Below are 57,671 nucleotides of genomic sequence, written 5' to 3' on the forward strand. Positions count from 1 at the left end.
AGGCGCGCGGAGATGAAATCTTTCTAAAATTCGTTAAGTTTTTATCTCATGCTTTGAGGTTCCGCCTCATGAATCCAGCACAATGGTGAAGGGACCGTCATTGATCAGATCCACTTTCATATCCGCGCCGAAGCAGCCGTGTTCCACCACTGGAATCTCCTCCCGGCATTTTTCTATAAAATATTCATACAGCATGTTTGCTTGCTCCGGCTTCGCTGCCAGAGTAAAGCCGGGACGGTTGCCATGGCTGCAGTCCGCATACAGCGTAAACTGTGACACCACCAACAGCTCCCCGCCTATATCGCGGATGGACAGATTGGTCTTGCCGTTCTCATCCTCATTGATCCTCAATGCGGCCAGCTTTTTTACCAGCTTATCCGCAGTTTCTTTCGTATCCTCATGGCCCACGCCCAAAAGCACCAGATACCCCCGGCCAATGCCGGCCACCTTTTCCCCGTCAATTGTGACGCCTGCCTGCAGCACTCTCTGTATCACCAAACGCATCCTGTTCACCCTCTCTTTTGCGTATTATCAGATTTCCATGCCTTCACAAAGGGCGATGAGCGCCAGGGACTGACCGTAGGCCATGGGCGCGATCATGATGTTCTTGTAATGCTCCGCATTATCCCCCATGCCGGTGCCTGCGGAAACGTTCAGAACGGTTCCGTCTTCCGCCACGTTGTCGCAGATTGCCGCCAGGGCTTTCTTAGCACAGGGAAGATAGGAATCGTCCACAATTCCCAGCTTGATGGCCTTGATTATGCCGGCTGTAAAGCCAGAACTGCCGGATACCTCCTCATAGCTGCTCTCATCATCCAGAACCGTATGCCACAGCCCGGAAGGAGCCTGCAGCTTTGCCAGGGTGGCGATCTGCGTCCGCAGCGTATCTTCAATATAAGATCTTACGCCGCTGCTTATGCGGTCTCCCACGGTTTCCAGGAAATCGGATGCAGCCACGGTGAACCAGCAATTTCCTCTGCACCAGAAGATGCCGCCGAAATTGCTGTTCAGGTTGAAGCTCCAGCCATGATAGAACAGACCGTTCTTCTTCTCATACAGATATTTGATATGAATCAGCATCTGCTTTACCGCCTCATCTATGTAATCCTGGCGGTCATATCTGACACCCATCTTGGACAGGAACAGCACGGCCATAAACATCGTGTCAGCCCAGATCTCCCCATCGTTTAAATGCACGCCGTACCGGTTTCCGATGGCCGTGGTAACATGCTGGAAACCGCCGTCTTTCGTCTTTGGCAGCTCATGCATCAGCCACTCAGCGCGCTCCATGCACATATTCTCATAGGCCGGCTCATCCACACGGCTGACGAGATCCACCAGCGTCAGGAAAGGCGTTGTGGTGTTTATATTGGAGGAAGGCAGACCGATTTTCCGGTTATCCTCATACCATTTTTTCAAAAACTCATCATACCTCTGATCGCCGTAGAATTTCTGAAGCTTCAGCAGCCCATACAGCCCTACGCCCTGAGGCCAGTCCCATTCCTGTATGCCGAAATCCCTGGCAATCAGCCCTTTTTTATGGGATTCCTTAGAGGTCTTTTTGTCCATCTCCTCATCGGCCTTCCCCAGATTCATCAGCTTGTTGACCACAAGCTCGGCTTTCTCAATTAATCTTTCCCGTTCCATATTAATCTCCTTTTGCGGTTCGCTTTCGCCCGCTTATTCTGTCATTGCAGGCGCTTAAATTATTCTATCAAACGCCTAAGTAATTGTCAATTTTGCCGAACCGGCCGAGGGTGCGGTCCTCATAGGGATGCCTTAACGCCCCTACGGAAATGGGCAGGCTGCGTGCAGCCTGCCCATTTTGTTTTCGGCAGTTTCTCATTCAGTTCTGGAAACGAGTTCACAGTAGACGTATATGTTCTTGATCTTCTTGGCTTCGTTTCCGTAGGCGGTACGTATGACCGGTTGTGTCTCAGAAGGCGTTTCATACAGGCGGAATACCAGTCCGTCCTGCCCCACCTCCATCAGCGCCGGCTCTTTATGTTCAAAATTCTTCTTGTCAATTCCCAGATAGTCATAGATTATGTCTTCGATAGCGTTGTTTGTCAGGCAGCAGATCATATCTTCCTCCGAATGGAGATTCATGATCGCGCTGGCTTCGTCAAAGGTCAGATCCACGAATTTGTATGTTCCATGGCCCAGAAGCTTTGACAGTGAGGTATCATCCAGCAGCATAAACGGATATTTCAGCATACACACCCTTCCTTTCCTGACGTCTGCCCGCATGCCAAACCGCGGGCACCGCATTGACTTTCTTCCACTATACCCGATTCTGCAGTGACTTGCAACAATTGTTAATATAAAATCAGGAATGTCAATTTATAGTCAAACAATTCAGGGTTTATCCACAGACTTTTCCACTTTGTCCACATCTTATGCCCAATATCCACCTGCTTTCCCCACGTTCTCCACAATTTATCCACAGCTTTGTGGATCCGTGAACGGATACATAACAGATCAGACGGCGGGATACCGCCTCCGGCCTCATGCCTCTTCCGCATTTTCAAACCGGCACTGGGTGCAGTTTTCCGTCACAATAAAGCCGTCCCACTCCTTCATGGCAGGCTCCAGGCGTTTCACACGCCAGTTTTTCACGGTGAGCCCGTGAATCCCCCTGGCATAGAGTGCCGGTATGCTGTGAGCATATACATTGCGCTCCGACGGCTGTTCATCAAACAGGCCTCCGGCCTGGGTGCCCTGACGGCACATGGTCATCTCCATATCGCAGATGGTGATATCCTGGACCGGACATCCGTCATCGGCCGCCAGAAAGATACAGGATTCCGATGCGATCCGGATGTGGTCAAAGGAAACTCCGCAGATCCTGCCCGTAAATTCCTGACTGCCTTTCCGGCGCGTATTGGACAGAAAGACCGGTTCACCCTTTCCCCACCAGTCCGGCGCGAAATCACGCCCGCCGGCATTGGCATAACGCCTCACCGCGCCGGTCAGATGATGAATCTGTATATTTTCAACGGTTCCTCCATCCCTGACCCAGATGCCGACAGCCCTGGAGCAGTCCTCGATCACACAGTCGGACAGGATGATATTGCGGATATCCCCATGGGTCTCCGTGCCGATCTTGAGCGCAGAGTCGTGGGAATGCAGCACACACCCCTTTATCACCACATTCTGACAGGGACCGTATTTTTCGGTCATGGGCTTGGTGGTCTTTACCACAATGGCATCGTCCCCTGTCTTGATTATGCAGTCGCTTATCACCACATCCTGACAGGAATCCGGATCTATGCCGTCATTATTGGCGCCTCTCACATTGTTGAGAATCCGTATTCCCCGTATCATTACCCTGCGGCAGCCGGCCATATGCAGGGTCCACAGTGCTGAATCGCGGAAGGTGACTCCTTCTATCGTAAGATCCGTGACATCTTCCAGCAGGGTCATCCTGGTACGAAAGCCGCTGAAATTGAGCGGACACTCACCTGCTCCGTTGTCCGCGCCGTCATCCTTTAAGATCAGACGGCCCTGGCCGTCGATCACACCCCGGCCGGTGATGGAAATATCCTCAGCATGTCTTGCTCCGATAAAGCAGCCACTGTTAAGCTCCAATTCGTCCGTATCAGCGCCCTCCTGCAGAAAATCCTCTTTTTTCAGGCTGCATTTCAGCACCGCCCCCTGATCCAGATGAAGATTTACATGGCTTTTCAGCTCAATGTGTCCGCAGAGATATTCTCCGGCAGGTACGCTCACCGTGCCGCCGCCCTCCTCGCAGGCCGCGTTGACCGCCCGCTGGATAAACGGCGCGTTATTTTCCTTTCCGGTTGACGCTCCGTAATCAATGATATTATGTACTGACATCCCGTTTTCCTCTTTTCTTTCCACTTAAGTGCCGCCTCCACAGTATATTGCAGAGGCGGCAGAACTTCACACCGATATGTGTCAGATGTTATGGGTAACATACACCCTGTTGCCGTCCAGCATATGGTCCCACATGATCTCTGCTTTCTTTCTAAGCTGTTCGACAAAATGAGGGCCGTAGAGGAAGATATCCTCATGTGCTTCATCCGTCATTAGCAGGATCTGTTCCTCGTAGCCGTCCAGCAGGTCCGCCAGCAGGGTAACATTGTCGATCTCGGCTCTTGTTATATTCTGAAATTCTTCAATGCGCCTGTCATCCCTGGTTGGCCAGCGCAAAGACAGTTGTGGAGGTGTCTCGAAGTCCGTGCGGTCAGCCAGTTCCTGGAACTGCACGGCATTTGTTATATTATCGTAAAAGCACTCCTGCACCTTAAGGCGGCGTATCAGCAGGGACAGCTTCTCTGCGTCCATCCGGCTCTCCTTATCCTCCAAAATCTGCTGCAGCAGATCTATGGCCTTATCCATGCTCTTTCTGGCCTGAAAAACGGTCTGGGTGATCAGAAATGCGGAGGTGAATCCCCGCACGCCTTCAATGCCCTGCAGGTTCATGAGATCCGCCGCGTCCTCTTGCGTCAAAGCCTGGAACTGGTATTTTCTGTAGTACTCCTTTTCCTCTTCGGGCAGCTCCAGGGGGAAGAGCAGAAACGGCCGGTTGATCCACCTCTGATGCTGACACCCATACATGATCAGATCCAGCCCCGTATGGGAAAGATGCTTGTAACTCTCATCGATGTGATACCATGCGTCCAGAAGTTTCGGCCCACAGGCGGATCCTGCGATCTCACAGGCGGTATCCCTAAGCAGATCCAGGCAGTCCGCCATGCTGTTAAGCGGCCGGTGAAGAGCCTTCCTGCCGCAGAGAAATGCCTCCTCAAAATCCGATCTGGGCATATCCACCACCACGATGGGCGTGTCTGCCTGCCTGGCCTGCTGCAGGAATCCTGCATAACGCACCATCCGCGGTATCTTTTTTACAGGCTGTTTTGGCGCTCCCAGATCCGCTATGATCGTGATGGGGCGCATGCCGCGGCAGTCCAAGCTGTTCACGATCTGGTTTTCTTTCAGCCTAGGCCATACAGAACCGATCTGCTCCTCCGGCGCCTTGAAATCTATATTGGCGTTGAAATGGATGACCGCGTCCGTGCCGCCCTCTCTGGCGCCTTCCGAAAGCGCGTCTATAAATCCAGCGATGCGGTCGGCCATCATGCGGTGCCTGCAGTGTGACGGACCGTTGGGTCCCACATAGGTGCCCCCGCTCCAGCAGACGCCTCCTCCGCTGTCGTTGCTCATAAAGTTAAAGAAATCTATGCCGGTGCGCTGTACCAGCTCCCGCATGGAGCTGCGGTACATCGAAAGCACCTCCGGATGGTCGATACAGGGGCTGTAATAGGGCTTGGTGGATCTCCTTGGATGGTCGCAGCGCGCCCCCCTCCACTGGGGATGATCCCGGTATACCTCCTCCGGCAGCCAGAAGGGCTCATTGGAAAAAAGCGCCGGGCGCAGTCCGAGTCTCTTTAAGATATCGCAGCGGGCCTGCACCAGCTCCATGCATTCTGCGATATGCTCCTGAGGCAGATATTGCTTAAGCTGCGGCGGGCACACCAGCTTGAACAGCTGGGCATGCCCCATGCTCCAGTTAGAATACGGGTCCTTTAAGTCGCGCTCCCACATCCAGCGGCTTCTGGGCAGGTCTCCCACCATCATGTGGGTTCCGCCCAGTTCCTTCACCTGTCCGGCACACTCTTCAAAATCTTTCAGGCTGTCTGTCGCGACGTGATAGATCACTTTATGTTCCATCGGTTACAGGTTCTCCTCTCCTTCAAAAAGCACTCTCTGACCCATGTTTTCCTTTTCCGCCGGCAGGATCACCGGGGCGGCCTCACCGGCCCTTTCCATGCATGCGATGAGCTTGGATGCCAGCACTTTGCAGACCGGCTCATGGGCCTTGGAATGGATCAGGTTATGCAGTTCATAAGGATCATGTTCCAGATCATAGAGGAAGGTCTCGGTATAGGTATCGCTTCCGGAATCCCAGATCGGATGTTTATCCAGCGCCTCTACCGAATATTTCCAGCGCTTTGTCCGGATCGCCCTGCCCACCTGCGTCTCGCTGATCTGCACGAACACCTCCTGGGGCCATTCCGTCTGCTGCCCGTGAAGCAGCGGCAGGATGGAGCGCCCCTGCATGTCATCGGGAACACCGATACCGCAGGCATCCAGAAGTGTCGGAGCCACATCCACGAGGCTTACCATCTCCCGCAGCTTGCCGCCGCCCGTGAAAGGCCCGCCGTAAAAGGCCATCGGTATGCGGATGGAGCTCTCATGGCAGGAGCGTTTATACTCTTCATTTCTGGTCTTGAAATGGCAGCCATGGTCCGTGGTGAACAGAAGGATCGTGTCCTCCTCTATGCCCAGGCTCTTTAAGGCGTCGCGGACTCTGCCAAGGGCTTCATCCAGACGCTTCACCATACCATAGTAGCCGGCCAGATGTTCCCATGCGGTCCCTTTCAGCGCACCCAGATCCGGCGGCATATAACCGGAAACCATATTTTTGTATACATCCGGAGCCGGGAAATCGTCAAAGCAGTTCTGGAAATGAGGCTCCAGGAAGGACAGGAATAAAAAGAACGGTTTCTCATCGTCCTTGTTCTCATCTATAAACCGGATGGCCGCATCGGTCAGCGCATCCACCCGGTAGCCGGGGAGGTGCACCGGATTGTCGTCATTGTCGTATACCAGCGTATTGTATGCTTGAGAAGTGTGTTCCAATGAGTTGGCTCCCAGCCACCACTGGTACTCTCCTCTCTCTTCTTTTGGCACGGCATGCCGGCCGTTGGCAAGATGCCATTTGCCTATGTATCCGGTGAAATAGCCGGCTTCATTAAAATAATGGGCCATCGTCTTGTGGTCGGGGGAGAGCACCACGCCATTGCGGTAATTGCCGATGGCGGTAGCGTATTTTCCGGTCTGCAGCACGCCTCTGGCCGGGCCGCAGACCGGCTGCGGAGTGAACGCCAGATCCACATGGGTGCCGTCCGACGCCATCCGGTCAAAATTAGGAGTCAGCCCGCATGGGTTATGGTGTGCTCCTGTCGTGTCATAACGCTGCTGATCCGTAAAAAATACCACAACATTTTTCTTTTTCATTTCTGCATTATCCTTTCCCTTTATATATTGGCATGCGCCGGCCCAAACGGTGCCGGCTTGTATACAGTTCATACTACTAATATACATCAATTTGCTGCACTTGTCACTTATCTTGAGTATTTTGGGACTGTCCGCGTAACAATTCAGAGTTACCGCAAACCTCCCACATATGGCGGGTCAGAGTATGAACAGTTTCCCTGGGGCAGCAATAAGGAGCTGCTTACCGCAGCTCCTCTCTCCTGTTCATTTTAATAAATACCGGTATGTACATCGCAAAGCTTCCTATAATCACCGCACAGCATAACGCTGCGATGACAGTCTGCCATATCGCAGGCATTCCCGGGAAAAACAGCATCAGGATCATTCCCGCATACAGCGTCGCGGTACAGATCTTGCCGAACCACATGGCGCCGTCCAGTTTGCGCCCCACACGTTTCATGGAGATCAGATTGGCCGCCAGCAGAAACAGTTCCTTCATAAGCATAACGATAAATACGATGCGGAAAATTTCGACTTTAAACATAACACAGAATGCGATGGCGCACAGGGTCAGCTTATCGGCCACCGGATCCAGCGCCTTGCCAAGCTCCGTCACCATATTGAATTTTCTCGCTATCTTTCCGTCAAAGAGATCCGTGATGCCAGACAGCAATATGACTGCCCCGGCAATCAAATAATCTTTCATCCCGTCAGCCGTACAATAAAAATATACAAAAAGCGGAATCAGCAGGATGCGGAAGTATCCCATGATGTTCGGTATACTGAAGATTTCCTTCTTTGTCAATTTCATGTTCTCACCTCACTGTACCAATACTGCATTGCATTGCGCTATGCAGTACTAGTATTACATCCCAGCCGCACAAATGTCAATATTCATACGCATGTACCCACTATTTTTATGTAAAAATAATTATTTCTTTAGATTCCCGCAATATTACGGCAATATTTGCATTATATACTGAAAACATATAAGTATCCGTAATCCGGCTGCTGCAAAGAAAGCAGCTCTGCATCCGTCAATAAGGGGGAGGAAAATTCGTGAAAGCCTGTACACTATACTATGACAGCGACAGCATCAGATGTTCACAGTTCGCAAGAAAACTGGCGGCATACAACAAAGCCTTCAGCCTGGTTCCGGCCGGCAGCCCGGAGCCGATCACGTTTAACGCCAATGAAGCCGCCGGATTTATATTTATCAGCACCAAGGGGCGGCCTGATCCGCAGATCGAACGTATTATGAGAAATATCGTGATGGGAAAGAACGGATATATTTTTATCCTGATCCTGGGAGGGACCAGAACACTCACCACGATCAAGCATGTGCACGATCTTCTGGCATCCCGCGGCATGAAGCTGGCCAATGCCTATACCGAGAGTTCCCTGAAAAAAATATCCCCGGACGAAGATACTGTTTTCCAAAAGATATCGGTTGACGTACAGGATGAGGTCAAGGTGCTGGACCGGGTACAAAAGGAAGTGGAAAGCCTGCCCACAGCCGAGATCAGAAAGCTGATGCATCAGTATATCCGCGATTATCTCAAAGAACAGCGGCACAGCCGGCATCATAAAGACGTACAATAACCTGCGGCGGTACCAGAACGGTACCGCCGCATTATTATGTCCATTTTTGGATACTGCCAACTAGTACATAGTATACGAGGTATTAAGCCTCTCACATTTATTTAAAGTAAGCTACGCCCGATTCAAAGATCCTGATATCCTGCTCGCCATAGATGTTGACCGCCACACTGTCGCCGCGGCGTTCGCTGTGTGCCATCTTACCGAGAATTCTGCCGTCAGGGCTGGTGATGCCTTCGATCGCACAGTAGGATCCGTTCACATTCCACTCTTCATCCATCGTGGGCTGCCCGTACTCATTCACATACTGGGTGGCAACCTGTCCGTTCTCAAACAGTCTCTTAAGCCAATCCTCACTCGCTACGAAACGGCCCTCTCCGTGGGAAGCGGGGTTGCAGTATACGCCGCCCAGCTCTGCCTGTGCCAGCCAAGGGGATTTGTTGCTGACCACCTTGGTATACACCATCTTGGATACATGGCGGCCGATGGTATTATAGGTCAGCGTGGGGGAATCTGAGGTCTGCTGGCGGATTTCTCCATACGGCACCAGTCCCAGCTTGATCAAAGCCTGGAAACCGTTGCAGATACCCAGCATCAGTCCGTCCCTCTCGTTTAACAGTTTCATCACGGCTTCTTTCATCCTGTCGTTACGGAATGCCGTGGCGAAGAACTTGGCGGATCCTTCCGGCTCGTCGCCCGCGGAAAATCCGCCGGGGAACATGATGATCTGCGACTGGGCAATCGCTTTTTCAAACAGGTCCACGGAATCGCGGATGTTGTCCGGTGTCATATTTTTGAGCACCCTGGTAATCACGTTGGCGCCGGCCCTCTCAAATGCCCTGGCGCTGTCGTATTCACAGTTTGTTCCGGGGAACACCGGAATGAATACGGTGGGTTTTGCGCATTTATTCTTGCAGATATGGACGGAATCCGCACGGTACAGTCCGGTTTCCACCTCTTCTCTGCTGTCATAGGATCTGGTGGGGAATACCTTTTCAAGAGGCTTCGTCCAGCTTTCCAGAAGTTCCTCCAGAGGAAGCTCCACCGCGCGGTATTCGATCCGGCCGGTATCTTCCACCACGCCGATCACGGTATAGCTGCCGGACAGCTCTCCCAGCCTGCCGTCCGCAACTTCCGCGACAATATTGCCCCAGCCTGGCGCAAACAGGTCTTCAGGTGCCACGTTATGTTCGATTCTCACGCCCAGCTTATTGCCGAAAGCCATCTTGCTGACCGCTTCCGCAATGCCGCAGCGCTCCACCTCATAGGCGGATACGATTCTTCCCGCCTCGATATCATCATGGATTCTGCGGTACTGATCCATGGCCTGCTCATATACTGGCAGATCATATTCGTCTTTCTCTATCTCAAACAGCACCAGCTTGTTACCGGCGGCCTTTAATTCCGGAGTGATGACGGTCCTGTCGCTGGCCACATCCACAGCAAAGGATACCAGGGTGGGCGGTACATCCAAATCGTTGAAGGTACCGGACATACTGTCCTTGCCTCCTATGGACGGCAGGCCGAATCCCATCTGTGCGCCATACGCTCCCAGAAGCGCTGAGAACGGTGTTCCCCAGCGGGAAGGATCCTCGGTCATGCGCTTGAAATACTCCTGGAACGTGAAACGGATCTTTGAACAGTCGCCGCCTGCCGCAGCGATCTTTGCCACCGATGACGTAACAGCGTAAACTGCGCCGTGGTAAGGGCTCCAGGAGGAGAGATAGGGATCAAAGCCATAGCTCATCATCGTGACCGTATCGGTCTTTCCCTTTAATACCGGCAGCTTGGCCACCATGGTCTGGGTCTCCGTCAGCTGGTATTTACCTCCGTAAGGCATGTATACGCTGCCCGCACCGATGGAACCGTCAAACATCTCCACCAGGCCCTTCTGTGAGCAGACATTCAGATCGCTGATCATATTCAGCCATTTTTCCCTTACATCTTCCACACCGGTTTTGACAAACGGGCTGCCCGCCCTGCCCGGGATCTCAACAGTCACATCGGTCTCCTGATGGGCTCCGTTGGTATCCAGAAAAGCACGGCTGATATCCACGATTGTATTGCCCCTCCAGTGCATCACCAGTCTGGGCTCCTCGGTCACGGTGGCAACGGCTACCGCTTCCAGGTTTTCTTCCTCCGCGTATCCCAGGAAGGTATCGACATCCTTCGGATCCAGAACCACGGCCATCCTCTCCTGTGATTCGGAGATAGCAATTTCCGTGCCGTCCAGGCCGGCGTACTTTTTGGGAACCTTGTCCAGCTCTATGATCAGGCCGGGCGCCAGCTCTCCGATCGCAACGGACACTCCGCCTGCGCCGAAGTCATTGCATTTCTTGATGATATGGCTCACCTCTTCCCTGCGGAAGAGTCTCTGTATCTTGCGTTCTGTGGGCGGGTTGCCCTTCTGCACCTCCGCTCCGCAGGTTTCGATGGATTCCTCGGTATGCACCTTGGAGGAGCCGGTGGCTCCGCCGCAGCCATCCCTGCCGGTACGGCCGCCAAGGAGCACGATGATATCGCCGGGATCGGAATTAAGTCTCTGAACCGCACGCCTGGGCGCCGCGCCCATGACCGCGCCGATCTCCATTCTCTTAGCCGCATAGTTTGGATGATAGATCTCTTTCACATAGCCGGTGGCCAGGCCGATCTGATTACCGTAGGAGCTGTATCCGCTGGCGGCGCCGCGCACCAGCTTCTTCTGGGGCAGCTTGCCTTTCAGCGTAGAGGATACCGGCACGGTAGGATCGGCAGCGCCGGTTACACGCATGGCCTGATATACATAGGTACGCCCTGAAAGCGGGTCACGGATCGCGCCGCCAAGACAGGTTGCCGCGCCGCCAAAGGGCTCTATTTCCGTAGGGTGGTTATGCGTTTCATTTTTGAAATTGACAAGCCACTCCTCGGTCACGCCGTCGATGGTCACCGGAACTACGATGGAGCAGGCGTTGATTTCATCGGATTCTTCCAGATCTTCCAGCTTGCCCTCCGCGCGCAGCTTCTTCATTCCCATAATGGCCAGATCCATCAGGCAGACGAACTTATCGTCACGGCCGGCGTAGATCTCTCCGCGGTCATCCATGTACTGCTGATAGGTGGACTCGATGGGCGTGCGGTAATCACCTTCGCCGAAGGTTACATTCTTCAGTTCGGTCAGGAAGGTGGTATGGCGGCAGTGGTCCGACCAGTAGGTGTCCAGCACGCGGATTTCAGTCATGGACGGATCCCGGCGCTCCTCTGTAACATAGTAGTTCTGGATATGCTGAAAGTCCTTGAAGGTCATAGCCAGATTTAAGGACGCATAGAGCTCCTTAAGCGCAAGCTCAGGCATGGTGCGAAACCCTTCAAATGTGGTTACGTCGGCGGGATCCTCAAAGACCGTCACCAATGTCTCCGGCAGTTCTGCAGCAGCTTCACGGCTGTCTACCGGGTTGATGCAGTGGTTTTTAACAGCAGCGATCTGCTCGTCCGTCAGTTCTCCGCTAAGCACATAGGTGGTGGCGGTCCTGATGACGGGCTGTTCATCTTCCTTCAATAATTTGACACACTGTTCGGCGGAGTCGGCGCGCTGGTCGAACTGGCCAGGCAGGTACTCTACGGAGAAAATGACATCGGTGGAGGCGTGGGGGAATTCGCCTTCGTAGATTTGATCCACCGGGGGCTCTGAGAAGATCGTGCCTTTGGATTTTTCGTAGGCTTCTTCAGACAGATTCTCGATATCATAACGGATCAGGACCCTGACACCGGTTACTGTTTTGATTCCCAGGTAGCTTTTAATTTCTTCTTTTAGTTCTTTGGCCTTAATTGCGTAAGGTACCTGCTTTTCTACATATACTCTTTTTACGCTCATTGCTTCCTCCCGATGGTTTGGTTTTATTTACGCTTTATGAAAACAGTATACCACACCCTCATTTCCCCATGCAAGTACATTAGTTCAGCGTTTATTCCGGTATTTCTGGGCGTTTTTTGTAAAATAATCCATCTTTATGCCTCTTATAATATACAAAAATGAAAAACAACGCGTTTTTCTAAGCCACACCTTGTTTACATGGATGTTGACCGTGCCGGCCATTTGTGATATGCTCCGAATATGGCCGCAGCGGTCAATCCTATGGAAAGGATCTTAAAAGGCGCAATTATTATGATTAAGATAAGAAATGAACAGGCGGCGGATTATAAGGCCGTAGAAGATATTACAAGGAAGGCATTTTATAACATATATGTTCCGGGGTGTGTGGAACATTATCTGGTTCATATCATGCGTCAGCATGAGGACTTCATACCGGAACTGGATTTTGTAGCCGAGCTCGATGGCCGGGTGATCGGAAATATCATGTATACGAAAGCCAGACTGTCCGATGAGGCCGGGGCAGAAAAAGAGATCCTTACATTCGGTCCTGTCTCTATAGCCCCCGAATATCAGAGGATGGGATACGGAAAAATTCTCATGGAATATTCATTTGATCAGGCGGCGGCGCTCGGTTATGATGTGATTGTCATATTCGGAAATCCGGCTAACTATGTGAGCCGGGGGTTTAAAAGCTGCAAAAAGTATAATGTCTGTCTTCCGAACGGGAGATATCCTGCAGCGATGTTGGTAAAAGAACTGGTATCCAATGCGCTGAACGGCAAAAAGTGGTTTTACTCTGACAGCCCTGTAATGGGAATTACAGAGGAAGAGGCTAACCGGTATGACGATACTTTAGAAAAAATCGAAAAAAGAGTTCAGCCGAGCCAGGAGGAGTTTTACATTTTAAGCCATGCTTTTATTGAATAGGCCGCTGTATCCACTCATCAGATACAGCGGCCTTCCAGCTGTCTATCTATTCATGTTCATGTCCGCATCCGTCTTCATGATGGTGGTGATGATGCCCCTCTTCTTCGCCCGCTCCCAGTCCGGAATCCGCAACCGATATGACATCCAGGGAGATTTTCATGATATCCCGGACTTCTTCCTCTGTCATATGCAGCCGCTCGGCCAGCTCCGCCGCAGTGGGCTCCCTCTCCAGCTCTTTTGCCAGCTCGGCGGAAATATCCATCAAGCGGTTGGCGCGCACCGCGATTTTCTCACCGATGGCGTCCTGCCCGCTCTGCTCTTCAATGGCTTCCAGCATCGCTTCCCTCGCCAGCGGCAGGGAGAACAGCCAGAAATCCCCTTTGGTGAACCGGTCCGCCGCCTCAAGCAGCGCCATGTTGCCCTCCTGGATCAGATCCCCTATATGCACGCCGCGCCCGGCGTATTCAGTGGCCAGATCGCAGATCCTTTTTAATCCGCTCTCAATTACGCGCTGTTTCGCCGCCTCATTTCCCGCGGCCATCGCTTCCGTAAGCGCGCTGGATTCTGACTCGCTTAACGGCTCTATAAGGGCGAGATCCTCCAGATACTGCTCCAGATACCGCTCCGCCTCCGGCTCCAGACGCGCTGCCATCCCTTCACTCTCTTCCTGTCTGGCAGGCATCACTGCTCCTTCCACCAGGATCTTATTAGCGGCCAGATACTGATATAGGAGCTCCATCTGCTCTTCAGCCAGATCCAGATCCGCAAAGTAGCGGCTGATCTCTTCTTTCGTCAGCCTGTTGTCCTGTGCCTCGCCGATCTTTACCAGATCACTCAGCAGTTCTATAAACTGTCCCTGTTCCATATTTATACTTAACTCCTTCCGCTTTCCTTTTCAGTTATCCCAAAACTGTTACACCTTTCCAGAATTCCTCCAGGGCCTTTGGCAGCGAAGCCCTTGTCACACGGCTGTAATCCTGCCATTCTCTGGGAAACAGTGCCAGATAATCGCGCCTTAGGAAGCGCTCGTCCAACAGCGCAATCACTCCCGTATCCTCCGACGTGCGGATCACGCGGCCGGCCGCCTGCAGAACTTTATTCATGCCGGGATACAAATAGGCGAAATCAAACCCTTTCTGTTCCTTCTCATCAAAATATGATTTTAATATCTCCCGCTCCGTACAGATCTGCGGCAGTCCCGTGCCAACGACCAGAGCGCCGATCAGCCGTTCCCGTTTCAGATCGATGCCCTCTGAGAATATCCCTCCGATCACACAGAGCCCTATTAAAGACCGATCCGTTTCTGCCTGAAAATGATCCAGAAACTCTTCCCGCATCTGTTCCGTCATGCCGGAGGTCTGTATCAGCACATCAAATTCCGCATCCGCGGGCCGCATGTCATAGATTCTGTTCATGTAGGAATACGAAGGCAGAAATACCAGGTAATTTCCTTTCCTGGCCGACGCCACCGCGCGGATATACTCCCATACCTTCTCGTATTCCGACTGGTTGCGTCTGGTATACCTGCTGCTGACATCGCTGCCCACGCACAGCAGACGCCTCCTGCTGTCAAAGGGCGATTCCACATACACCGCGTAATCCTCCGGATTACCGCTTAAAAGAGAGCGGTAATAATTGATCGGCAGAAGCGTGGCGGAGAAAAAAACCGTGCTGTTGCCCTTATCCAGGCACTGTCTCAAGTTTACTGCAGGATTTACGCAGAGCAGTTTCAGCATAAACCTGCCGTCCTCCGTATGTTCCGTGTATATGCGGTAATTCTCATCCAGGCGCTCATAAATACCCAGAAAATGCCGCAGCTGAAAGAAAAACTCCAGCACTTCATCGCTCACGCCGCCCTTGGCATCCTCCATATAATCCTCCATGCGGCTGAATGCGGTATTGACCAGAGAAGCCATATGGCTGGCGGATTCCAGCACCTGATAGGTATCACACTCCCTCTTCATCTCAAGAAGCGCTTTATTGCACTGTTCCAGACTGCGGGCCAGCCGTGTATCTTTGTCTTTCACCAGCCTCTTCACAGCCAGAAAATCCTCTTTAAACAGCTGTGCGCTGTACATCTCCCGGGCTCTTTCCACCAGGTTATGGGCCTCATCCACCAAAAACAGGTAATCTCCTGAGACAGTATCGCCAAAAAAACGCTTCAAATATACATTGGGATCAAACACATAATTGTAATCGCAGATGATTCCGTCCAGCCAGTTCGTCACGTCCAGCGAAAATTCAAACGGGCACACCTGATGCTCTTCTGAAAAACGCAGTATGTCATCCCTCGTGACGGTGCTGACCTGATGGATGATGTCAAAAACCGCTTCGTTCACCCGGTCAAAGTGCCCTTTTGCATAGGGACAGGCTTCCGGATTGCATTCCATGACATCCATCGGACAGATCTTCTCTTTGGCCGTGATGGTAACGGTGGAAAATGCAAGGCCCTGCTGCCTTAAGATTTCAAAAGCTTCCTCCGCCACTGTCCTCGTGATCGTCTTGGCCGTCAGATAAAATATCTTATCGGCTAAGCCTTCTCCCACCGCCTTCACCGCAGGAAACACGGTGGACATGGTTTTTCCTATGCCGGTAGGGGCCTGTATGAACAGAGTCTTTCCTCTGCTGATGGTGCGGTATACGGACACCGCCAGATCCCTCTGTCCCTCCCTATAGGGAAAAGGGAATTCCAGACGGCTGATGGTCGCTTTCCTCCTCTGCCTCTTATGCCAGACAAATACGGCCCATTTCGCGTATTCCCGGATAAGCTGCATGAACCAGTCCTCAATCTCCTCAAAGCTGTAGGTTTCCCGAAAGCGGCGTATCTCCTCCGTTTCCAGATTGCAGTAGGTCATCTGTATACCAATGCCCGCAAGGCCGTTCTGCTTCGCGTAGATATAGCCGTAGCACATGGCCTGCCCTTTATGGACCAAAACCGGTTCTGCGAGGTGAGCGGGATCGAAATAAACGCCCTTGATCTCATCTATATAAGAAAGCCCGCCTTCTTCAAAAATCCCGTCGGCGCGGCCCTCCAGGCGGATCACCACTTCTTCCTCCCAGCGGATCTCCTCTTTGAGCGGGACCTCAGCCCGATATCCCCCTCCCATCATCCTCTGAATCTTTCGGTGGATACGGCTGCCGGCCTGCATCGCCTCTTTCTCACTGCCGCCGTGCCGGTTGTCGATATCCCCCGACCGGAGGATAAATTCTACCAGGTTCCTGACGGATGTCTTTATGATATTTTCCTGCAGACGTTCCATGTATCCTCCCATACGGTAAACGGTAAGCGCACCCTATTGAACAAAAAAAGGAATTGTAAGTCGCCCTACAATCCCCTTTCGGTTACCGGAATAGATAAACACCTGCACATGGCCCGGCCATCCGCCTAAACCGATGGCCCTTACGCCGCATTATGCCGCTGATTCCGCTTTATGAGTCTCAAGAAAATGCTCAAAGTTCGCATGGAAACCGTCATACTCCACTGTCAGCACCTTTGTAAGATCCAGACTTAACACTCCTAAAATAGACTTTGCGTCAATAACGACTCTATTATAGTATATGTCAATGTCGAACTCACACTCGCTGGCAGCATTAACGAACTCTTTCACCTCTTCAATACTCTGTAACCTGATCTGTTTCTTTGTCATTGTCAGCATAAATCAATACCTTCTTTCCGTAATAAAATGGCTGTTTCAACTCCTGATCTGCTGTCGAACAATGTCGGTTTATTTATGTTGGAATGTACTCTATCACCATTTTTATTTTTTGTCAATATCGATTTATGAAATATTTGCCATGCCTGTATTGTGAGAAATGCACAGAACCGAAATAACGGTTTTACTTTTTTATGAATTCATCACAATTGGACATCGGACGATGACGGGAATTTTTCTTTATTTTATGGGTATGGTAAATATATCCATATTTATTTTTATCATTAATACTGTTTTTTACTGCAGTTCTTCCAGAGGCACCGATTCAAAATCGCCGTTATCCGCCAGTTCCGCCCAGGCGGGACAGATCGGAAGCTTGCCCAGAACCTTAAGTTTAAGCTCCTGCGCGATGGCATCCACTTTGCTCTGTCCGAAAGGATACAGCTTTTTCCCACAGTCCGGACAGGGCATGTAGCTGTAATTCTCCACAATACCGAATACCGGTATCTCCATCTTTTCCGCCATATGCACGGACTTCTTCACTATCATCCGGACAAGGTCCTGCGGGGAGGTCACAATCACCACTCCATCCACAGGAACAGTCTGATAGACGGTCAGAGGCACATCCCCCGTACCTGGCGGCATGTCAATCACCAGATAGTCTAAGTCCCCCCATGTGGTCTGATCCCAGAACTGACGGATGAAGTTCGACAGGATCGGCCCTCTCCACAGCACCGGCGTATCCTCATTCTCCAGAAAGAAGTTTACAGACATCACCTTTATGCCGGTGGAGCTCACCGCAGGCGCTATCATCATGTTTTCGTCAACCCGTATGCCTCCTGTCACCCCAAACATTTTCGGGATGGAAGGTCCTGTGATATCCGCGTCCAAAATGCCGACGCGGTACCCCTTTCTGCTTAAAGACACGGCTGTGAGCCCTGTCACAAAGCTCTTTCCGACTCCGCCTTTGCCGCTGGATACGGCTATGATATTTTTAATGTTTTCTTTTTTTATCGGTTTATCCATTTGCTGCTCCTTTATGCTGCGCACAGAATCTGACAGCTCCTGTCTCACTGCGCGTTATTGTTTTGATTCTCCTGATTCTCCTGCCCCTCATCGGGTACGTTCTGTCCCTCATTGCCGGGGGCTTCGGCGCCGGCTCCGCCATCCGGTGTTTCTCCGCCGGAATCGCCGCCCGGCTCACTGGCCGGCGCAGTCAAATCCGCCATGGAATGCACCTGTATCACAGGAGCTTTCGCCTTATACCTGCTGGTATGGAGGAACTCTCTGCCAATCTCCTGGCCGTCTTTATAGGTGACCAAATCCGTCAGCGCTGTAATCGGTTCCTTCCCTTCGCTCACTACCACCTGCTGCCCCTGGGGCACTTCCGGATTTTCCTCATACACCGGTTCCGGCATGGCGCCGGTTTCCGAAATTACCGATTCCATCTTTACGGTGACGCCTTCCTCCAGCACCGGAATGCCGTAGATTGAAACTTTCAGGTTCCGGTCTTTAAAATCAATCAGCACCGCCACCGTATGGCCGGAATTGTTCTCAAACTTAAGATCCGACGAACCGTAGCTGACCATGGCGTCCTCGCCGACATTGGCATAGGCCACCACATAGCTGTGGTTTCTGCGCGCCGTGGTATTCAGCCCCGAAAGGATAGCCGCGTTATAGATAGTGGTCGCCACCTGGCAGACGCCCCCGCCCGGTTCTTCCACCAGTTCCCCGTTCACAAAGGTTCCGGCCGGCTTATATCCTTTTTCCTCCGACCTCTCTCCGGTCAGTTCGTTCATGGAAAACTCTTCACCTGGCTTTAACAGCGTGCCGTTCATCGCTTCCGACGCCAGCTGGATATTGTTATTTCTATCTTTATTTGCGGTGGTCTTTGTCTCGAATTCCGCAATGATTCTGTATTCCTGCTGCAGCCTTTCCTTCGTCCACTCCGGCTGCACATCGATCACCTTCGCTTCCAGCACAGCGTCATAATCCCCAGCTTCCAGCACACCGATCAGCTGGGCGGTCAAATCCTCCCGGTCAATCTGCCTGCCGCTCGTTCCTTCGGAAAAAGTATACTCCTTTGTTTCCTTATTATAGCCGATCAGGTCCGCGTTTACTGCTTCCGTTCCAAGGCCCGATACCGCCTGCTCAATCAGTGCCGACGCTTCTTCAGCGCTGTATGAGGTATCCAGTATGATATATACCGGATTTTTCTTCAGATCCTTAACCGCAGCTTCCCGCTCCTCATCCGTCCCCTGCCGCCCCACCTGGTACGCCTCATTAAGTTTCGCGTCCAGATCGTGGATCAGGATATTCTCCAGATCATAGGTATTGCCGTCAAAAGTAAACTTCATCTGCCAGTTGATCTCCTGCTTCAGTTTATCCTCCATCTTCTGCCGGGCCTGATCCATGGTCAGCCCTCCCAGAGAGATGCCGTTTAAATATACGCCGTTATAAAAGGTGTCCGAAGCATCCGTGCGGCTGTCCGCCAGCCTGCTTCTCCCAGCCAGAAAAAGGCACAGAATAAGTGCAACAGCGGCAAGCGGCAGTATTCTCTTCTTTAATATCTGCTTTCTCCGGCGGCGCTTGATGGCAGCTCTGCGCTGTTCCCGCTGTCTGGGAGTCAGTTCCCGCACCGGCCGGCTCCTGCCTGTTTTAGCCGAATTCTGTGTCCGCCCGTTCGCAGACGCTGTTTTTTTCCCTAAGGTGCCGGACCTGCGCCTCTTTCCGGCAGTTCCGTTTCCCGTGCTGCTCTTTCCGGCGCTTCCTCTTTTCCGCTTTTCCGCCATTTCAACAGCTCCTCTACGCTCATTCTAAACCTCTCTTATTATAGCGAATTATGGCATAAATAGCAAACACCAGTTTATAATTTTATAAATTCATTAATTTCTTTTCATCTTTTATTCATTGTACCGCGCGCTCAACCTGTTATAATAGATTAAGTAAAGTGAGGTGCAGTATATGAGTATCCGATTAATTGCCGTCGATCTGGACGGCGTTTTAAATAAGTCCAAAAAAATAACGCAGCGCACTTTCAATGCCGTTTCCGAAGCGGTCAGAAAGGGGATTATTGTTGTACCGGTATCCGGCCGTTCCCTTTACGGACTGCCGGGTGAGGTGAAGGATTATCCCGGCATCCGCTATATCATCTCTTCCAACGGGGCGAAGGTTTACGATATCAGGGATGGACGCATATTGTTTCAGGACCTGATTCCCTATAAGGAGGCTGCGGTGCTGATCCAGGAGCTCAATGCGCTGCCGGTCAAGATCTGTATACAGGAATCCGGCAACAGCTACAACCAGTCCCACCTTCTGTCCTTCCAGCGCAGATTTCTGTACAGTAAGGATTATTCCCGTAAAAAGGCCATCCCATGTATTGACCGCTATGTGAAACACCGCCAGCTGGATCTGGAAAAAATACAGGTATTCTACACTAACAAAAAAACAGAAAGCGCCGTATTGGATCTCATATCCTCTCATCCGGGGTTAAATGCCGTTCCGTCCGCGGACCGCTATGTGGAGATCAGCCGCGCTACCGCAACGAAGGGTGTGGCCCTGTCCTGTCTCTGCTCCTGGCTGGGCATAATGCCGGAAGAGGTGATGGCTGTGGGGGATAATGAAACAGACCGCTCCATGCTTCAGTTCGCCGGACATGCCGTGGCCATGAGCAACGCGCTGCCCGATATCAAGGAGCTTGCTATAGAAGTGGCGCCCTGCTGTTTAGAGGAGGGCGTAGCGGCAGCCATCGAAAAAGTGCTGCCGGAATATGATGCCGGCGAGGCATGATAAGAAACATTATTATAATGTACAAGAAGCCGGAAATAAATATTATAATTGTCCGGATCAGGAATGATAAATCATAGATTCCTGATCCGGACAATTATGATATGCAAGACCAAGTAACACTGCTGTAAAATCCTTATGTAATCGGGCTTTTAGCGGTGTTTTTGCACTGATATACAGGTATGTTATCCGTTTGTGCTTCATGCCAGCCGGGAGGAACTATTTCTCCCGTCCAGTAATCGACCCACTCTCCTGCCGGCAAATAAACCTTTCTCATTTCTTCTTCCTCGGTCATCGGTGCAACCAGCAAATCCGCGCCGAACAAATACTCATTATCAATCTCATATGTTTCCGGATCATCCGTATAATCCATAACAAGAGCTCTGACCGGCGGTATTCCCGTTTCCTTATACCGCTCAAAAGCTTTCATCAATCTTGGGATCTGTTTTTCGCGTTCTTGAAGCAACGCCCTTACTTCACTTTCGCAGTTAAACTGTTTCCAGGGTACTTCATCACAGTACCAGCCATTAATCAGGCATTGCACCGAAAATACTACCGTTTGCAATCTTCTTAAGAGCTCCATTTTTGATTTTGCATGCCGCAGTTCAGGAGACCACAGTATCCCCGAAAATCCGGAATTGACAATACCGCGGATAAAATCTTTATGCTCATAAAGATCACTGTAAAGCACAAACGGGTAGCTTGCACACAAAGCACCTGCTGAACGGACCTGTGAAAGCGTAGGTTTTCCATCTAATGCCTTTAAAATTGTTTTCATATAGAGCACACCGAACAGATTATGATATTGCTCGCCGTCAAGTCCGGAAGGGAACTGGGAACAATTCGGGAACATTCTCCACCCATAATCCACAATATTGGTATTATCACATTCGTCTAATTTAAATCCGTCAATCCCTATATCTGTAAAAGTCTTTTTATGATATTCCGAAATAATGTCAGCTCCCTCTTCAGAAGCGAGGTCTGCAACCAATCCTCCCAGCACCCTGTAATTTCCACTGTAAGGCTTCATGGCTTCATAAACCGGGGAATCTTCACTAATATATGCGTGTTCCCAAAGATTCAGATGAAATTCCATTTCTTTTAACTTTTTAACCATTCCATCCGGATCGGGAAACATTTCTTTGTTCCACTCATAAGAACATGGATAATTGTGTGTATGCCACCCCGGCTCCAGGCCGAGAATGCTGCACGGTATCTTCGCATTCCTGAAATAAGCTGCTGTTTCCAGCACGCGATCCTGAGGATAATGCCAATTGCAGCGGTACAGTACGCCAAGCCCCCACTCCGGCACCTCACATCCCGAACCGGACAACCGGTTGTACTGCGCAACAGTGTCCGTAATATCAGTACCTTCGATAATATAAATATCTATACCTTTTGCATTCAGTATTTGAACGGTCATTACATTTTCTTTTTCCAGCGCTGTTTCCACACCGCATTGCACTTCCATATTTCTTGCGGTGTCAAAGTAAATGCCATATCCTTTTGTCGTCGCAAAAAAAGGAACCGGTGCATGTGAATCTCCTGTATTTTTCGTAGGATCTGCATTTACACGGAGAAACAGTTCTTTATTTTTCTGATTAAATCCATTTAGTTGAAGGCCAAATCCATAGATCTGCTCCTCACCCAGCGGAAATTCTAACACGCATCCTCTGGCATTTGTACGAAATGTTATCCTATGGATTGGATATGCCACTTCTGTCTCTTCGCAGCAAAATCCGGAACAATATTTGCTCGGTACAAATAGTTCAGGATTTCCAAAAGTAATTTTTTTCATCTTCTCTCCTTTATGGGCGTATTCTGAATTTCCTTGCATTTTAATCTGCGCATCCTCAAATTCCTAATGCTGACCTCGCCGTCATTTACAAAAAACATCATTTTATCACTGTCAAAATCATACATTCTCGCAGACAGCGCATATTTGTCATCCAGATAGGCCAGCACGCAGGTACCATCCAGAATTACTTTGACAGAGTGCCATTTTAAAGTATCAATCTCCACAAACCGTTCAATTTCTGCCTTTTCATGCGGATAAGCAGGCTCTCTGTCAAACAAAAATCTGTTTCTTCCCGGCTCCAACCGTATATAATAGCCTCCGGCGCCTTCTCCCGTAACCTTTACCATAATTCCCGCACTGTCTGTGTCCTTCGAAAGTAAAATCTCAAATTCAACCATACATTCCTTAGAAATGTCAGAAATCAGAATATTTCCGAGCCCTGACTGCGCTTTCAAAACAAAGCCGTTCTCCAGTTCCTCATACATCCCATAAATCGGCTGCAGGTACATGCGCTGTTCTTCTCTATAAGCTTCCGCAATCTTTTCAGGCATTGAAACACTCAGACTTCCATCCGCATCCTGCCTCAATTTATGTACAATGAGATTACCTCCCCACTGCCAGACTCCGTCATCCTTGTCACCGGTCTTTGTTGGATTCCAACCGAATATGTATCTGCTTTTTCCGTCTGACGCGGTTTTTCCCGCATAAAAAGCCCTTCCGTCGAAACAGTTATTTCCGGGATTTTTCCAAGGTCCTCTGGACGATTTGGATATTCTATAGTAGGTCCGCAATCCTTGCGTTTCACAAAAAGTAGAATAAATAAAATACCAGTATTCACCCCACTGAAACAGATCCGGGCACTCCGGACACCAGCACATATGCGGATCCCAATAGCTCCCCTCATAGCTCCAGTGAACCAGATCGTCAGATGTAAGCAGTCCAGTCGCTCCTCTTCTCCTTGAAGGTCCTTCTTTTTTTCTCGTACATAAAAGCATCCACCATTTTTGCTCTTCCTCCTGATAAAAAACAAAGGGATCTCTCCAATCGTCCTGCTCAATATCCTCTCTGTCCTCTGCTGCAAAAAACGTATCCTGCGGCTGTTTTTCCCATGTTATCCCATCCACGCTCGTCGCATGCATAACGGATTCCTTGTGCCTTCCTTCTTCCGTGAAATGATAATTGTGCCCCGTATAATAAATGTGATACTTATCATCATATTCAACCACACATCCTGTGTAGCAAAACAGATCCTGATCCTCACGGTTCCCCCGGGGCAGTATTTCACCCTCTTCCGTGAAATTTACCATATCTGTAGTGGTAATCCTTCTCCACGGCGTTCCCTCTCCTTCTCCATTGCAGCCGCGATAATCGTGCAGATAATACAGTTCATAGCATTTTCTTTTCGAATTATAATAAGGAATAAAATCTCCGCACACGCCATCCTTTGGCAAATAAAAAATTCCCATTTATGTATTCCGCCTTTCCTTTGTTATCGTAATTTCAGCCTTTGGCCGTTCCAAGCGTCAGCCCCTGTGTAAAATATTTCTGCAAAAACGGATAAATCATTAGAACAGGTATCATTCCTAAAAACAGCTGTGCAGCACGGCCTGTACGGGCATTCATCAATTGCATGATTTTTACATAATCAAGACCATCTGTCTTCGACATTAATTCTTCAAAGCTCACTAATAATGTCTGCAGGTAGGTATAGAGCGGATATTTCTTCATATCATTCATATAAATCATTCCGCTGAACCAATCATTCCAGTGCCCCACAACATGGAACAGGGTAATGGTTGCCAGCGACGGCTTAAGCAGAGGAAGCATTATTTTTACCAATGTCTGAAATTTTCCGGCACCGTCAATCATTGCCGCCTCTTCCAGCTCCCTGGGCAAACCGCGTATAAAATTCATCAGAATAATCATATTGGCAACCGGAAGGGCCCCCGGCAAAATCAATGCCCACAGGGAATCCTTTAACCCCAGCCTGGCTACCACCAGATATGTCGGAACCAATCCTCCGCCAACCAGGCAGGTAATAAAGAAATACAGCATATAAATATCCCTTCCCATAAACTGTTCTTTTGACTTTGAAAGCGGATATGCCGTCAGAATACACATAACCAAATTAATCAGGGATCCTAAAGCTACACGCTGAACAGATATCCACATTGCCCGAAAAAATTTTCCGCCTTTCAGTGCAAATTCATAAGAAAATGTTGTAAAATCAACCGGCCAGAAAGCAACCTTGCCGGAAGCCACTGCGCTGCTGCTGCTAAATGAGAGTGCAAGTATATGTATAAAGGGAAGTGTACAGCTTAATGCGGCCAAAATTAAAATAGAATAAATCATAATGTTTAGGATTGACATTTTTTTTCGTTTTGTTTTCATGGAATCCTCCCTACAAAATCCTGTATCCGGCCAGCTTATCCGCCAGAACATAGGACAAAACTACCAGGACAGAAGAAACGGCCGACTTGAACAAGCCAACTGCCGCACCCACATCAAACTGTGCCTGCTGAATACCCAACCGGTACACATAGGTATCAATGATATCTCCTGATGAATATACAATTGGGCTGATGGTATTATAAATCTGGTCAAAACCAGCATTCAGCACATTTCCCAGCGATAAAACAAGCATCAGAATAATCGTAGGCACAAGCAGCGGAACAGTGATCATTTTCACCCTTTGCCATCTGGTCGCGCCATCTATGCTTGCCGCCTCATACAGAGTCGGATCAATCGCAGTGAGCGCCGCAAGGTATATAATCGTACCATAACCAAAACCTTTCCATATATCAGAAATAATCATCGTCCAAGGATAAATTTTAGCATTCCCCAAAAAGTTAACTGTTCCGCCCCCAAGCAGGCTGATGCATCGATTCACCGCTCCATCCGTTGCAAGGATATCCATCAGAATTCCCGCCATAATAACCCAGGATATAAAATTTGGAATATAAATTAAGGTCTGCATCGTTCGTTTAAAAAATACATTTTTAACTTCATTCAGCAAAAGCGCAAAAATAACCGGAACTGCAATATTCCCTAAAATCTTAAATACCGTAATAAAAAAAGTGTTCCAGATTGTTCTCACAAAATCAGGCTGTGAAAATACAAACATAAAATTTTTAAGGCCAACCCACGGAGAGGCGAACCCTAAGGCGGGATTATAATCCTGAAATGCGATTACGACACCATATAACGGGATATAACTAAATATAAACACCAGAATCACTCCCGGCAGAAGCATTAAATGATATGCCCATTCATTTTTTAAATGTCTCTTTATATTCTTTCTGCTAACCATCCGCTTACCACCCTTTCAAGCTTATGAATAAGAAAAGGAGACGGCACCCCGCCTCCTTTCCCTTTGACTTACTAATTATATAACTCTTCCATTTCTTTTATTGCCTGCTCGCCGCCGGCTGCCTTCCACTTCTCAACAACTGTGTCGAAGTAGTCTATCGGCTCATCGCCTACCACAATTTTAGTAAATCCTTCCAGCAGAATGGTATCCAGTGTAGCGCCGGACTTGATCAGGATTTCCGGTGTAAACGCCCACAACACATTTTCGAGATATTCACCCTTTTCAACATATTCATTGACCCATGTAGTTGTACTCCCCTCAAAGCCATACATGCAATAACCGTGTGTAAATTCAGGATGCGCATCAGGATCCTCAATAAACGCCTTTACATTATTGTAGCTTACCAGGAAATTCGGTGTCAGCTTTGACGCGTCTCCTGTCATTATCGCATTATATATGCTTGCAGTTTCATTCATCTGTATCGTGGGATTACAAATTCTAGCATTTGCCTGTGTATCAACCAAACTGCCTTTTGTAAGATTTTCTCTTAATTCAGCTTCTTTCTCCTGTGATTCAGACGACTGTATATACTGGTAAAAATTAATTAATTTGAATACCGCTTCCGGATTTTTACATTCCTTGCTCACTGCAATATAGGTAGCATTGCCGCAATAGATTGATTGTAAAACGGGCTCCCCGGTTGCGGACGGAATCTTATAAGGACGGTAAATCGCATCGAAACCGTTTGCAGTGACATAATCCTGTCCGACCGCAGCTCCCCACCAGAGATAGTACGGCATAATACCAACTTTATTGCTTAAAACATCTTCATTGGCTTTTGCCATATCCATAGTGATAAAATCAGGACTGATCATCCCTTCCTTGTACCATTCTGCCCAGGCAGCCAATGCATTCTTGTATTCTTCTGTTGTAGAGCCATATACAATATTGCCGCTGTCATCACGAACCCACATACCCGGATGCGCCCCCCATCCGGGCGCAAGTAAATTCAGATACTCCAATGATTTTTCTGCAGAAATGCCATAGACGCCATATTTATCCATAAATGTTTTTGCTATCGTTACAAGGTCATCCATGGTTTCCGGCGCATCCAGACCGCATTCTTTCAGCCAGTCCTGCCTGATCCAAACAAAATCATATTGTGCTTCAACACCGTAATGCAGCTGAGCCAGTCCATACAGTTTGCCATCAAAGATACCCGACTCAAAACTCTGTTTATCGTATTCCATAAAGCTCTTTATATCATCTGATGCATAGATGTCATACAAATCTTTCAGATCATACAGCATACCCGCTTCTGCCAGCTGCTTCAGCTGCGTTGCATTTACCCGAACAAAATCCGGAATCTTTCCCTCTGCAATCTGCAGATTCAATTTCGTATCATAATCGTCTGAGACCCATTCATTAACAAGATTAATATTAAAGCGGTCCTTGTATGTTTTTGTCCACAGGTTGTTATCGATATCGTCACCTTCCGGATAAGCGATATAACTATAATCGCTTTTGACTGATGTCAATGTTACTGTTTCCTCATAAGGCGCCCAGATATCAATTTCTCCGTTTTCATCCGTTCCAGCGTCCTGTGAGTCCGCTGTTTTTTGCTGTTCCTGTTGGCTGCCGCCCTCTGTTTTTTGCTGTTCCTGACCGTTTCCGCTGCATCCTGTCAAACATACGATAACAGTCATGATTGCCGCCAGCATGAAAGATAACGTCTTTTTCTTCATACTCATCTCTCTCCTTTTTATTAGGTGTTTGTTTTTACGTTGCAACATATACGCATTATATGATATACCCGATCATCTTCCTATCCGTTTTCTTGCGTTTTGAATGATTTCATGCTTCATTCCACCATGGAACACAAAAAAATATTCACACGTCATTTTTTTATACTATAATTCCTTAAATGCCTTAATCCACTCGCGTTTAATAATTTCATGACCTGCCGCCGTAGGATGAATTCCATCCCGCAGCCAGTAATCATTGGAGGCCAGTTCAGCAGCTTCGTCAAATTTATTCTGCAGTGAAATGAATGGCAGCCCATATTTTCCTGCTGTCTCTGTTGCTATTTTGGCCCTCTCCGACACTCCGCTTTGAAACTCTTCCCAGCACATCTCAGTTGCAGCACCCTTTAATATAAATGGTTCTAAGATCATGATTTTTACATCCGGCAGGGCTTCCTTAAGTTCTTCAATCAGCATGGAATATATTCTGGAAGATTTATCCGCATCCGTACCGTTGTGCTCGTAAATTTCACGTCCTATGTCATTTACACCAATCAGAATGCTCATAATATCCGGTTTAAGGTTAATAATGTCTGCTTTGATTCTGGCGTATAAATCAATGATACGGTCGCCGCTGACCCCTCTGTTCAGCATCCTGTATTGATTCGCATACTCTAATCCTAACTCGCTGCTTACAAGTGTTGGGTAACCATATCCCATATTCAGGTCATCTTCCGTGGACCGGCCCGCGTCTGTGATAGAGTCGCCTTGAAATAAAATTGTTTTCAAACCTGCTTTCTCCTTCCTGTGAATAAGTTGTCCTATTATACGACAACTCTGTTTTCCCTTTCCATCCGTTTTCTTGCGCTCTGTATGTTTTCTTGACCATTTTCTCTGCCAAACGCAAAAAATTATTCGCAAAATGTTTTTTTGTACTATAATAAAAACAAAGCTACATAAGAAGCACATAACTATAAAGTTTATCCAAACCGAGAGAAAGCATATTTTTATGAAAAACAATATCACTCTGAAAAAATTGATTCTGTTATTCTTTTCAGTCATTGTTCCTTTTTTCCTTTCCAGCATGTTTTTGCTTCAACAAAATAATGCGGCTATCCACAACCGAAAAATTGTCTCACTTCAGGAAAAAGTTAATTTGACAGCGCAGACATTAACAAGTGCCCTGGAGCAAATATACCACACAGCTGCCGAAATGACCGGGCAATCAAATCTGAGAAGAGTGGCTACCGCTAACTATCTCCAGACCACATATGAGGAAGCGAAAGATATCTGTCAGATACAGGAACAGCAGACCAGCATTAAAAATGCCAATCCATACATCAATAACTTTATAATATATTACCAGGACAGAAAACAAGCATATAACAGCAGCGGAGATGGCAGAGGCAGTTTTTTCGAATTTACCGAGGAGGAATATCAGACGTTAGCAGATGCACGCAAATCTGCTGATTTTTTGATTTACTATAATCAGAAACTGTCCGAAATTATCCTGCCTTCCTCCGGTTCAAACTTTTTGATTCGAATTGACTTATCCGCAGCGTCCATCTCATCACTATTGGAGAATGCCTTTACCGAATACAAATTTTATTATTATCTTGATGCATTTGACCAATCCTATCAGCTTACAAATCTTACCAAAGAACAGCTGGCGTTGTTTACGGATACCGATTGTGCAGACAGGCTTACAATAGAAGGGACGCAATATTATCGTTTTTCCTCCTCCCTCCCCTACGGCAAAGCTTTGATACATTTTTTCTTTTCCGGCGACCAGCTATATGCAGACACGAAACTTTATCAGTATCTGGATCTCTGTTTCAGTCTGTTTGTACTGATTATCTGCTGTATTTTCCTGTGGGGCAGTTATACCATTATCCAGAAACCGATACAAACGTTGATCCATGCCTTTCAAAATATTAACAACAGGAACTATAATGTACGTATTTTCAGTAAAAATAATTCAGATTTCACCTATCTGTACAACGAATTCAACCATATGGCAAAGCAGCTTGGCACGTTGATTGAAAAGGATTATCAGCAGCAATTGCTTTTAAATAAAGCGGAATTAAAACAGCTTCAGGCACAGATTAACCCACATTTTCTCTACAATTCCCTGTTCCTGCTGCGCCGCATGATACAGGATGAGCTATATGCGGAAGCCTACCATATGTCAGATACTTTGGGACTATATTTCCAATATATTACACGCAACAGCCAGGACTATATGCCCTTAAATCAAGAGTACCGTCACGCAATCCTGTATTGTGAAATCCAGAAACTGCGTTTTGAAGGACGAATCCGCGTGGAGACCGATGACCTTCCCGCTGAATATTCCAGCATTCTGGTGCCGAAATTAATTATCCAGCCCATTTTAGAAAATGCTTTCAATTATGGGCTTCGCAATAAAGTAGATGACGGTTTGTTAAAAGTAGCGGTTTCCAATCATGATTCTGAACTGATTATTTCTATAGAAGATAACGGAGACGACCTTTCCGATGCTCAGCTGGAGAAGATCCAAGCTAACCTCCAGTCTGCATCTACCGGCGACCCTTTACGGGAAATGACAGGTATCTTGAATATTCAAAGAAGACTGAGTATATATTCCGACGGTTCCAGCCATCTTACAGCAATCCGCAGCCCCTTAGGCGGCCTGTGTATCCAACTCTTTTTGCCAATACAGCAATCCCCTGGAAAGGAGCGGGAAACTCATGATAAAAATATTGTTAGTTGACGATGAATACCATGTAATCAGCTATATCACGAACCTGCTGCAACATATTGATTTTTGTGAAATCAACACAATAACGACCACATCCGGTCCTGAAGCGTTGCAGATCGTTGCGTCCTCCCATATTGATATTGCCTTTCTGGATATCAATATGCCCAGGGTAAGCGGTCTGCAGATTGCGGACAAGCTTCACAATCAGTGGCCGGATTGCCAGCTTATTTTTCTGACAGCCTATGAGGTATTTGACTATATTTATGAAGCCAATCGATATCCCGGCGCCATCTATCTGTTGAAGGCAGAATCAGATGCAAAAATCCTGGATGTGGCAGTTTCCTGCTGCCATGCTATCTTACAGAAAAGAGAGGAGAAAAGCTATCTAAGCGATATTCAGAAAAAGGAAAAACTGCTTCTTCTTTTGCAGGAGCAGCAGTTTCTTCGGGAAGTGGTTCATGGGGATCTCACCAAAGATATGGAATGTTTTGTCAAAAATTCTTCTCTGGAAATTCATTTTTCTTTTGAGAAGGAAGTATATCTGATGCTGATGCATATCCGGCGTTCGCCTTCCTCCATTTGCGATTCTTCTTTCTATCTGGAGAGAATGGAACATTTATTGGGAAATCTGTTTCTTTTTTCCTTTGTGGAAACAGAGAAGGGTGTTTTATTATGGATTTTTCAGGAACGCGACTATCCGGAGAAGGAGGTTTCTTATTTTAACTGCCTGAAGGATACGATGGATTCCTTTCTGGATATCTGCACCGAAATAAAGCACCAGGCGCTTTCTCTGTGCCTATATCGGGAGAAAGTGGCTTGGGATGAAGTCTCACGCTCCTATCAACTCCTGTATGATGCCTATTATGAGGAAAGCTCCCTGTTGTCCATTCACTCCTCGGCTGCCAGAGTAATCGAAAGAAATACGAACCCTTCTCCCCGGTTTCCGTTTTCAAATACGGTTGCCGGTCCGGATACCGCGATGACAGAAAATATAAATATTGATACTTCCCCTGTCACAAGACTGCCGTCTGCCGCCTTGTCCGGCAGGCTGTTTTCCATGAAGCAGGCGCTGTATCAGGGGAAACGGGATTTATTTTTAACAGAACTGCAGCATTGCCGTCAATACTGTACCGTTATCAAAAACATGCACCATGTGGGGACAATTAAAATCTATTTTTCCATAGTGCTGATTTATCTGGAATATATAGAGCATTACAAGTTAGTGCCTAGGATTGCTATGGAAATAGCCATGTATCCGCTTTATTTCATTAATGATTTCCCGGATTGGGAGCACGCGTTTTTGTACCTGCGCCAGTTAGGAGAGATTCTATTTAGGATCGCCAATGAAAATAACAGCAATAAGACCCGGCAGCTGATTGCTTCCATACAGAATTATATTCAAAGCCATTTGTCTGAAGACCTGAATCTGACTGTTATTGCGGATTATGTAAATTATAACGAATCTCATATTTCGCGGTTATTCAAACGCTATACAGGATACAATCTATCCGAGTACATCACCTCCTGCCGCATTGAGTATGCCAAGTCACTGCTGGCACAGACAGAGGACACGGTACAGTTCATTTCACAAAAAACAGGATTTCATACTTCCCAGTATTTTTCCTCCACTTTTCGGAAAAATACTGGATTGTCTCCAAATGAATACCGTATGCAGAAACGAAGACCACAGCAAAGCTGACGATGGAAATGACATGATTTAATTCAGCCAGCAAATACTCAGCACCGGTCTGCCATATCCAGGCATACCGGTGCTACTAATTCATCTCTTTTATTTTTTCCGGCTGGGCCCTTCACCCTCTCCTCTCAAACTCTTTCTTAAGCTTCTCCAGCGCCTTCTTCTCAATCCGTGATACATAACTGCGGCTGATGCCCAGATAAGCTGCGATCTCCCTCTGTGTATATTCCTTTTGCCCGTACAGGCCATAGCGCATGCGGATCACCAGCTTCTCCTTATCTTTCAGGCAGTGCTCAAATATGTCGTAAAGCCTCTGTACGTCCTGCTGCAGGGATACTCTTTCCGTGATATCTCTTTCATCCGTCTCAATCACATCCAGCAGATTGATCTCGTTCCCTTCCTTATCTGTCCCGATGGGTTCAAACAGTGAAATTTCCCTTCCATATTTCTTTTCCGCACGGAACATCATCAGAATCTCGTTATCAATGCACTTTGCCGCATAGGTGGCAAGTCTGCTGCCTTTTCCGGGATTAAAGGTGTTGACAGCCTTGATCAGCCCGATCGTTCCGATGGAGATCATATCCTCCAGATCACGGTCCGCCAGATTGTATTTTTTCGCTACATGTGCAACCAGTCTCATATTGCGTTCAATCAGGGCATTTCTGGCCGCCAGATCGCCCTCTTTTAAACGGGTCAGATAAAGACTCTCTTCCTGCGGCGTCAATGGTTTCTGAAATGTTTTCAAGCATCCGTACCCCGTCACACGTTTACTAATACTCTATGCGCGGGACAAAAACAAAGTGCTTTTACAAAAAAATATAATTGAAAAAGAATACTGCTCGCGGGATTCTCCGCCTGCGGCGGGCCGCTTCAGCAACAATAAAAACAGGGTTTGTGGAAACGTCTCCCGCAAATCCCTGTCTGCTATTTGTATGCTATTCTTCCTTATGTTATGCTTTGGAACCCTTGGCGCCCTGTCCTAAGGTCACACCGGCCAGCAGGTTCGTATCAAAGGAATATGTGATCTCTCCCCGTTCACGCTCCCTCTTGAGCGCCAGCTTCACCATGCGGTCCAGCAGCTCGGCATAAGGCATGCCTGTGGCTTCCCACAGGTAGAAGGAGAGTGAACCCGGAATGGTATTGATCTCATTGACGAAGATCTCCCCGCTCTCCATATCGATCATAAAGTCAATGCGGGACACACCGCTGCAATTTAATGCCTGGAAGGTCCTCACAGCCAGACTGCGGATCTTCTCTCTGGTTTCCGGAGCGATCTCGGCCGGAAGCTTCCGTTTCAGGCCGGACATGCCGCCCTTGCTGCCTCCGCTCTTGGCTCCTGCGGTCTTTCCGCCTTTGCCGCCGGACATATACTTATCTTCATAGCTTAGTATCTCATCGCTGTTCACCGGCTCTTCGCACTCTGATGCCTCGGCCTCCTCATAATCGCCCAGCACGGAACAGTTGACCTCTTTGAGGCTGGTGATGGCGCGTTCCACCAGTACCTTTTCTGCGAACTCAAACGCATAATCAAGGGCTGCCTCCAGCCCTTCCCTGTCCCACGCGATCTTAATGCCCACGCTGGAACCCAGGTTTACAGGTTTTACAATCACAGGATAGGAAAATCCGGCTTCGATCTCTTCTATCACCTTTAAAGGAGCGCCATGGTAGCGTTTGATATCCGCCAGGCGGCAGTCTAGCACCGGTATGCCGTTGTCCTTCAGCACCGTCTTCATCGCATATTTATCCATGCCCAGGGCGGATGCCGTCACATCGCAGCCCGCGTAGGGGATACAGAGTGTGCGCAGATACCCCTGCAGCGTGCCGTCCTCCACATTGGTTCCGTGGACCACCGGAAATGCCACATCGATCGTTCCCAGTTCGTTGCTGCCGAATTTCTTAAAGGGATAGCGGATCAGCTTCACCTGATTCCCCTCATTTACAAGGATGACGCGCTGACTGTTTTTCAGCAGTTCGTCTATGTTGCGGTAGGACTCGATCTTGCCGACCTCGCTCCCCACATACATCTCATTCTTCTTGCTGATATAGATCGGTATCGGCTCATACTTCTCCGTATCAAATGCGTAGTAGGCCTGGATGCCCGATATGATGGACACCTCGTGCTCCACACTCTGTCCGCCGAAAAACACACCAACTTTGATCTTCATTATTGACTCCTCCATTTTTATATCAATGACCGCTGATCTTTATGCACGCAATGCGTTTTAGCCTCACAGATAATTATCCGGCAGATCGTTTTCCAGAAGTATTACCTTGGATGCGCTGCCAGCATGTATGCCATCCGCGCGGCTAAGTCCTTCCTTCAGCCCATTTACCACAAACAGTTTATCCGGATCGAATCCGGCTTCCAGCGCGCCGTCCTTTATGGGCTTTGCCTGCTTTTCACCTACCAGTATGATAAAGTCCGCAGCGCCCGCAGCCTGTGTGCCGAAAATCTTATTATATTCGTACTGCTTCTCCCCCAGCTCCACCATGCCCGGCGTCAGCAGAATCCGGATTCCGTCGAATTGTTTCAGAACATCCAGCGCCGCCTTGGCTCCGCTGGGATTGGAATTGTATGCGTCATCAATGATCAGGCCACGGGGACTTTTAATCAGCTGCAGACGGTGTTCGACTCCTTCCAGCCGCCGCACCTGCATGGTCAGGGCTTCCATCGAAACGCCCAGCCGGTTGGCCACAGCGATCGCCCCCGCTATGTTCGTCACATTGTGGGCGCCAAGCAGTTTGGTGCTAAATTCCCACGCCTTCCCCGAACCGTCCTTCATCTTAAAGGAGGTGCCTTTGGAGGATACGCTTATGTCATAGGCGCGGTAATCGCAGCCGGGATACTCTGCGCCATAGGTCACAGACGTTTTGCCGGTCTCCCGCCGGCGGATATATTCGTTGTCATAATTAAGGAATGCAATGCCGTCTTCAGGGAGGGCATCCGCCAGTTCGAATTTTGTCTTAACCACATTTTCTATTGTTTGAAAGCTCTCCAGATGCTGCGGTCCGATGGAGGTGATCACACCGTAATCCGGATGTACCAGATCGCAGATCTCCTTTATATCCCCCACATTCCTGGCGCCCATCTCGCAGAGAAAGATCTCATGGGTTGCCTTCAAATGCTCCCGTACGGTGATCACCACGCCCAGCGTGGTATTATAATTGCCCGGAGTCATCAGCACATTGTACTTCGCAGATAAAAGCTTGTATAGGTAATGCTTCACACTGGTTTTCCCGTAGCTGCCGGTGATTCCGACCACTTTAAGCTCTGGCATGGACTCCAGTTTTTTCTCTGCCTCACGGTAAAAGTGCCGGCTGACCGCCTTTTCCACCGGCCGGTTCATGAAGTTGGAAAGCAGCACAATCTCGGGCGCAAGCACTCCAAAAAGCGGAACCGCAACGGACAGCAGCAGGTTATCATGAGTCAGCAGATTCTGCAGCAGAAAGACCGCGGCAAGAAAGGCGCCGGTCACAACACCGGCAGTCACCATCATGCGGACCACACGTTTTGTCAGTTTCAGTGGGATTCTGGCTTCTCTCGGCCGGTTCCCCCAAGCTGTTAGGAGATTGAGCGCACAGGCGGCAAATAGGCCCGGCAAGCCGCCAAATAAGAGCAGCGGTATGGACAAAAGGAAGGCCAAAGACCGCCCGGTCATATCCCCCGCGTGCTCCTTCAGCCATTTTCTCTGTACATTGGGTTTGTAAGAGTTTTGCTGAAACATATGCAGACTATGCAGAAACAGCATCGAAAACCCTGCCAGAAATGTCACTATATACAGTATTGCAGCTATGATTGTCATCGTCATCCCCGTTTCCGCGCCGGTATCCCGCCGCTTTTAATTGCCTGCATATCCGTATCAGGCTGAAAAATAAGAATCCAGCACTCTGCAAACAAAATCCGGCTGCTCCAGATAGGAGTAATGTCCGGCGCCTTTTACCACCACCAGGCCGCTGTCTTTTATCCTATTCTCCATAATCCTGGCATCGGACAGAGGCGTCGCAGTGTCCATATCGCCCCAGATTAACAGGACGGGCTGCTTAATGGAGGATAACAGAGGCTCCAGATCCTCATTGACCACCTTTACAAGTGTCTGGCGCATCACAGGCGTCGCGCTGTTGTAGTCGGCGGATCCGTGGCTGCGGCGGTAATTCTCCAACGCGTCGGGATAGAGTTTTTTCACAACCCCGATGCTTAAAATCTTTCTTCCTATTTTATAGAGCCTGGTTTTGAATTTCTGTTTCATGCTTTTCTTCGGCAGTATGCCCGCCGAATCCACCAGCACCAGCTTCGTAAATTCCGCTGGGCTTTTCCCGCCGGTCACCATCTTAATGATCACGCGGCCTCCGAAGGAATGCCCCAACAGGCTGGTCTTCTTTATCCCCATAACTGCCAGAAATTCCCGCACGAAATCCACATAGTCATCCACACACCACGGCTCTTTCGGCTCTTCTGTTTCACCGAAGCCGGGCATATCCAGCGCGAAGACTCTGTGGGCCCTGCTCAAATGCCCGATCAGCTGCTGAAACAGGCCGATATTGGAACCCCAGCCGTGCAGCAGCAGGATGCTGTCCCCTTCTCCGGCCTCAATGTAATTGGTTTTTATACCCTTTATTAAAATCTGCATATGTTCACCTTTTCGGAATGGATCCGTTCTATTTAGTCATCCGGCTGGGCCGGACATGGCCCTATTGGGCGCTATATTACATTATATGTTTATGTCAAAGCAGTTGTCAAGGAAGATGGCGGTGTAAAATAAAGTTATGGTTACTGATCACAGCTGTCGTAAACTTCCCGCACATGGCGGGGCAGAGTATGGTCCTCATTGGGACACGCTCTCGCTCCGTGAAGCGCGCAGCGGTTCTAACGCTGCAAACTACGCAGCGAAAGAACCGGCGGGCTTCAAGGGATCCCAATGAGGACCATACTCTGCCCCGCCATGTGCTGCTTTACCGCCAACTGTGAATAGTAACAAGTTATGGTATTAGAAGGTTACACTTACTGTTCACAGCCGCCATTTTTGCAATATAAACAGCCCTGCATGTGCGCGGCTGCTTTTTCTACATTATTATATAGGGAATAAATTGCTGATTACAGTGCAAAAGAAGGCAGTTTTATGGCAAAACGTGCACAGGTTACGGGACAGCAAAAGCCGCATCGGCATGGCGGATTTCTCGTCCGGGGTACACCGATGCGGCTGCTTCTTACTGCCGGTCTGATCCGGCCTATGGGTTACTATATGACTTACAGGATCACATTTTTCTGATTGCCGTCCATCCACGCGGTGATATTGTCAAACACAATCTTTGCCCTTGCTTCCATGGACTCAGCGGAAGCGAACGCTACATGAGGGGTTACAATCGTATTTTTACTGTTTAACAGCGGATGGCTTGTCTCTAACGGGGGCTCTGCCTCAAAGACATCGATGCCGGCGCCGGCCAGACGTCCTTCGTTCAGCGCATCCGCCAGAGCCTGGGAATCCACCACAGGGCCGCGGGCCGCATTGATCAGATATGCGCCTTTCTTCATCTTAGCTATGGATTCGGCGTTGATCAGGCCCCGGGATTCGTCATTCAGAGGGCAGTGAAGCGATACAATATCGGAACGCTGCAGGAGTTCATCCAGAGAAACGTACTCCACCCCTTCCGGTTCATTGCCGGTCACATGGCGTTTATAGGCCAGCACTTTGCAGCCGAACGCCCGGCACAGCTCTGCCACACGCATGCCGATAGCTCCTGCGCCCACGATGCCGACGGTCTTTCCGCCAAGTTCGCAGCCCACTAAGCCGTCCTTTGTCTGGCCTGCACGGCAGCGCGCCTCCACCTGGGGGACATTGCGAAGCAGCGAAAGCATCATGCAGACCGTCAGCTCCGCCACCGCCTGTGTGGAATAACCTGCGGCATTGCTCACTTTCACTCCCTTTGCGCGGGCGGCATTAAGATCCACATGATCCACTCCGGTAAATGCTACATCGATAAATTTCAGATTCGTGCAGGCCTCTATCACCTGACCGGACAGCGGCATATTGGCAATCATGATCACATCCGCATCCTTCGCCCGCTCTATCTGCACCGCCGGATCCGTATCCTTCGGATAAGCCGTAAAGCTGTGACCGGCCGCTGCCAGCGGCGCCGCACACTCCTTAAGCACTTCTTCAGGCACCCCCAATGATTCCAGTAATACAATCTTCATTCTAACCTCCACCTTTCTTTCGCCATGCCGGTTAAGCCAGCGCATGGCGCCCTGTTTTAGTTCTGTGTCCGGCCCTTCCATACCGTTTCAGTTTACGGGCGGCAAGGCGCCCGATTTGCCTGCTGCGAAGGGCTTTTCTCCGTGTTTCCCGGACAGCTACTTCTAAGCTTACTACAATTGACGCCCCAGTGCAACCGCTGTTAGATAAGATGTTTGACGCCGGATGTTCTGCAGTCACTATTCACGGCTGCAGTTAAAGCAGCGCATGCAGGGGCAGAGTATGGTCCTCATACAGCTTATTGCCGGAGATATTTGGCAACATACTGGCCGGTATAGGAAATGGGATTTGCCGCCACTTCCTCCGGCGTTCCCTGCGCGATCACGGTGCCGCCGCGGTCTCCGCCTTCCGGTCCGATATCGATGATATAATCGGCAGTCTTGATCACATCCAGGTTATGTTCTATCACCACCACGGTGTTGCCGCCTTCGCTTAAACGCTTCAGTATCTCGATGAGCTTGTGCACATCCGCGAAATGCAGGCCTGTGGTGGGCTCGTCCAGGATATAAATGGTCTTGCCGGTGCTTCTGCGGCTGAGCTCTGTGGCCAGCTTTATCCTCTGCGCCTCGCCGCCGGACAGCGTTGTGGACGGCTGTCCCAGCCGGATATAGGACAGCCCCACATCGTTGAGCGTCTCTATCTTGCGGCGTATGGAGGGAACATTTTCAAAGAAATCCAGCGCCTCTTCCACCGTCATGTTCAGCACATCATAGATGCTCTTTCCTTTATATTTCACGTCCAGCGTTTCCCGGTTATAGCGCTTGCCTCCGCAGACCTCACAGGGCACATATACATCGGGAAGGAAATGCATCTCAATCTTCAGGATACCGTCGCCGCCGCAGGCTTCACAGCGGCCGCCCTTCACATTAAAGCTGAATCTGCCCTTGCTGTAGCCCTTGGCCTTGGCATCTGCGGTGGACGCGAAAAGGTCGCGGATCAGATCGAACACGCCGGTATAGGTGGCCGGGTTGGACCGGGGGGTGCGCCCTATGGGGGACTGATCGATGGCGATGACCTTATCGAGCTGTTCCACTCCCAGGATCTCATCGTGCTTTCCGGGTATAATCCTCGCGCGGTTTAATTTCCTGGCAAGTGACTTATAGAGGATCTCATTGACCAGAGAGCTCTTGCCCGAACCGGACACGCCGGTCACGCAGGTCATCACTCCCAGCGGGAAGTTGACATCGATATTTTTCAGGTTATTTTCCCTGGCCCCTTTTACCGTAAGAAAGCCGGTGGGCGCTTTTCTTTCCCTCGGAACCGGTATCTTCATCCGGCCACTTAGGTATGCGCCGGTGATGGATTTCCTGTTTTTCATGATCTGCTGCGCAGTTCCCTGTGCGATCACTTCACCGCCGTGTTCTCCGGCGCCTGGACCGATATCCACCACCCAGTCGGCGGCCAGCATCGTGTCTTCATCGTGTTCCACAACGATCACGCTGTTGCCCAGGTCGCGCAGATGCAGCAATGTTTTGAGCAGTTTGTCGTTATCGCGCTGGTGCAGCCCGATGCTGGGCTCGTCCAGTATATAGGCCACGCCTACCAGGCCGGAACCGATCTGAGTGGCGAGACGGATTCTCTGCGCTTCACCGCCGGACAGCGAGCCGGTGGCTCTTGAAAGTGTCAGATACTCCAGCCCCACATCCACCAGGAATCCGATCCTAGCCCGGATCTCCTTGAGTATTTGGTCTCCGATGGCGTGCTGCATGGGTGTCAGCTCCATATGCTCCATAAATTCCTTCAATGACACGATGGACATGGAGGTCATCTGGTAAATGTTGATTCCTCCCACGGTGACGGCCAGCGAGGTGGGCTTTAGCCTCTGACCGTGGCAGACCGGGCAGGGGCTGATTCGCATAAAGGTTTCGTATTCCGCCTTGGAAGATTCGGATGAGGTTTCACGGTAACGGCGCTCCACATTTTTGACCAGACCTTCGAAAGCCACATCATAGACACCCTCTCCGCGCATGCCGCGGTAGTGCACCTTTACCTCTTTGCCGTCGGTTCCATGGATCAGGACATGCTTGATCCGCTCCGGATAATCCTTGAATGGCGTATTCAGGTCGAATTTATATTCCTTTGCCAGCGCATCCAGTATGGCCCTGGTAAAGCTTCCCTTATCGGTGCAGGACTGCCATCCCATAACCGCGATAGCCCCCTGTGCGATGCTTAAGGACTGGTCCGGAATCATCAGGTCCGGATCAAATTCCATCTTATATCCCAGGCCCAGACACTCCGGACAGGCGCCAAAAGGATTGTTGAAGGAAAAGCTTCTGGGCTCCACCTCATCGATGCTGATACCGCAGTCCGGACAGGAGAAGCTCTGGCTGAAATTCATGGGCTCTCCGCCGATCACGTCCACCGTCATCAGACCTTCCGACAGCTGCATTACATTCTCTATGGAGTCTGTCAGGCGCTTCTGTATGCCGGGCTTAATCACCAGGCGGTCCACCACCACCTCGATGTTATGTTTGATATTTTTATCCAGCTGGATCTCTTCGCTAAGCTCATACATACTGCCGTCCACGCGGACGCGCACATAGCCGCTTCTCTTGGCGTGATCCAGCACTTTCTCATGGCGTCCCTTGCGGCCGCGCACCACCGGCGCCAGGAGCTGTATCCTGGTCTGCTCCGGCAGCTCCATCAGCGCATCCACCATCTGATCCACGGTCTGCTTTTTGATTTCTCTGCCGCATTTGGGGCAGTGGGGAATACCGATGCGCGCATAGAGCAGTCTCAGATAATCGTAAATCTCCGTCACGGTTCCCACCGTAGACCGCGGGTTGCGGTTGGTGGATTTCTGATCGATGGAGATCGCGGGGGGCAGGCCTTCTATGCTCTCCACATTGGGCTTTTCCATCTGCCCCAGAAACTGCCGTGCATAGGAAGAGAGGGATTCCATATACCTCCTCTGCCCCTCCGCATAGATCGTATCAAATGCCAGTGAAGACTTTCCTGAACCGCTAAGACCTGTCAGCACCACCAGCTGGTCCCTGGGGATATCCACAGACAGGTTGTGCAGATTATTTTCGTTTGCGCCTCTGATTTTAATGTATTGTTTCCTCGCCATTTCCTATTCCTCATTTAACAGTATTTTTTTCAGTTCCATCATCTGGTCGCGCAGATGGGCCGCCTCTTCGAAATTCAGTTCCGCCGCGGCCTGGTGCATCCTCTTCTTGAGTTCTGTGATCAGCTTGTTCAGTTCCTTCGCATCCATGGATTCCGGATCTTTATCCAGCTTCATGGATTTCCTGGTATCCACCGCCTTGGAGATGCTGATCAGATCACGGACGGCTTTTTTAATGGATACGGGGGTGATGCCATGTTCTTTGTTGTACTCCTGCTGGATTCTGCGGCGGCGGTTCGTCTCCTCTATCGCCATCCGCATGGAATCCGTGATCTTGTCTGCATACATGATGACATGTCCTTCCGAATTACGGGCCGCACGGCCTACCGTCTGGATCAGCGAAGTCTCCGAACGGAGGAAGCCTTCCTTATCCGCATCCAGTATGGCCACCAGGCTGATCTCCGGAATGTCGAGCCCCTCACGCAGCAGGTTGATGCCCACCAGGACATCGAATACATCCATACGCATATCGCGGATGATCTCGGAGCGCTCCAGCGTATCGATATCCGAGTGCAGATACTTCACACGGATGCCGACCTCCCTCATATAATCGGTCAGATCCTCCGCCATGCGTTTGGTGAGTGTTGTAACCAGCACTTTATTCTTCCTGGCAACCTCTTTGTTCACCTCGGATACCAGGTCGTCGATCTGCCCTTCCACGGGCTTCACGGTAATCTCGGGATCCAGGAGTCCTGTGGGACGGATGATCTGCTCCACGCGCAGCATCTCATGCTCCTTCTCATAGACATTCGGCGTAGCGGATACGAACATCAGCTGATCGATCTTGCTCTCAAACTCGCCAAAATTCAAGGGCCGGTTGTCCAGCGCGGAGGGCAGCCGGAAACCGTAATCCACCAGCGTGGTCTTTCTGGACCGGTCGCCGGCATACATTCCCCGGATCTGGGGCACGGTTATATGGGATTCGTCTATAATCATCAGAAACTCATCCGGAAAATAGTCGATCAGCGTATGGGGCGGCTGTCCGGGCTTCAGGCCGGTGAGATGCCTGGAGTAGTTCTCAATGCCGGAACAGAATCCGGTTTCTCGCATCATCTCCACATCGAATCTGGTGCGCTCCGCAATCCTCTGCGCCTCCAGCAGCTTGTCCTCGCTCTTAAAGTAAGCGATCCGCTCCTCCAGCTCCTCTTCAATCTGCCTGGCGGCCCTGTCCAGTTCCTCTTTGGGTACCACGTAGTGGGACGCAGGAAAGATCGCGATATGCTGCATCTGGCTCTTGATCTCGCCTGTCAGCGTATCGATCTCCGTAATCCGGTCCACCTCATCGCCGAAGAATTCCACACGGAAAGCATTTTCCCCGGAATCTGCCGGAAAGATCTCCAGGACATCCCCATGCACGCGGAAGGTGCCGCGCCGAAAATCCATCTCGTTACGGGTATACTGGATATCGATCAGCTTATGGATCACCTCGTCCCGGTCCTTGATCATGCCCGGCCGAAGCGAGATCACCATGTTCTTATAGTCGATCGGGCTGCCCAGTCCGTATATGCAGGATACCGACGCCACTATGATCACATCGCTGCGCTCTGCGAGCGCCGAGGTAGCGGAGTGGCGGAGCTTGTCGATCTCATCGTTGATGGCGGAATCCTTTTCGATGTAGGTGTCGGTTGAGGGGACGTAGGCTTCGGGTTGGTAGTAGTCGTAGTAGGATACAAAGTACTCCACTGCATTCTCCGGGAAGAACTCTTTAAACTCGCCGTAGAGCTGGGCAGCGAGGGTTTTATTGTGGGCGATGATCAGCGTTGGCTTCTGTAATTGCTGGATTACATTTGCCATGGTAAAAGTCTTTCCAGACCCTGTAACCCCTAATAGAGTCTGGAATTGATTGCCTTCCATAAACCCGTTTACCAGAGCTTCTATAGCCTGCGGCTGGTCGCCGGTTGGCTGGTATTCTGAGTGTAATTTGAACTCCATATGCTATAATTCCTTTCTAGTGACCTGTGAAAAAAGAACGCCTATAGGCCCGAAATTCATAATCTGGCCTTTTATTTGCCGGTCCAATAGACGTACTTTTTTCATTTTACGAATGAAGGTCACTAGAAATTATAACATACCTATTTATAAAAGTATAGGCACAGAATCGAACATTTATTCTTTTTCTGTGCCTTATCCCCATATTTGCCCATCGTCTGTCAGAAAAATCCTGATACTGGTAAACAATGCCTGTGTTAATACACACATTGCCTGTGTGCATGGGAATGATTCTCCATCTTTGCCTTAATCTAATTCGGCCATTGACTTCACTCCTCTATGTTCGGGCATGAAAAAAGCCGCACTCTCCATTTTTGAAGCTGCGGCTTAACGGTTGTTATATTCAGTTTTTTTAGTTCGTCCATAAAAGCCGTTGGGCTTCAGTTTCGTCAATGCTTCCTTTTTGCAGGCAGGTTTTAAAATATTTCTCTCCTGCCACAGAGCCCCGCCGTCATAGACTTGTTCGGCGATCTGCCAATATCCCAGTTTCTTACATTCTCCTATGATCATCTGCTGGATATCCCGGTACAGCTCCGAAGTTTTTTCAGAGAATGCCTCCTTATCTTCCACAAGCAAATGCTCCGCTGTTTCCATTACACGCTGATGTATCTCCGCATTTTTATCTGTTTTCAAAGGTGTGACCAGTTTTGGAATGCAGCGGCTTATCCGGTAGTTTTCAAGGATAACCTGATAGATCTCCCGCAACGCTTTATATTGGATATGCTGCGTGATGAACTCCAAAAGCGCTACAGGCGCTCTCTGATACATGTATTCCTCATTCCAATGGCGCCGGAGTGCCGCCTTGAGGTTCTTTGCTTCATCAGGCGTGGCTGAGACGGCTGCGTGTAGTGCAACCTCCCGGACGGTCAGGGAAAGCAGCTCTATACTGTCCAGAAACCGCCGCAGGTGGCAGGCGATCATTTTCTCCGGAATAGGCGCCTTTTTCAGTGCTTCCAGATCCATTGCCACGTAAATGCCGCTTCCGCGCCTTGCCGTGACCACGCCCCAGTCCTGCAGCACGCGAATGGCTTTATTCGTGGTATCTGCGCTTACTTTGTACGCCTTCTGCAATTCAAGATGGGACGGCAGGCGGTCCCCCGGCTGATAACGGCCAATGTCGATCAGGCCAAGAATATCCATGTAAACACGGGAATAACGTTCCTCCGCGCTGCGGATCTGCTGTTCCAGTCCCATAAGGTCTGTACGCAGGGGTGAGTCCGGGGCTACCCGATAGAGGTTTGTTCCCAAAGTCCCTTCATCTGAAAGTCCATAAAGAAAGGACATGTCTTCAAAACGAAATTTTTCCGGCCTGCCGCCGCAGCTTATATATTGGATCAGCTTTTTAATGTCTGCCAGATAGGATTTCCTTAACTCTAATGTACCCGGCAGCGGGTCTATCTTTGAAAAACCCAGGCTGTCCACTACCCGGAGGATCAGATCATTGCCATTGCGTGCGATAAAAAATCGCCAAAGTTTACGTGAACACCGCCAAAATGACAGGCTGTCTGCAGGGTCCATTTTTTCTGCAATTGCCAGCGGGATCTTCCATTCCTCCCCTGTACAAAGCCTAATCCCCTGCTCGATCACCGGAAAACAGATCAGCCGGCCCGTGTGAAAAAGATCCACTGCCAATGCTTTATCTACCAGAAGATACGCATTATCATGCTTCTCTTCTGCTTGCACAGAACCTCTGACAACAGCCAGTTTCCTTTGTGAGGTTTCTATCAGCCCTTCTTCTGCCAGACGCTCCACTGCACTGCGCACTGTTTTGGCCGATACATGGAATTCCTCACAAAGATCTGCCCGGGACGGCAGTTTTGAACCCTCTGGCAGCAGACCGCACTCAATCTGACTCCTGATGAGCTGATAGATCCTTTCATACAACACAATATCCGTTTTCATTCGCTCACCCAACCCGCACCTTAAGTCAACGGTTGCGGCACCTTCCTTTCTGTTTTATTATAACAGTTACGTAAAATAGTGCAACTCTTGACAGCAGGTTTTGGGCCGGACAAAAGGTGATTATGAAGTTATGATTTAAATTTTCTTTGTGTCCGGATATATTCCCGAATGATGTCACCTATGGAAAACGGCTTACCAATGTGTGCATCCATACCGCTCTCCAAACATTTCTTTTTGTCCTCTGCCAGCGCATTAGCAGTCATGGCAAATATCCGGATAGTCTTTGCATCTTCCCGTGGCAGGGCTCGGATCGCCTCAGTGGCGCCAAACCCATCCAATTCCGGCATCTGGATATCCATCAGGATCAAATCGAAAAATCCTTCAGGGGATGCCTGAAACCTCTCCACGGCCTCGCGTCCATTGTACGCAGTATGCGTCTGTGCCCCAGTAATCTCAAGCAGCCCCACCGCGATCTCCATGTTGATTTCATTGTCTTCTGCAATCAGGATCTGTATCCCATCGAAGCTAAATGCCTGATCTTCTGCCTTTTTTGCCGCTGCGTCTGATTCCAATTCCTGCAGAAGCTCGATTACATCTGTACGAAACGGGGGACAGATAAGCGTTCCGTCTGCGTTTGTTTTGCGGACCGTCTCATCCAGTTCATCCTGGTCATAACCGCTGAATACAATCTTAGGTGTACTGCCAGATGCGGCGTGGCGGATCCCCTCCACAAGCCGGACCATATCCGGCGAGAAATCCCAGCGGATCATACAGAGCGCATATGGGTGACCTTTCTTACATGCATCCTCTATCATCGTGATAGCTTCGTCATCAGAATCTGCACTCCTTACAGTAAAGCCCTCCTGTTCCAGAAGTTCAGTGAGACATGCCTGGATACTGCGCTTATGATTAACCACAAGAACATCCTGTCCGCTTCCTGATCCCGTACTTTCCGGCCTTTCCTCTATATATTCAAAAGGAAGCTCTACCCGGAAACAGCTGCCTGAGCCCGGCTGGCTCTCCACAGTCATCGAGCCGCCCATCATTTCCACAAAACGCTTGGTAATGGGCAGACCGAGACCAGTGCCTCCATATTTTCTAGTGGTTCCGGCATTCTCCTGCACAAAAGGCTGAAAAATGCGTTCGATGCTCTCCTTAGATATTCCGCAGCCGGAATCCTGGAATGAAAACCGGAGCCACTGTTTATGGTTCTCACGTTTCAGTGTCTGCACCTTCAAGGTAACGCTGCCGCCTTTGGGGGTGAATTTCATGGCGTTGGAGAGCAGGTTGGTGAGGATCTGATTGAGCCTCAAGGAATCCCCCACCAACTCTTCCTCCAGCCTGCCTACAATATATAAATTAAAGATGATATCTTTTTGTTTCGACTGGTTATAAAAAACCGTCACCAGAGACTTTAACAGCCGGCCAAAATTAAACCGTTCCTCATTCAGTTCGATCTTCCCGCTCTCGATCTTTGACATATCCAATACATCGTTGACCAGCGCCAGCAGATGCTGGGCGGACAGGTCGATCTTATTAATGCAGTTGCGCATCCGGTCTAAATCGTCTGCATGCTGCCTTCCCAGAGCGATCATGCCCAGGATACCATTGAGCGGCGTCCGGATCTCATGGGACATCTGTGAGAGGAAATCGCTTTTGGCACGATTGGCAACCTCAGCACGCTCTTTTTCCTGTAAAAGCAGCTGCCTGCCTTTTTTTTCATTTTGCCTGTGCAAAACATAAAATGTAAAAATAATCAAAAGTACGAATACCAAAACTGCCGCAGCCACAGTCAATATAAATTGGCTCAGGCTGGCCACCTGTGAGTTGACGGTATCATAGGACATACTGGTGCACAGATACCATTCCGTATCTAAAATCGGTGCATAATAAACATATTCATGCCGATCCCCTATTCTGAGGGATACCATCCCATCTTCTCCCTGCGCAATGTCCTTTTCCATCATCTTTAGGCTGTATCCATCGTCGAACTCTGCCTGCCTGTTCAGCGTGGAAAAGTAATTGGCGCCATATCTGACTGCCTCTGAGTAAGTGCTGGCAATGACAAAGCTGCCGTTTTTGGAGATAATGCTGGAATAGGAGTCTGTTCCATCCTTGCCAAGAGCCAGCTTCTGGTCAATGAAAGCCGTATCAATACCGACAACAATCGCCACCAGCTCCTCACTGCCAAAAGACTTTGCCTCAATGGGCAGCCCCAGAAGAAGCATATCCGTATCCCAGATGCTTTCGTTAAAGGAAATCAGCCTGCCTTCTCCTGAAAGAAGGATATGCAAGTCTGTTATTTTAGAAATGGCAGAAAATGCACCGGTGTCCGAATAGGCCTTTCCCTCGCTGTTGATCATTGCCATCTGGGTAAACCCGTTTTCCATTTCCACCTTATGCAAAAACTGGTTGATATCCTCTTCGCTGTTCAGCTCCAGTTCCGATAAATACTCCGCAAGCGTCTGAAGCTGCGCGAACTGGCTGTTCATATTGGTTGAAAAATGGCTGTTGATCTGTGCGGTCATCTCCTGCAGGTAAACCTGGCTGATCCGGGAGACTGTCCGGGCGGATTCCTGATCGTATACCTTTTTTACTGAAACACCACCGAATCCCAGTACCAAAACAATACTCATAAGTATGAGAAGAAGCGCTGTATTCCGCATTTCTTTTTTGTCACCCATGGAAAGCCCTCCTTCTTTGTCACTGCCCCTGACCGGACAGATCCACAATCCGCCCTTCTAATTCTTTATGCACTGGAACGCCCTGGCGATTCGCAAAATAAAGCGCCAGCGCATCCCTATAGGTCAGATCCATATCCCGTATCAGGGTCACCTCCCCCTTAGGCGTCTGTTCATCATAACAGTTGAGCATCTCATACCCGTCGCCATTACCCTCTGCATATCCCTGGCTGCCCGCCATATAGTTATTCACCGCCACTTGATAGGTTCCCTCTGTATCCAGTGCTGTGCCATCCACAAGTTTTACTTCAGCCAGCCGCTGTCCAACCGGTTTGCTGCTGTCATAGGTATAACAGATCCCGGATACCTGCAGGAAGCGTCCGCCGGGAATGTCATCCCTTGTGATCTTGGACAGTCCGTTTTCCAACATATCCCACAAGACCTGACCGCTCATTTCCAGTACCGTGATCGTGTTGTCATAGGGGCACACTGCCAACAGGTCCTCTCCGTACACCTCTCCCTGATATAAGCTTCCCCGGATACCGCCGCCATTGACGACTGCAATGGGAGCGTCTGATGCTTCGGCCACGCTGTCTGCCAGGAGATTCCCGATTTCTGTCTCCCCCAGGCGTACATTATAATTTTGGAACAGCATATCGTGCTCCAGGGTTCCGACCACAGACAGATCATAATCCACGGCTTCTGAACCTTCATAATGATACCGGTCCACAGTTTCCAGTGCCTCCTGAAGGGTGATCTTGCCTGCAAGTACCTGCCGCACCTGGCTGCCCAAGTACTCGATGGTACGGTCCGGGAACTGCACATGATACACATAGCCTGCCTGCGCATATTCTTCCAGCCCTTTCGGAACAAACGCTTCCTTTGACTGATAATCACGAAGGTAAGAAACCCCCATTTTCAGATCCTCCATGACTGCCTCCTGCCCTTCCGGTGTAGAGAGCAGGTCAAGGATTTTCTTAGCCGCTTCCTGCTTCTTTTCATCCGCCGCTGCGTTGACTGCGATATAGGCGGAGGGTGCCAGAAGCAGCCATGGTGTATTTCCCTCATCGCTCAGCAGCGGAAGCATCCGGTAGGAGTACTCCGGGGCTGTTCCGGCCTGTACATTTGCCCGGTTTTTTGCAACGCACTGCTGATACAGGGCAGAATCTCCGAACACGGCCGCAAGTGATCCGTCTGACATACGGCTCCGATAAAGGATCAGATTACGCTGCTTTCCCATAGATGCGGCATCCATCACTCCGGCGTCAATCAGCTGATCTGTGAAATCAAGCATCGAATCCCAGACTCCGGCAAAGGTCTCCTCTTTTTTTCGCAGACCTGCAAGCCAGGCATCCCCCTTTACCGTACCCAGAAAGTCTGGCACCATATATCCCACATAGTACATGCCAAGCCATGAATTGAAATCACTGGAAATAGTAAAATTGATCCCATCCTCACCCACGCCAATCCCCTGCTTCTTCATCTCAACTAACGCATCCAACAGTTCCTGCCTGCTTTCAGGGATTGAAATGCCAGCCTTCTGAAACAGTGTTTCGTTCACGATATAACCGCTGTACTGACCGGGCAGGGGAAGGAAATAGGTGGTGCCATCCACCTGCAGCTGCCGCATCACGGTTCCATCATAGGCGGTGCTGGCCTGCATATCGCCGATGTCCAGCAAGTATTTTTCTGCAATCTCACTGGACGGCTGGGGAAGAACGACTATATCCGGTCCGGCGCCCTTTTCTACCCGCCGCAGCTGTTCGCTTGGATAAGAAAGATGCTCATACTCCAGACTGATGTCCGGATACGTGCCCTCTATCAGTTTCTTCAGATGATCGAAACTGTTGGAGTACATGATAGTCACTACCGTTTTTTCTTCCGGTTTTTCTTCTTCGCATCCAGTTAAGGTACCCATAAGCAGCGTCAAACAGAGTATGACGGAGATCCATCTGCTCCAGAAACCATTCTTTTCTTTATTGCTGCGCTTCCTCCGGATGTTCACATTCTTCATCTCCTTTTTCCTCTGTAATAGTGCGCTTATGGTCTGTGATATATATATTCATTTTGTCTTGGTACCAGTACGGAATAATTATAGCCGATTATCTCTTTTTAATCAACTGAAAATGAAGGAATCAACAAAAGGTTTTGAAATACTATAAAGCAAAAATCCTACGATTCAATGATAGAAAATTTATGGCTTTATTATTGAAACACCACCACTTTATACGTATAATAATTATGAATATTTTAATATACAGGGAAGGTGAATCCTCATGAAAGAAGAAACAATCCTGCCCTTACTTAGAACAGCCTACGTCTGTTTCCAGTGTGGGGATATGGCAGGCTACTATGAACAACTGGAGCAGGCAAAGGCTGCCATAGACTTAGATACAGACTGCCGGAGCCTTTACGGTGAATGGCTGCTCATCCTTGCACTGTCAAGCCTGACTGACCTTGACAAACTGCTTTCCTCTTACCGGGAAGCCAGGAACTGTATAGAGGGATATTCCCGTGTCCTGCCCCAAAAGGCGGAAATTTTCTTAGAGTATTACAACCCTCTTGCGATCTGTAATCCTAAGCCCGGACACATGGATGAAAACGCGGATAAGCTTACCGAAGCTGTGAAGCTGTTTTACTCACTTACGGGCGGCGGTCTGGGAACGGATATTTGCTACCGGGCTCAGCTTGCTTATTTCCGTGGAGAATTAGACAGTGCCCGGGAACTGGCAAGGGAAGCTTTTGAAGTTGCAATCATGTATGGGCAGGAAATGACTGCCTTATGCGCTGCTGAAACATTGGCGCGTATTGCCATACATGGACTGGACACCGGCTTGTGGCAGTTTGCGTACAGCCACATAAGCCGCGCCGTTTCAGAAAACACGAGCCGTGCCTGCAGGGAATTGGCACAAATATATTTTGCAGAATTGAACCTCTCCCTCGGACTTTTACAGACTGTCCCGGACTGGATCAAGAAGGGAGAGTTCAACTCGGTATCGGCACCGTGGGGCTATCGGATCGTGGGGGACAAACATAGTCATAGTGTGCTGCCCAGTGCATTGATCGTACAGACAGAGTATTTCAACTACAACAAAAATCCTGTCGCCGCCCTTAACAGCGCCGATATTGCGCAAAAAATCTATGGGGTAGATGATGTGCTCAGCAACGCACACTATGATTTCTTCCGTGCAGGATGCTATTTGCAGTTAAAAGATATAGGGAATGTAAAAACAGCTCTGCGGCGGGCGCTGGGAGCAATCGCACCGGACGGTCTCTGGCTGATCGCCGCCGTATTTGCCCCGGCCTTAGGGGAGCTGCTCTATGAAGCGGCACAGCCTTACGGAAAGGGTGCGGAGCGTATCCGCGAGATCGGAGCCGGATTCTGGAGCAAGCCTGACCCCGATCCGAAAAAAAATGATGGAGGATGCACCGAAAGGCCTTACCAAACGGCAGGAAGAAGTCTTGTCGCTGCTCTCCTCCGGCAAGAGTAATGTTTGGATCGCCCGGCAGCTATCCATATCGGAGGCCACTTTGAAAACACATATCCGGCATATCTATGGGGAATTGAACGTATCAAACAGGGACGATCTTCTGGAGGCCATAAAAAATCACCAGTCCACGGAGGTCGCCTTTTGGGTACCGAGATAAAACAGATATGGACCAAAATCATCCTTTTAGGATGATGCGGGAAAGAATGATCCACGCTACACTTTAAATGTAGCGTGGATTTTTCTGTTTGCAGGAAGCCATCTAAACAGAAAAGTGCTCCTGCATTTCGCAAAGGAGGTGTTTACGGTGGAACATACATTTGAGATTACAATCACCGCTCAAGATAACTTAACGTGGCAGGGCACGTTAAAGACAGTGCAGGGCGTGGTTCCTTTTCGTAGTGAGATGGAACTGCTGATGGAGCTATCCAGAATGATGGGTTATGCAAATGAAGTGCATCCTGTTTTTGCTGCATCTACGACTCCGAAACCAGAATAGCCGGTCCACTGCGTGCACGGAGCATGTACAGATCGATCCGAATCTGCACACTTTTAGAAAGGAGGCTCTTCATATGTCGGAAATCTTAAACCATGCCGTAACACAGGCATTACAGGCTGCCTATTCCTCATTTATGGCAGGCAAGCAAAAAGACTACGATTATTTTATCCGTGTGGCAAGGGAAGGTGTCAGTGCCATCCGCAATCTGGGCCACGACCCGGACTATTATATTGCACGGGAGGTGGAGGTCCCATTTCTGGAGGGAGAAGTAACGCTGGTTTTCTCCTTCCACTGCCTGGACTACCCAGACAGAGTGCTGGAACTATACCGGCTGGCGGAGGCATCCATGTTCGGTCTCCCCTCCCGAGTACTGACATGCGACATGGCCTATCTCCCCCCCTGCCACGATCTGTACGGTTATTTCCATATGGGCCCGAAAAAAGAAGATAAGATCGCCGCGGATTTTTCCAAGGCGGTGAAGCTGTATGGAAAGCTGACAGGCGGCGGGGGTGCGGGAGCGGACCTGCTTTTACAGACCGCCATCGCCCTGCGGCATGGAAACCGGGAAATGGCGCGGGAACTGATGAAGGAAGCCGAAGACACTGGCGGCGAATGGATCAAGGTCCATACAAACAATCTGCGGCGGCAGATAGAACTGGAGGAAGCAAAATGAAAAGACAAGTAAAACAAATGCTGGCAGCAGCACTTTGCCTTGTCATGGTCATCTCCCTCACAGGCACCCCATCTTTAATTACGTGCTCTCTGTTTTGCTTTTTTCTGCGCATACATCTTTTGATCCGCCGTTCGGATCAATTCCTCGGCGTCAGAAAATTCCTGCCCATCAATCACACTATAGCTGAAGGATAGCGGTATGGCAAACCGTTCTGCTTTCCCACGTTCCGCAAGAATACGCAGGCTCTCTTCCATACGGCCCTCTATAATATCAACCGGTGCCTCTGGAAATAGCAGCAGAAATTCGTCACCGCCATAACGGAACAGCATATCTTCCTCACTGCGGCAGGCATGTTGCAGCTGTCCGGTTACCGACCTGATATAGCGGTCCCCCTCCGCATGACCATACCGGTCATTCATCTCTTTCAGTCCGTCCATATCAATGAAACAAAGAGTAATTGAGCTCTTTTTTCGGAGCATGGCAGCAATAACATCCAGTGCATGCTGCCGATTATATAATCCTGTAAGCGGATCCCGGATTGCCTTTTGCAATAGATAGGGTTCCTCCTGCTGTTGGACTTCCAGTTCCTGTTCCATACTCTGGTTTTTTTCCCGGTAATCCGCCAAAATGCAGATACGCCACGTGTACCGGATAGCGATAAAAAAACCGATCATGCTGAAAAGGCTGGATTCTATGCTCCATGCCTTTAAGGTCAGGTCATTCGTAGGCGTAGAATAGATCAGAAGGTTCAGGAACAAGTAAAAAAACATTCCAGTCAGCATTTCCAGCAAAAAAGTCTGTCGGTGATATTTCATGATCAGCTGCAGACGCTCCTGAAAATGTGGCTGACTGAGTATCTGTATGGCAAAACCAGTGAGGATAAATCCCATAAATACCGGAACAGCTTTCAGATTCTGATCACTGTAGATGTGGTTGTCAAAATTCTGCAAAGATTCTCCAGTAATGATAGAAAGGGTACTCCGACAAAAAATGTTGATTGCCAGGCCATAGATAATTCCGGTAAATGTACTGAGCAAAGCACACTGCTTGTCGCCTTTGCTGTATATTAGGGTTTCGCCAAAAAGCAGAACAGCAAAACAGAGCCAGTTCATAATCAGGTAGATCTCCAGCGTACTTAGGATCATAAAAATAAGGTAATTTAACACAAAGAATAAAGTTACAATACCAAGGCGATTCTGCTGCATCTGCTTCTGTTTCCGGACAAAATTAAAATAATTAAAATTATAGTAAAAATATGCCGCTGCCGTTAACAGCGTAACAATAATACCTACGGTTTTAGACATAGGACTCCACCTCCTCCCTATTTCCTTCTGCTTTCTTTATCCTGATACATGCTCTTGTCAGCGCTTTCCAGAATCTGAAATACATCTTCTTCCATATGGATGCCTGCTTCTGCGATCCCAAAACTAAAGGTTGGCACATGCTCAAATTCTTCCCCTGTAATTTCAGAGCGCATTTTCTCTAGTTTATCACAGGCATCTGTCTTATCACAGTCCAAAAGCAGAATCACAAACTCATCTCCGCCAATCCTTGCAATTACATCCTCTTCACGAAGATGTCTAATTACATATCTGGAGAACTGAATGAGATAACGGTCCCCTGCTGTATGCCCCTGACTGTCATTGATCCGTTTCAGACCGTCCAAGTCTATGAACGCCAGGGAAAACCTTCGTTTTTCCTCCAGAAGAAGTTCCATATGCTCCATTAGATACTGGCGTGAAAAAAGTCCTGTCAGTGCATCTCTGTCTCTCCTATGTATCAATTCCTCAGTCCGTCTCTCCTGCTGCTCCAGTTCTTTTGCCAGCACCCTGTGCTCCACCTCAATGTGATGCTCCAAAATAATGGAGCGCAGATGGACCAGGCTGTATATAATAAAACACTCTTTGAGTAATGCTGCCCCGATCAAGAGCAGCGGCAGCAATTTCCAGCCGATCTTTGACACACAAAGCCGGCTGTCCAGAAGCAGGAATATGTTACAAAACCATAGAAATACCATGAACGGCCATTTTTCTTCACTGGCAGCCTGAATGCGTAGAGTTTCCTTCAGACTTGTCCAATTTAAAATAACAATGTCTGCCAAAATGCTTACTAACAGTGCACCCGATATGATCACAATGCGCCAAAACGGTTGATATAATATATGCCCCATTGGCATTTTTACAATTAAAGCAACTGTTCCAATTGCTATCATATGGAGTGCCATAAACAATGGCTGTGCAAGACTTGCCATAAAAAAGCCTTTGGACCAATCCTTTCCTATTGGACGCCAACGAAATGCGTAGCAAATAAACTCAAATACATAAACAGCTGTTAAATTAAGTCCCCCTATACACCAGAGGCAAAACAATAGCATTTCGGGTAATATATCAAGGATTCCCCGTAATAATGTACATTTTCGATGGCGTGCCAGAGCATCTATAGTCCGGATTGACAGATAGCCACGAATTATAAAAAGGGCTGCGGGTATGAACAGTTCCCAGCTTATATATAACTCCAACACCCGATTCCTCCTTTCCACCTTTTGTCAGATTATCTGACTTATGACCATCCTATTTTATCATTTTTACGCCCAATCGTACAATATATACTATACTTGTATTGAAACATTGTTTGAGGATGTAATCGCGCAGCCTCTGGAAAAATAGATCGCTAAAATTGATAAAGTTCCTGCCGACGCTCCCTTTTCCCAATCAAACCGGGTGTTTTTCGGGAACATGTCAAGACAGGAACCGTATATGGAAAAGCTGGTTTCAGCGCTAAGCTATTTACGCATAATGAGCAAATGATATTAGTTGCATCTATTTGCCTAAATGCTGACGGATCTCATGCATCATATGCTGGAGATCAAGCGGCTTGGAGAGATGCCCATTCATGCCCGCCTGTTTCGCCATCTCAATATCCTCTGTAAATGCGTCTGCAGTCATGGCCAGAATGGGGACGCCGGCATCCGTGCGAGTCATAGCACGGATGCACCGGGTCGCCTCATACCCGTCCATGGACGGCATATGTACATCCATCAGAATCAAATCGTATGTACCGGGTGTGCTCTGCGAGAAACAGTCTATACAGACCTGGCCATTCTCGGCAAGCTCCACCTGAATGCCAAATTTAGACAGCATCTCCCGCACAATCATTTGGTTGAGCTGGTTGTCCTCAGCCACAAGAATGCGCCGCCCGGATAGATCCTCACTGTTTTGTTTCTGAACGCTTTGTGAATCACGCAGGACATGCTGGTGAATGCAGTCGAGGAGCGTGCTTCTGAAAATGGGCTTCTTAATTAAACCGTTTACCCCAGCCTCTTCCGCCTCATTCTCTCTGCCGTAAAAGTCGTAGGAGGTGATCATTACAATGGCCGGAGCCTTGCCAATCTTTCCACGCAGCTCCCTCGCTGTTTCAATGCCATTCTGTTCCGGCAAATTCCAATCCAGCAGGACAAGATCGTAGTTCTTCCCTGCATCATGGGCATCCACAGCCTTTGCCACGACGGAAGGACCGTCCGCTGCTGTATCCACCGAAGCACCAACGGCACAGAGGAACTCCTCCACTGCATGGCGGACAGTGGCATCGTCATCTGCTGCCAATACCCGCAGCGGCGGCAAGGTCTCATCTGAATCCAGGTTTTCAGGCAGCAACATATCCACATCCACGGTAAATATGGAGCCTTCTCCCAATGTGCTCTCTACGGAGAGAGAGCCACCCATCATATCCACAATAAGCTTTGTGATGGCAAGCCCCAGCCCGCTGCCTTCGATTTTGTTGATGCAGCTGTCCTGTTCCCGGACAAAGGAATCAAAGACATGATCCAAAAATTCCGGCTTCATGCCAATGCCGGTATCTGTCACCCGAAAGGTAAAGTGGACTCGGTCTGACTGCTCTGCGGCTGACTCTGTCACATCCAGTACGATCCTGCCGCCCTCCGGTGTAAACTTGACCGCGTTGGACAGCAGATTAATCAGCACCTGATTCATTCGGAGCGCGTCAAAGTGCAGCAGCTCATGCTGAACATGATGAAGGCGCACATCCAAATGCTGCCGCTTCTTTGCGGCAGATGTGCGAATCATATTGACTAAATTGGTCAAAAGTTCCTCCATGGACTCATCCTCGTTGTGCAGCGTCATTTTCCCGCTCTCAATCTTGGACATATCCAGAATGTCATTGATCAGACCAATGAGCAACTGCCCGGCCTGTCCGATTCCCTTCAGATAAAAACGCACCCGCTCCGGCTCCTCAGCATGATCCGAGGCAAGCTGGGCCATACCAATAATGGTGTTCATAGGTGTGCGAATATCATGAGACATATTGGAGAGGAAACGGCTCTTGGCAATATTAGCCTGTTCCGCCGCTTTTCTGGCATCTTCCTCGGCGCGGAGCGTCCGGCGGGTGGAACTGCGGTAGATAGCAAAGAACGTAACCAGAGCGAGGGCGCAGGCTGCTACCATTATGAAAAAAAACTGGGATTGCTGCATAATGCTGTCCGACTGTTCTGTAATGACCCGTCCCGGTATGATGGACACCAGGGACCAGCCCGGACTGCTGGAGAGGGGGATGTAGCAAAACACATAGTTCTCTCCCTGATATTGGAAACGAGCCACACCCCGCTCTCCCTTGGAAATGGAATTTTTAAAGCTCTGCACCGAATCGTCATCGTTATCCTGGAGGTCGATGATGTCAAAGAGATTCCGGAAGGTGCGGTTGCTGTTGGGATGGAGCGAGCGCATCAGGATATCCCCTTCAGAATTAACAACATAAGAAAAGCCCGTGTTTCCATAGAAGGAAAGGGAGAATCGCTCAGATACATCGTTCAATGGCAGAGATCGCTGAACATAACCCGATTTTCCATCAAAAAAGGTAAAGCATTCATAATAGCCCAGTGTCCACACGCCGCTGTAGTCGTTGAGAAAGGGTTCCCGTATGCC

41 protein-coding genes and 1 pseudogene (1 of these 42 running past the window's edge) are annotated in these 57,671 nt (G+C 49.3%); 10 read left to right on the top strand and 32 right to left on the bottom strand.

The window, feature by feature from the left end; translation table 11 throughout:
- Positions 1–66: 66 nt before the first annotated feature.
- From dtd to DWZ56_RS02215, 7 genes are all read right to left on the bottom strand, one after another.
- Complete coding sequence (gene dtd / locus DWZ56_RS02180) at positions 67–504, bottom strand: D-aminoacyl-tRNA deacylase (protein WP_118554725.1); 438 nt, start codon at positions 502–504, stop codon at positions 67–69.
- Between the two features lie 27 nt (positions 505–531).
- Positions 532–1,647: a glycoside hydrolase family 88/105 protein gene (locus tag DWZ56_RS02185; protein WP_118554726.1), complete on the bottom strand. Its 1,116-nt coding sequence runs from the start codon at positions 1,645–1,647 to the stop codon at positions 532–534.
- Between the two features lie 195 nt (positions 1,648–1,842).
- Positions 1,843–2,217, bottom strand: a complete 375-nt coding sequence (locus DWZ56_RS02190; protein ID WP_118554727.1) for a hypothetical protein — start codon at positions 2,215–2,217, stop codon at positions 1,843–1,845.
- A 291-nt stretch (positions 2,218–2,508) separates the two neighbouring features.
- Positions 2,509–3,864 (bottom strand): glycoside hydrolase family 28 protein, encoded by a 1,356-nt coding sequence (locus DWZ56_RS02200; protein ID WP_243095020.1) that lies wholly within the window; start codon positions 3,862–3,864, stop codon positions 2,509–2,511.
- A gap of 57 nt (positions 3,865–3,921) precedes the next feature.
- A complete protein-coding gene (locus tag DWZ56_RS02205; protein ID WP_118554729.1) occupies positions 3,922–5,697 on the bottom strand; it encodes a hypothetical protein in 1,776 nt (591 codons plus the stop codon).
- Positions 5,698–5,700: 3 nt separating this feature from the next.
- Positions 5,701–7,047 (bottom strand): sulfatase-like hydrolase/transferase, encoded by a 1,347-nt coding sequence (locus DWZ56_RS02210; RefSeq protein WP_118554799.1) that lies wholly within the window; start codon positions 7,045–7,047, stop codon positions 5,701–5,703.
- Between the two features lie 220 nt (positions 7,048–7,267).
- A complete protein-coding gene (locus DWZ56_RS02215) occupies positions 7,268–7,837 on the bottom strand; it encodes a CDP-alcohol phosphatidyltransferase family protein (protein WP_118554730.1) in 570 nt (189 codons plus the stop codon).
- Positions 7,838–8,085: 248 nt separating this feature from the next.
- Here DWZ56_RS02215 and DWZ56_RS02220 point away from each other — a divergent pair, with 248 nt between their 5' ends.
- Positions 8,086–8,628: a hypothetical protein gene (locus DWZ56_RS02220; protein WP_118554731.1), complete on the top strand. Its 543-nt coding sequence runs from the start codon at positions 8,086–8,088 to the stop codon at positions 8,626–8,628.
- Positions 8,629–8,725: 97 nt separating this feature from the next.
- Here the strand turns inward: DWZ56_RS02220 and DWZ56_RS02225 are convergent, their stop codons facing one another.
- Positions 8,726–12,475: a phosphoribosylformylglycinamidine synthase gene (locus tag DWZ56_RS02225; protein ID WP_118554732.1), complete on the bottom strand. Its 3,750-nt coding sequence runs from the start codon at positions 12,473–12,475 to the stop codon at positions 8,726–8,728.
- Between the two features lie 291 nt (positions 12,476–12,766).
- On the opposite strand from DWZ56_RS02225, the gene DWZ56_RS02230 reads away from it, so the two are divergent.
- Positions 12,767–13,402 (top strand): GNAT family N-acetyltransferase, encoded by a 636-nt coding sequence (locus DWZ56_RS02230; protein ID WP_118554800.1) that lies wholly within the window; start codon positions 12,767–12,769, stop codon positions 13,400–13,402.
- 46 nt (positions 13,403–13,448) lie between these two features.
- On the opposite strand, the gene DWZ56_RS02235 is transcribed toward DWZ56_RS02230, so the two are convergent.
- The 5 genes from DWZ56_RS02235 to DWZ56_RS02255 form a co-directional block, all read right to left on the bottom strand.
- Positions 13,449–14,267, bottom strand: coding sequence for a sigma-70 domain-containing protein (locus DWZ56_RS02235; protein WP_118554733.1), 819 nt, complete (start codon positions 14,265–14,267; stop codon positions 13,449–13,451).
- 34 nt (positions 14,268–14,301) lie between these two features.
- The gene (locus DWZ56_RS02240; RefSeq protein WP_118554734.1) at positions 14,302–16,662 is read right to left on the bottom strand and encodes an ATP-dependent DNA helicase; all 2,361 of its coding nucleotides are present in this window, start codon (positions 16,660–16,662) and stop codon (positions 14,302–14,304) included.
- Between the two features lie 150 nt (positions 16,663–16,812).
- Positions 16,813–17,049, bottom strand: coding sequence for an HPr family phosphocarrier protein (locus DWZ56_RS02245; RefSeq protein WP_118554801.1), 237 nt, complete (start codon positions 17,047–17,049; stop codon positions 16,813–16,815).
- Positions 17,050–17,352: 303 nt separating this feature from the next.
- Positions 17,353–18,081: an Mrp/NBP35 family ATP-binding protein gene (locus tag DWZ56_RS02250; protein ID WP_118554802.1), complete on the bottom strand. Its 729-nt coding sequence runs from the start codon at positions 18,079–18,081 to the stop codon at positions 17,353–17,355.
- Between the two features lie 44 nt (positions 18,082–18,125).
- Complete coding sequence (locus DWZ56_RS02255; RefSeq protein WP_118554735.1) at positions 18,126–19,847, bottom strand: VanW family protein; 1,722 nt, start codon at positions 19,845–19,847, stop codon at positions 18,126–18,128.
- 172 nt (positions 19,848–20,019) lie between these two features.
- Between DWZ56_RS02255 and DWZ56_RS02260 the strand changes: the two genes are divergently transcribed.
- On the top strand, positions 20,020–20,844 hold the full coding sequence (locus DWZ56_RS02260) for an HAD-IIB family hydrolase (protein ID WP_118554736.1): 825 nt from the start codon (positions 20,020–20,022) through the stop codon (positions 20,842–20,844).
- A gap of 133 nt (positions 20,845–20,977) precedes the next feature.
- Here the strand turns inward: DWZ56_RS02260 and DWZ56_RS02265 are convergent, their stop codons facing one another.
- The 6 genes from DWZ56_RS02265 to DWZ56_RS02290 all read right to left on the bottom strand — a co-directional run bounded on the left by DWZ56_RS02265 (position 20,978) and on the right by DWZ56_RS02290 (position 28,480).
- Complete coding sequence (locus DWZ56_RS02265; RefSeq protein WP_158584406.1) at positions 20,978–22,639, bottom strand: TIM-barrel domain-containing protein; 1,662 nt, start codon at positions 22,637–22,639, stop codon at positions 20,978–20,980.
- On the bottom strand, positions 22,636–24,105 hold the full coding sequence (locus DWZ56_RS02270; RefSeq protein WP_118554738.1) for a family 43 glycosylhydrolase: 1,470 nt from the start codon (positions 24,103–24,105) through the stop codon (positions 22,636–22,638). Before DWZ56_RS02270 ends, DWZ56_RS02265 begins: the two co-directional genes overlap by 4 nt.
- Before the next feature lie 34 nt (positions 24,106–24,139).
- The gene (locus DWZ56_RS23025) at positions 24,140–24,712 is read right to left on the bottom strand and encodes a carbohydrate ABC transporter permease (protein ID WP_243095021.1); all 573 of its coding nucleotides are present in this window, start codon (positions 24,710–24,712) and stop codon (positions 24,140–24,142) included.
- A 328-nt stretch (positions 24,713–25,040) separates the two neighbouring features.
- On the bottom strand, positions 25,041–25,868 hold the full coding sequence (locus DWZ56_RS02280; protein ID WP_330424819.1) for an ABC transporter permease: 828 nt from the start codon (positions 25,866–25,868) through the stop codon (positions 25,041–25,043).
- A gap of 152 nt (positions 25,869–26,020) precedes the next feature.
- Entirely contained in the window at positions 26,021–27,742 is a 1,722-nt protein-coding gene (locus DWZ56_RS02285; RefSeq protein WP_118554741.1) for an extracellular solute-binding protein, read from the bottom strand.
- 117 nt (positions 27,743–27,859) lie between these two features.
- A complete protein-coding gene (locus DWZ56_RS02290; RefSeq protein ID WP_158584407.1) occupies positions 27,860–28,480 on the bottom strand; it encodes an SGNH/GDSL hydrolase family protein in 621 nt (206 codons plus the stop codon).
- 220 nt (positions 28,481–28,700) lie between these two features.
- On the opposite strand from DWZ56_RS02290, the gene DWZ56_RS02295 reads away from it, so the two are divergent.
- Together DWZ56_RS02295 and DWZ56_RS02300 are read left to right on the top strand one after the other, a co-directional pair.
- A complete protein-coding gene (locus DWZ56_RS02295) occupies positions 28,701–30,440 on the top strand; it encodes a sensor histidine kinase (protein ID WP_158584408.1) in 1,740 nt (579 codons plus the stop codon).
- The gene (locus tag DWZ56_RS02300) at positions 30,418–32,127 is read left to right on the top strand and encodes a helix-turn-helix domain-containing protein (RefSeq protein WP_118554744.1); all 1,710 of its coding nucleotides are present in this window, start codon (positions 30,418–30,420) and stop codon (positions 32,125–32,127) included. The genes DWZ56_RS02295 and DWZ56_RS02300 overlap by 23 nt, the downstream gene beginning before the upstream one ends.
- A gap of 112 nt (positions 32,128–32,239) precedes the next feature.
- Here DWZ56_RS02300 and sigK read toward each other — a convergent pair whose 3' ends face one another.
- The 4 genes from sigK to DWZ56_RS02320 all read right to left on the bottom strand — a co-directional run bounded on the left by sigK (position 32,240) and on the right by DWZ56_RS02320 (position 36,752).
- The gene (gene sigK / locus DWZ56_RS02305) at positions 32,240–32,869 is read right to left on the bottom strand and encodes an RNA polymerase sporulation sigma factor SigK (protein WP_118554745.1); all 630 of its coding nucleotides are present in this window, start codon (positions 32,867–32,869) and stop codon (positions 32,240–32,242) included.
- Between the two features lie 205 nt (positions 32,870–33,074).
- Positions 33,075–34,289, bottom strand: coding sequence for a D-alanine--D-alanine ligase family protein (locus DWZ56_RS02310; RefSeq protein ID WP_118554746.1), 1,215 nt, complete (start codon positions 34,287–34,289; stop codon positions 33,075–33,077).
- 63 nt (positions 34,290–34,352) lie between these two features.
- On the bottom strand, positions 34,353–35,933 hold the full coding sequence (locus DWZ56_RS02315) for a UDP-N-acetylmuramoyl-tripeptide--D-alanyl-D-alanine ligase (protein WP_243095022.1): 1,581 nt from the start codon (positions 35,931–35,933) through the stop codon (positions 34,353–34,355).
- Positions 35,934–35,984: 51 nt separating this feature from the next.
- A complete protein-coding gene (locus tag DWZ56_RS02320) occupies positions 35,985–36,752 on the bottom strand; it encodes an alpha/beta fold hydrolase (RefSeq protein WP_118554747.1) in 768 nt (255 codons plus the stop codon).
- A gap of 489 nt (positions 36,753–37,241) precedes the next feature.
- Between DWZ56_RS02320 and DWZ56_RS22650 the strand changes: the two genes are divergently transcribed.
- The gene (locus DWZ56_RS22650) at positions 37,242–37,391 is read left to right on the top strand and encodes a hypothetical protein (RefSeq protein ID WP_158584409.1); all 150 of its coding nucleotides are present in this window, start codon (positions 37,242–37,244) and stop codon (positions 37,389–37,391) included.
- On the opposite strand, the gene DWZ56_RS02325 is transcribed toward DWZ56_RS22650, so the two are convergent.
- From DWZ56_RS02325 to DWZ56_RS02350, 6 genes are all read right to left on the bottom strand, one after another.
- A complete protein-coding gene (locus DWZ56_RS02325) occupies positions 37,370–38,317 on the bottom strand; it encodes a 2-hydroxyacid dehydrogenase (protein ID WP_118554748.1) in 948 nt (315 codons plus the stop codon). The two genes, DWZ56_RS22650 and DWZ56_RS02325, sit on opposite strands and share 22 nt — an antisense overlap.
- Positions 38,318–38,613: 296 nt before the next feature.
- Positions 38,614–41,445 (bottom strand): excinuclease ABC subunit UvrA, encoded by a 2,832-nt coding sequence (gene uvrA, locus DWZ56_RS02330; RefSeq protein ID WP_118554749.1) that lies wholly within the window; start codon positions 41,443–41,445, stop codon positions 38,614–38,616.
- A gap of 3 nt (positions 41,446–41,448) precedes the next feature.
- Positions 41,449–43,434: an excinuclease ABC subunit UvrB gene (uvrB, locus tag DWZ56_RS02335; protein WP_118554750.1), complete on the bottom strand. Its 1,986-nt coding sequence runs from the start codon at positions 43,432–43,434 to the stop codon at positions 41,449–41,451.
- Between the two features lie 384 nt (positions 43,435–43,818).
- On the bottom strand, positions 43,819–45,393 hold the full coding sequence (locus DWZ56_RS02340) for a GntR family transcriptional regulator (protein WP_118554751.1): 1,575 nt from the start codon (positions 45,391–45,393) through the stop codon (positions 43,819–43,821).
- A gap of 128 nt (positions 45,394–45,521) precedes the next feature.
- Positions 45,522–48,077: a hybrid sensor histidine kinase/response regulator gene (locus DWZ56_RS02345; RefSeq protein ID WP_118554752.1), complete on the bottom strand. Its 2,556-nt coding sequence runs from the start codon at positions 48,075–48,077 to the stop codon at positions 45,522–45,524.
- A gap of 19 nt (positions 48,078–48,096) precedes the next feature.
- Positions 48,097–50,088, bottom strand: a complete 1,992-nt coding sequence (locus DWZ56_RS02350) for an extracellular solute-binding protein (protein ID WP_118554753.1) — start codon at positions 50,086–50,088, stop codon at positions 48,097–48,099.
- 262 nt (positions 50,089–50,350) lie between these two features.
- On the opposite strand from DWZ56_RS02350, the gene DWZ56_RS22850 reads away from it, so the two are divergent.
- From DWZ56_RS22850 to DWZ56_RS02365, 4 genes and pseudogenes are all read left to right on the top strand, one after another.
- Complete coding sequence (locus DWZ56_RS22850) at positions 50,351–51,565, top strand: hypothetical protein (RefSeq protein ID WP_199679537.1); 1,215 nt, start codon at positions 50,351–50,353, stop codon at positions 51,563–51,565.
- Positions 51,537–51,605 (top strand): annotated as a pseudogene (locus DWZ56_RS23725) (hypothetical protein); the annotation flags it as partial. The gene DWZ56_RS22850 and the pseudogene DWZ56_RS23725, both read left to right, overlap by 29 nt.
- Positions 51,606–51,869: 264 nt before the next feature.
- Positions 51,870–52,061: a hypothetical protein gene (locus tag DWZ56_RS02360; protein WP_118554755.1), complete on the top strand. Its 192-nt coding sequence runs from the start codon at positions 51,870–51,872 to the stop codon at positions 52,059–52,061.
- Positions 52,062–52,134: 73 nt separating this feature from the next.
- Positions 52,135–52,734: a hypothetical protein gene (locus tag DWZ56_RS02365; protein WP_118554756.1), complete on the top strand. Its 600-nt coding sequence runs from the start codon at positions 52,135–52,137 to the stop codon at positions 52,732–52,734.
- Between the two features lie 74 nt (positions 52,735–52,808).
- On the opposite strand, the gene DWZ56_RS02370 is transcribed toward DWZ56_RS02365, so the two are convergent.
- From DWZ56_RS02370 to DWZ56_RS02380, 3 genes are all read right to left on the bottom strand, one after another.
- Positions 52,809–54,038 (bottom strand): GGDEF domain-containing protein, encoded by a 1,230-nt coding sequence (locus DWZ56_RS02370; protein WP_118554757.1) that lies wholly within the window; start codon positions 54,036–54,038, stop codon positions 52,809–52,811.
- Between the two features lie 17 nt (positions 54,039–54,055).
- On the bottom strand, positions 54,056–55,255 hold the full coding sequence (locus DWZ56_RS02375) for a GGDEF domain-containing protein (RefSeq protein ID WP_118554758.1): 1,200 nt from the start codon (positions 55,253–55,255) through the stop codon (positions 54,056–54,058).
- A 298-nt stretch (positions 55,256–55,553) separates the two neighbouring features.
- On the bottom strand, positions 55,554–57,671 hold the 3' portion of the coding sequence (locus DWZ56_RS02380) for a response regulator (protein WP_118554759.1). 396 nt of this gene lie beyond the right edge of the window; only the last 2,118 of its 2,514 coding nucleotides appear in the window; the start codon falls outside the window, past its right edge; it ends in the stop codon at positions 55,554–55,556.

The sequence above is a fragment of the Lachnotalea sp. AF33-28 genome (assembly GCF_003477885.1).
Taxonomy (GTDB): domain Bacteria; phylum Bacillota; class Clostridia; order Lachnospirales; family Lachnospiraceae; genus AF33-28.

What these genes read in the sequence shown, in the direction of transcription:
- DWZ56_RS02230 (WP_118554800.1), top strand. Translation starts at nt 12,767, where the DNA reads ATGATTAAGATAAGAAATGAACAGGCGGCGGATTATAAGGCCGTAGAA.
- DWZ56_RS02270 (WP_118554738.1), bottom strand. Translation starts at nt 24,105, where the DNA reads ATGGGAATTTTTTATTTGCCAAAGGATGGCGTGTGCGGAGATTTTATT.
- DWZ56_RS02295 (WP_158584408.1), top strand. Translation starts at nt 28,701, where the DNA reads ATGAAAAACAATATCACTCTGAAAAAATTGATTCTGTTATTCTTTTCA.
- DWZ56_RS02365 (WP_118554756.1), top strand. Translation starts at nt 52,135, where the DNA reads ATGTCGGAAATCTTAAACCATGCCGTAACACAGGCATTACAGGCTGCC.
- DWZ56_RS02210 (WP_118554799.1), bottom strand. Translation starts at nt 7,047, where the DNA reads ATGAAAAAGAAAAATGTTGTGGTATTTTTTACGGATCAGCAGCGTTAT.
- DWZ56_RS02310 (WP_118554746.1), bottom strand. Translation starts at nt 34,289, where the DNA reads ATGAAGATCAAAGTTGGTGTGTTTTTCGGCGGACAGAGTGTGGAGCAC.
- DWZ56_RS02325 (WP_118554748.1), bottom strand. Translation starts at nt 38,317, where the DNA reads ATGAAGATTGTATTACTGGAATCATTGGGGGTGCCTGAAGAAGTGCTT.
- DWZ56_RS02185 (WP_118554726.1), bottom strand. Translation starts at nt 1,647, where the DNA reads ATGGAACGGGAAAGATTAATTGAGAAAGCCGAGCTTGTGGTCAACAAG.
- DWZ56_RS02340 (WP_118554751.1), bottom strand. Translation starts at nt 45,393, where the DNA reads ATGAAAACGGATATTGTGTTGTATGAAAGGATCTATCAGCTCATCAGG.
- DWZ56_RS02240 (WP_118554734.1), bottom strand. Translation starts at nt 16,662, where the DNA reads ATGGAACGTCTGCAGGAAAATATCATAAAGACATCCGTCAGGAACCTG.
- DWZ56_RS02370 (WP_118554757.1), bottom strand. Translation starts at nt 54,038, where the DNA reads ATGTCTAAAACCGTAGGTATTATTGTTACGCTGTTAACGGCAGCGGCA.
- DWZ56_RS02235 (WP_118554733.1), bottom strand. Translation starts at nt 14,267, where the DNA reads ATGGAACAGGGACAGTTTATAGAACTGCTGAGTGATCTGGTAAAGATC.
- DWZ56_RS23025 (WP_243095021.1), bottom strand. Translation starts at nt 24,712, where the DNA reads ATGGGAAGGGATATTTATATGCTGTATTTCTTTATTACCTGCCTGGTT.
- DWZ56_RS02250 (WP_118554802.1), bottom strand. Translation starts at nt 18,081, where the DNA reads ATGGATAAACCGATAAAAAAAGAAAACATTAAAAATATCATAGCCGTA.
- DWZ56_RS02265 (WP_158584406.1), bottom strand. Translation starts at nt 22,639, where the DNA reads ATGAAAAAAATTACTTTTGGAAATCCTGAACTATTTGTACCGAGCAAA.
- DWZ56_RS22650 (WP_158584409.1), top strand. Translation starts at nt 37,242, where the DNA reads ATGGCAAAACGTGCACAGGTTACGGGACAGCAAAAGCCGCATCGGCAT.
- DWZ56_RS02215 (WP_118554730.1), bottom strand. Translation starts at nt 7,837, where the DNA reads ATGAAATTGACAAAGAAGGAAATCTTCAGTATACCGAACATCATGGGA.
- DWZ56_RS22850 (WP_199679537.1), top strand. Translation starts at nt 50,351, where the DNA reads ATGAAAGAAGAAACAATCCTGCCCTTACTTAGAACAGCCTACGTCTGT.
- DWZ56_RS02300 (WP_118554744.1), top strand. Translation starts at nt 30,418, where the DNA reads ATGATAAAAATATTGTTAGTTGACGATGAATACCATGTAATCAGCTAT.
- DWZ56_RS02320 (WP_118554747.1), bottom strand. Translation starts at nt 36,752, where the DNA reads ATGCAGATTTTAATAAAGGGTATAAAAACCAATTACATTGAGGCCGGA.
- DWZ56_RS02245 (WP_118554801.1), bottom strand. Translation starts at nt 17,049, where the DNA reads ATGACAAAGAAACAGATCAGGTTACAGAGTATTGAAGAGGTGAAAGAG.
- uvrB (WP_118554750.1), bottom strand. Translation starts at nt 43,434, where the DNA reads ATGGAGTTCAAATTACACTCAGAATACCAGCCAACCGGCGACCAGCCG.
- DWZ56_RS02260 (WP_118554736.1), top strand. Translation starts at nt 20,020, where the DNA reads ATGAGTATCCGATTAATTGCCGTCGATCTGGACGGCGTTTTAAATAAG.
- DWZ56_RS02285 (WP_118554741.1), bottom strand. Translation starts at nt 27,742, where the DNA reads ATGTTGCAACGTAAAAACAAACACCTAATAAAAAGGAGAGAGATGAGT.
- dtd (WP_118554725.1), bottom strand. Translation starts at nt 504, where the DNA reads ATGCGTTTGGTGATACAGAGAGTGCTGCAGGCAGGCGTCACAATTGAC.
- DWZ56_RS02255 (WP_118554735.1), bottom strand. Translation starts at nt 19,847, where the DNA reads ATGGCGGAAAAGCGGAAAAGAGGAAGCGCCGGAAAGAGCAGCACGGGA.
- DWZ56_RS02225 (WP_118554732.1), bottom strand. Translation starts at nt 12,475, where the DNA reads ATGAGCGTAAAAAGAGTATATGTAGAAAAGCAGGTACCTTACGCAATT.
- DWZ56_RS02345 (WP_118554752.1), bottom strand. Translation starts at nt 48,077, where the DNA reads ATGGGTGACAAAAAAGAAATGCGGAATACAGCGCTTCTTCTCATACTT.
- DWZ56_RS02315 (WP_243095022.1), bottom strand. Translation starts at nt 35,933, where the DNA reads ATGACGATGACAATCATAGCTGCAATACTGTATATAGTGACATTTCTG.
- DWZ56_RS02350 (WP_118554753.1), bottom strand. Translation starts at nt 50,088, where the DNA reads ATGAAGAATGTGAACATCCGGAGGAAGCGCAGCAATAAAGAAAAGAAT.
- uvrA (WP_118554749.1), bottom strand. Translation starts at nt 41,445, where the DNA reads ATGGCGAGGAAACAATACATTAAAATCAGAGGCGCAAACGAAAATAAT.
- DWZ56_RS02190 (WP_118554727.1), bottom strand. Translation starts at nt 2,217, where the DNA reads ATGCTGAAATATCCGTTTATGCTGCTGGATGATACCTCACTGTCAAAG.
- DWZ56_RS02205 (WP_118554729.1), bottom strand. Translation starts at nt 5,697, where the DNA reads ATGGAACATAAAGTGATCTATCACGTCGCGACAGACAGCCTGAAAGAT.